Origin of the sequence: Photobacterium atrarenae (genome assembly GCF_024380015.1) — a bacterium.
In the GTDB taxonomy this organism is placed as follows: Bacteria; Pseudomonadota; Gammaproteobacteria; order Enterobacterales; family Vibrionaceae; genus Photobacterium; species Photobacterium atrarenae.
Genome location: NZ_CP101508.1, coordinates 2,955,386 through 3,013,056 on the forward strand (window position 1 = coordinate 2,955,386; position 57,671 = coordinate 3,013,056).

The window sequence follows — 57,671 nt, forward strand, 5'->3', positions numbered from 1 at the left end:
ACGGTTCGGAAACGCGGACCATCAAGGGGCAATTTGAAAAAGGGCTGCGACCAATCCATGAGTTCGACCATAAAATTTCAGATATCAGCATCGACCAAGACACGCTCTACGTAGCGACCGGTGATTACATGCGCCCGATCGAAGTCCATACCATCAATACTCAGGATGACACGGTCCACACCCTGGCAATTGCTGGCACGGAGCTCCCCAAACCAATTTATGACATGCACCGGTTCGGTGATTCTATTTATTTTGGCGGACGCAAACAGGACTGGCTAGGGGGGCAGTTGCTGACACGCTATCAACTTGATACCCAAACGATAGAAGTGCTGGATAACACCTTTGCCTGCCAACAGCAAAATCAGGATGAGTGCAGTGCCGTTTTCAGCCTCACCTCACAGGGCGACACTTTGTATATCGGGACCAGCAATGGCCTCTATACCTACCGCAATAACAGTTTTACCAAAGTCACTCAGCATGGCCTGAAGGAGAACACCGATATCAAATCGCTGTTTGTGGACAGTCTACAACGGGTTTGGGCCGGCTCAATGGCAGAAGGTGGGCTAACGTATTTACACCAGGGCATCTGGCACCCAATGACAGAGGGCAATAGCACAATGCCAGCCGGTGGGATCATGGCTTTTGCTGAGGGCACGGATGGTGAGATTTATATTGCTAACAACATCAACGGATTAACCCGTTATCAACCTGACTCAGGGGAGGTTGTCCAATTTACCCCCTATAACTCCAACATCATCGACCATAATCTGGTCTCCGTCGCCTATACCGACGGCATTATCGTCGGCTCCCATGACTATGGCATCGCGAAATCAACCAACGGCACCGCATGGACCATGACGGATCACACCAACTCCTTGATGAAGCAAATCAAAACGGATGCCTGTGAATTTGACCCGGATGCCGCGGGGTGCCAAAAAGTTCTGGTGGTCGAACGCATTGTCGATAGCCAGGATGGACGTGTCTTTGCCGCGATTGGCAAAGGTGTATACGAGCTCTACTAGAGGTAACCCGCTCTCAGGTGCGGCTTCAGCCGGATCAACACCAAATACCTGTCAGATGGAGCCAATGGTCTGATTTTTCATCAACCATAGCCACATGCAGGGCGGGCATTAGCATAACGCGTAGCTTTCATGACAATACTCCCAACAGCTGCATTGGGAGTTTTTGCGAAGATAAGGCCAAGCTTGAACAGGTATGTGGCCTGCAAGTTAGCGGCGACAGAAACAACAAAGCCCCGACCGAAGTCGAGGCTTTGTCATATCAGAGATGGTGCCCGAGGACGGACTTGAACCGTCACTCCCGAAGGAAACGGATTTTGAATCCGTCGTGTATACCAATTTCACCACTCGGGCAATTGTGAGACATTATACGTATACAGGTCTGATATACAATTACTTTTCTCACAAACACCGGCATTCTGCGTGCGTTCGCTGAAATTTTATGCAGTTTGTCCCGCTCTAATCGAGGCTTCCCCCCAGTCGGATAGCCCCGGCAGCATGCCGGGGCTATACAATGGACTGACAGGATTAACCGACGCCCACGCTTTCTTCCTGCTCCTGCTTTTCCTGCTCGATTTCCAGATCCCGCATTTTAAATTTCTGCAGTTTCCCGGTCACTGTCATCGGGAAATGATCTACAAAACGGATCACTTTGGGGATCTTAAAGTGAGCCAGTTCATCCCGACAAAACGCCTGCAGCTCTTCAACGCTCATCTCTTCCCCGGGGTGCAGCTGTACCCAGGCGACCACTTCCTCACCATAGAAAGGCTGCGGCACCCCGAATACGGCAACCTGCTGGATTTTCTCGTTGGAATACAGGAACTCCTCAATTTCTCGCGGATAAATATTCTCCCCGCCCCGGATGATCATTTCCTTGATCCGGCCGGTGATCCGCACATAGCCTTCTTCATCCATCACCCCTAGATCCCCGGAATGCAGCCAGCCTTGTGGATCAATCGCCTCCCGGGTCGCAGCTACATTGCCGTAATAACCCCGCATCAGGTTATAGCCACGGAAACAGATCTCGCCAGGCTGCCCGAGAGGAACGGTCGCTCCCGTCTCAATATTGATCACCTTGACCTCCTGGTGCGGCAAGTTGCGACCCACGGTTTCAGTGCGACGCTCCAGCGAGTCATCAATCTCAGTCAGGTGGCTCAGCGGCGCAGCCTCGGTCTGGCCGTAACCAATCAGAATTTCCCGACAATTCAGCTCCGTCATCACCCGCATCATCAACGCCGGCGGACAGGTCGCACCGGCCATGATCCCGGTCCGTAGCGAGCTGACATCAAAGTTCTGAAACTCAGGGTGATCCAGCTCAGCCATAAACATGGTCGGAACCCCGTGCAGTGCAGTACATTTTTCCTGAGCTACAGCCTGCAGAACCGATAGCGGATGAAAGTGCTCAGCCGGGATCACCACGCAGGCCCCGACAGACAGGCACAGCAGGTTCGCCAACACCATACCGAAACAGTGATAAAACGGCACCGGGACACACAGGCGATCCTTTTCGGTAAAGTGCATCGCCTGCGCCGAGAAATAGGCATCATTAAGGATATTGAGGTGGCTCAGTACCACAGCTTTGGGAAACCCGGTGGTACCCGAGGTGTATTGAATATTGATCGGATCGTCGCAGTCCAACGCATCAGTCACCGCGTCGAGCTGGGCATCAGAAATGCTGTGGCCGGCTTCAATGATATCCGCCCAAACCGCGAACCCCGGTGCCGGGCACTCGGTTTGCATCGGGTGTTGCGGATCGTACACCACCACATGGCGCAGGAAGGGAAATTCCGCATGCGCCGGCGGCGAGGCTGAGTCGGTGGAAGCACTGCCGAGCGCCGGCAGTAGCTCGGCCAGAATATCAATATAGCTGCTGTCACGGAAGGACGGGATCACAAACAGCCCCTGCACTTCCGAACATTGCAGCGCATAGGCCAGTTCACGCTTGCGGTATGCCGGATTAATATTGACCAGAACAATCCCCACCCGGGCTGTCGCCATTTGCAGCAGGATCCACTCCAAATTATTGGTCGACCAGACTCCGACCCGGTCCCCTTTCTCAAAGCCTGCGGCCAGTAATCCCTTGGCAAGCTGATCAACCTCAGCGGCCAGTTCACGGTATGTCAAACGACGCTGCTGCGGTATCGCAACCACGGCTTCATACTCCGGAAAAGCAGCGGCAATCTCAGCAAATTGCTGCGAAATAGTTTTTCCAAGCAGCGGCTGCTCGCCACCACGATGAAAATAACTCTTAGCGGCCATAGTATCTCCCTATATTGGTCGGCACATTGTCAGAGTGTTCCTGTGCGAAGACTGCAAAACTCCCGGCTTATTCTCGCGCGCGAGTTCAGATGCGGTACGACTGTTCAGGCCTGATGCTGCGCGATACCTTTCCCGGCCTGTTGTCATCGGATGGACTGCATAAGATGAAAACAGTGTCTGGAACAACAGGCACTCACAAAGCCTTGTATAGAGAACATAGCCATTCATTGGCAACCATGCGGACAACGCCGGCAGAGAATCATGAAAATACGAACTCGATAGCAAAGCCATTATTTTCACAGGAAAAATAAAGAAAACCGGCTACCTCTCATTTCCAATCTGCGGGCCATTTCCCGCTCCAGGAGAAATTGCTACACTGCGCCCAGTCTCTTGCGATTAACTTTTGGACACCTCCGTGAAAAAGACCAAACAACAGGACGTTTCTTCTGCCAAAGTCTACCCCGGCCTGCTACGCCGGCTCGGCGCCTGGCTTTATGATCTGCTGATCGTGGCCGCCATTCTGATGCTGGCCGGCGGCGTAGCAACAGCCCTGGTCGCCACCCTGCTCCACTTTGGCGTGATCAGCCTTGGCCCGTATGAAGATGCCAGTGCCTACATGAGCCAGCATCCGATCGTGAGTGGGCTCTACTCGATTTACCTGGCTGTGGTGATCGCCGGCTTCTATGCCTTCTTCTGGTGCCGTGGCGGCCAGACGCTGGGGATGCGCGCCTGGAAGCTCCGGTTGCAGAACAAAGACGGCTCAAATATTCGCCTGACCCAGGCGTTGATCCGTATGGCTACGTCTGCCTTTGGCCTGGGCAATCTGTGGGCCCCGTTCAATAAAGAGAAACAATCACTGCAGGATCTGATGGCCAACAGCGAAATGATTGTGCTACCCAAGCCCAATTAATGCGGTGAGCAACCCATAAAAAAGGAGCTCGAAAGCTCCTTTTTTGTCTCTGTGTAAGGGGGCCGTTATAACTTACGCCGCAGCAAATACAGCGTGATAAACAAAAAGACCAGGCTCGGCCCCAATGCCCCGATCACCGGATGCAGGCGATAGACGATGCTCAGCGGCCCGAATACTTCGTTGGATATATAAAACGCAAAACCGAAGATCACCCCTGACAGGACCCGGGCCCCCATAGTCACCGAGCGCAACGGCCCGAACACAAACGACAGCGCCAGTAGCATCATCACTGCAATCGACACCGGTTGCAGCGCTTTGCGCCAGAACGCCAGCTCATAGCGTGAGGCATCCTGCTGTGACTCCTTCAGATACGACACATAGTTATACACCCCGGATAAGGCCAGCTCTTCCGGTTTCACCGTTACCACCGCCAGCTTGTCCGGCGTCAGCGTGGTCTGCCAGGCCAGCGTGGGGTATTCGCGGTTCGACTGTTGCACCTTATCAATATCGGTGACCGTTACATCTTCCAGTAACCAGCCCTGCTGCTCATCATAAGACGCACTGCGGGCAAAGACGGTCTGCGCCAGTTGATCCTGCTCGTCGAACTGCCAGACATTGACCGCATCTAATTGACTCTGCTCATGGACCCGGCCGATATAGATAAAGTCATTGCCGTCTTTGGCCCACACCCCGCGTTGCACCGACAACATATTCCCACCGGACGTCCACAGCGCCCGCAGCTCACGCGCCGCCTTCTGTGCTTCCGGTGCGCCCCACTGACCGAGCAGGGTAACAATCAGCATCAAGGGGACCGCGGTCTTCAGCACCGACAACCCGATATCCAGCTTGGAGAAGCCGGCCGCCTGCATCACCACCAGCTCCGAGCTTGAGGCCAGGGTCCCTAAACCAATCAGTGCCCCCAGCAACACCGCCATCGGGAAAAACATCTCAATATCACGCGGCACACTCAGCAGCACATAAATCAGCGCCTTCCACAGATCATACGAGCCGTCACCGACCTTCCGCAGTTGCTCAACATATTTGATGATGGCCGACAAGCCCACCAGGGTCGACAGTGTCAGGGTAGTGGTCGCAATGATCGTCCGGCCAATGTACCAGTCCAGAATCTTAAACATCAGCCGCGTCTCCGTAATTTTTCTCTCAGCTGTCTCATCGGCAACGTATCCCAGGTGTTCAAGGCCACCGCAATCATCAAGAGCGCCAGGTTGATCCCCCACAGCCCGATCTCCGGCGGCAGGCCGCCATCTTCAACGGCGGATTTCGCCGCACTGATCGCCAGGAAGTAGGCCAGGTAAAGCAACACCGCCGGCACCAGCTTGGCAAAACGGCCCTGGCGCGGATTGACCGCCGAGAGCGGCACCACCACCATAGTCAACAGCGGAATACACAGCACCAGCGAGACCCGCCACTGGAACTCGGCCTTGGCCGCCAGCTCCGGACGCTGCATCAGCGCCAGCGTCGGCAGGGCATCCCAGTCACGGCTCTTTTCACGCACCGCCCGCTGGCCAATCAATGCCTGGTAGCCGTCAAACTCCGTAATCGCGTAATCAAGCCGGGTCGGGATCCCTTCGTAACGGGTGCCGTCCTGCAAATCCAGCACCTGGCGGCCATCGGCCAGCTCGCTGACATAGCCCCGGTCAGACACCAGCACACTCGGGCGCATCGCATCGCGGGCCGTCAGCTGGGCGACGAACACATTGTGCAGCTTGGTGCCGCTGTCGGTGATGTCATCGACAAACACGACCCCTTTGCCGTCCGGCGCCGCCTGGAACTGGCCCTTGACCAGCAAATCCAGGCCGGAGTCGGCTTCCACTTGCTCCATCACCCGGGTTTCCTGCTCCACACTCCACGGCGCCAGCCACAGGGCATTAAAGCCGGCAGCAGAGCCGGTAATGATTGCCAGCCACAGCGCCGCACGGATCAGAAACTTATTGCCGATCCCGGTGGCATTCATCACCGTGATTTCACTCTCGGCATACAGCCGGCCAAAGGTGAGCAAAATCCCGATGTACAAACTGAGCGGCAGCATCAGCAGGGCCATCGACGGCATGTACAATCCCATCAGGGTCAGGATCAGTTCACTGGGGATCGACCCTTCGGTCGCCGACGCCAGCACTCGAATAAATTTTTGGCTGATAAAGACAAGAAAGAGCACCAAAAGAACCGCAAATTGGCTCTTTAATGTCTCACGTGTCAAATACCGAACAATAATCACGCGTTATACACCCATAGAAAACTTGTTTTTTTGCTGGAATCACTATAGTTTTTCGGTTAAGTAGTTATTTTTTAATCTTTCGGCTAATCGTTAGCCTGCACTTTGATCCTATACCGAAATGACGGTCCAACAAGTAAGTGCGGCATTATCTAACATTTAGCTTTAATTGTCTTTATAGGATGTAGGAGTACGCATGGAGTTCAGTGTAAAAAGTGGTAGCCCGGAGAAACAGCGCAGCGCCTGTATCGTCGTTGGGGTCTTCGAACCACGCCGCCTCTCTCCAATTGCTGAGCAACTCGATAAAATCAGTGACGGCTATATCAGCTCACTGCTGCGCCGTGGCGACCTGGAAGGCAAGCCAGGCCAGATGCTGCTGCTTCACCATGTCCCCAATGTACTGTCTGAGCGTGTATTACTGGTTGGCTGTGGGAAAGAGCGCGAGCTAGACGAACGCCAGTACAAGCAGATCATCAAGAAAACCATCAGCACCCTGAACGAAACCGGCTCCATGGAAGCGGTGTGCTTCCTGACCGAGCTGCATGTCAAAGGTCGCGACACCTACTGGAAGGTCCGCCAGGCCGTTGAAACCACCAAAGACAGCCTGTACACCTTCAACCAGTTCAAGAGCAGCAAGCCGGAAACCCGCCGCCCGCTGCGCAAGCTGGTGTTCAACGTACCGACCCGCCGCGAGCTGTCGCTGGGTGAGCGCGCCATTGCGCACGGCCTGGCTGTCGCTTCCGGGGTGAATGCCGGTAAAGATCTGGGCAACATGCCGCCAAACGTTGCCAACCCGGCTTACCTGGCTTCTCAGGCTCGCCGTCTGGCAGATGATTTCGAGACCGTCAGCACCAAGATTATCGGCGAACAGGAGATGGAAGCCCTCGGCATGCACTCTTACCTGGCTGTTGGTCGCGGCTCGAAAAACGAAGCCATGATGTCGGTGATTGAATACAAGGGCAGCCCGGACCCGGATACCAAGCCGATTGTACTGGTCGGCAAGGGCCTGACCTTCGACTCCGGCGGTATCTCCATCAAGCCGTCTGCCAACATGGATGAAATGAAATACGACATGTGCGGCGCAGCAACCGTGTTCGGTGCCATGAAGTCCCTGGCCAAGCTGAACCTGCCGATCAACGTGGTCGGTATCCTGGCCGGCTGTGAAAACATGCCGGGAGGCAATGCCTACCGTCCGGGCGATATTCTGACCACCATGTCCGGTCAGACCGTGGAAGTGCTGAACACCGATGCCGAAGGTCGCCTGGTGCTGTGTGACGCACTGACCTATGTCGAGCGTTACGAGCCGGACTGCGTGGTGGACGTCGCAACCCTGACCGGTGCCTGTGTGGTAGCCCTTGGCAACCACATCAGCGGCCTGATCGCCAACCACAACCCGCTGGCACATGAGCTGATCAACGCTTCCGAGCAAGCCGGTGATCGCGCTTGGCGCCTGCCGATGAGCGATGAGTACCAGGAGCAACTGGCCAGCCCGTTTGCCGATATGGCGAACCTGGGCACCCCGGGTGCCGGTACCATCACCGCCGGCTGCTTCCTGTCCCGCTTCACTAAAAAGTACAACTGGGCCCACCTGGATATTGCCGGGACAGCCTGGAAAGGCGGCAAGGAGAAAGGCGCAACGGGCCGTCCGGTCCCATTGCTGGTCCAGTTCCTGCTCAACCGTGCCGGCCAGGAAAACGTCGAGTAAGATGACAACCCAGGGGCCGCACGGCCCCTTTCTTTTGAAGAGCAACTGCGATGACTCATGCTACTTTTTATATAATCGATGACAGCCAAAACGCAGCGGATAGCGACTATCCGCTGCATTTTGCCTGCCATCAGGCAGCATTGAGTTATCAACAGGGGCACAAAGTCTACCTGCTGGCCGCCAGCAAAGCGCAGGCTGAGCAAATCGACGAGTACCTGTGGCAACAGGAGCCGGATAATTTCGTCCCGCATAACCTGGTGGGCGAAGGCCCGCGCGGCGGCTCGCCGGTTGAGATTGGCTGGCCGGGGTTACGCCACAGCGGGCGCAGAGGCGTGCTGATTAATTTGAGTGAGGAAGCACCAAATTTTGCTGTTACCTTCTCACAAGTGGTAGACTTCGTTCCTTGCGATGAAAAACTCAAGCAGCAGGCCCGCGAGCGCTACAAGGCCTACCGCCTTGCCGGCATTCAGCTTCAGACCGCCGCTGCCCCTGAGACGCCCTAATTCCCATATAGATCCTTCTAAGAGCGCTATGGAAAAGACATACAACCCACAATCAATTGAAAAAGCGCTGTATCAGCGCTGGGAAGAGGCTGGTTACTTCAAGCCTCACGGTGATACGACAAAAGATGCCTACAGCATCATGATCCCACCGCCAAACGTCACGGGCAGCCTGCACATGGGCCACGCGTTCCAGGATACCATTATGGATACCCTGATCCGCTGCGAGCGCATGAAAGGTAAGAATACCCTGTGGCAGGTCGGTACCGACCACGCCGGTATCGCCACCCAAATGGTTGTGGAGCGTAAAATTGCCGCCGAAGAAGGCAAGACCAAGCACGATTACGGCCGCGACGCCTTCATCGATAAAATCTGGGAATGGAAAGGCGAGTCGGGTGGCACTATCACCCAGCAGCTGCGCCGCCTGGGCGCTTCGGTCGACTGGGATCGTGAGCGCTTCACCATGGATGACGGCCTGTCGAATGCGGTTCAGGAAGTCTTCGTGCGCCTGTTCGAAGAAGATCTGATCTACCGCGGTAAGCGCCTGGTGAACTGGGATCCGAAACTACACACGGCGATTTCGGATCTGGAAGTTGAAAACAAAGACAAGAAAGGCCACATGTGGCACTTCCGCTACCCGCTGGCCGACGGCGTGAAAACCGCCGAAGGCAAAGACTACATTATCGTTGCGACCACCCGTCCGGAAACCATGCTGGGCGATACCGGTGTCGCAGTGAACCCGGAAGATCCACGCTATAAAGACCTGATCGGCAAAGAAATCATCCTGCCAATCGTTGACCGTCGCATCCCAATCGTCGGTGACGAGCACGCTGACATGGAAAAAGGCACCGGCTGTGTGAAAATCACCCCGGCGCATGACTTCAATGACTACGAAGTAGGCAAACGTCACAGCCTGCCGATGATCAACATCCTGACCCTGGATGCCAACATTCGCGATGCCGCGGAAGTCTTCACCACCAATGGTGAGCCAAGCGATGCCTATAGCGCAGCGCTACCGGCCAAGTACCACGGCATGGAGCGTTTTGCCGCGCGTAAAGCCATCGTCGCAGAGTTCGATGAACTGGGCCTGCTGGACGAGATTAAAGATCACGATCTGACGGTGCCTTACGGCGACCGTGGCGGCGTGGTGATCGAGCCGATGCTGACCGACCAATGGTATGTGCGCACCGCGCCGCTGGCCAAGCCAGCTGTCGAAGCGGTTGAGAACGGCGACATCCAGTTCGTACCGAAGCAGTACGAGAACATGTACTTCGCGTGGATGCGTGACGTGCAGGACTGGTGTATTTCCCGTCAGCTGTGGTGGGGTCACCGGATCCCGGCCTGGTACGACAACGACGGTAACGTCTATGTCGGCCGTAGCGAAGAAGAAGTCCGTGAGAAAAACAACCTGGCACCGGTTGTCGTCCTGCGTCAGGACGACGACGTGCTTGATACCTGGTTCTCCTCGGCGCTGTGGACCTTCGGTACCCAAGGCTGGCCGGAAAACACCGAGGCCCTGAAGACCTTCCACCCGTCGGATGTGCTGGTGTCTGGTTTCGACATCATCTTCTTCTGGGTTGCGCGGATGATCATGATGACACTGCACTTCGTCAAAGATGAAAACGGCAAGCCGCAGGTACCGTTCAAGACTGTCTACATGACCGGTCTGATCCGCGATGAAAACGGCGACAAGATGTCGAAGTCCAAGGGCAACGTCCTGGATCCAATCGACATGATCGACGGGATTGATCTGGAGTCTCTGGTTGCCAAGCGCACCGGGAACATGATGCAGCCTCAGCTGGCTGCGAAGATCGAGAAAAATACCCGCAAGACCTTCGAGAACGGCATCGAACCTTACGGCACCGACGCCCTGCGTTTCACGCTGGCAGCCATGGCCTCGACCGGCCGTGACATCAACTGGGACATGAAACGTCTGGAAGGTTACCGTAACTTCTGTAACAAGCTGTGGAACGCCAGCCGTTACGTACTGATGAACACCGAAGATCAGGATTGCGGCTTCGCCGAAGGCGCCGAGCTGGAATACTCCCTGGCCGATCAGTGGATCGAATCTCAGTTCGAACTGGCGGCGAAAGATTTCAATGCCCACATTGAAAACTTCCGTCTCGATATGGCGGCAAACACCATCTATGAGTTCATCTGGAACCAGTTCTGTGACTGGTACCTGGAGCTGACCAAACCGGTGCTGTGGAAAGGCAGCGAAGCGCAGCAACGTGCGACCCGCCGTACCCTGATCACCGTGCTGGAGAAAACCCTGCGCCTGGCCCACCCGGTGATCCCGTACATCACCGAAACCATCTGGCAGAGCGTCAAGCCACTGGTCGACGGTGTTGAGGGCGACACCATTATGCTGCAGGCGCTGCCGCAGTACGACGAGGCCAACTTCAATGCCGAGGCCCTGGCTGACATTGAGTGGGTGAAGGGCTTCATCACCAGCATCCGTAACCTGCGTGCCGAGTACGACATCGCGCCGAGCAAGCCGCTGGATGTGATGCTCAAAGCCGCAGACGAAAAAGACGCAGCGCGTCTGGAAGCCAACAAGGCCGTACTGGTGTCGCTGGCGAAACTGGAAGACATCCGCGTGCTGGCTGCCGGTGAAGAAACCCCGGCCTGTGCCACGGCGCTGGTTGGCAAGTCTGAGCTGATGATCCCGATGGCCGGCCTGATTGACAAAGACGCTGAGCTTGACCGCCTAGCGAAAGAAATCAAGAAGACCGAAGGCGAGATCAAGCGCATCGAAGGCAAGCTGGGTAACCAAGGTTTCGTCGCCAAAGCGCCGGAAGCTGTGGTTGCCAAAGAGCGCGAGAAACTGGACAGCTACAAAGAAACACTGGTGAAACTGGCGGAGCAGCAAGCAACCATCGCGGCGCTGTAAGCTTTCTCGGACTGACCCGCCAAACGCAGGCTGGTCTTGCCAACCCGATCAAGGCTGACGAGGATTCGTCAGCCTTTTCTTTATTCCGGCTCCGCAGCAAAGATGTTCAATCCCCGCTTCTGCTTTCTGGTCGCTATTCCTTCACGATCAGTCCCTCACAGCTATTCCCTGGCCGTGATTCCGTCACTGGCAAAATATAGCTTTCGGCTATCAATTTGATAGTAACAATCACCTTTTACTATTGATAACCATTCGCAATACTAAGGCTATCCAAACGAGGAAGCCGTGATGAAAAAGACCCTGAGTTTTGCCGCGATTCATTTTACTGTGGCGTTGAGTGTCGCCTACCTGCTGACCGGGGATATCATTCTCGGCAGCCTGATGGCGATGACCGAGCCGATGGTCAACACCGTCGCCTTCTATTTTCACGAAAAAGTCTGGCAATGGGCGCCGCTCAAACGCTCACAGTTCAATAACCCGGGCCGCAAGACCCTCAGCTTTGCCGTCATCCACTTTTCCGTCGCGTTTGGCGTGGCTTACCTGCTCACCGGAGATATCCTGATTGGCAGTCTGATGGCGATGATTGAGCCGGCCATCAATACCCTGGCCTACTACGGCCATGAGCGCCTGTGGCAGCGCCGGGAAGCCCGGCAAGTCCACCTGTTCAACGACTTGGCCTGCCATCACTAGCTCAGGATGCCTCACCCGCCCCAAAATCGAGTAGGAGGAGGCCTCACGGCCTCCGTCCTCTCACACCACCGTACAAGCGTGGGTCGCATACGGCGGTTCCGAATATATTTTCAGTGACTCGTACCCATCTCGCAACGAGTACAGACCCATCTCCTTGAACCATTTCATTGGCATGGCCTGATTGAGCTGGGGCGATAAAGCCAAGTGCCACCACCCTTTATCTGACATCGCCAGCTTCCACGCATTGCGTTCGCTTACACCCTCTTGGCGTAACCATGTCGCTATGCTGTATCTGCGCTTGCGCTGCTTGAGGCGATAGCACCGTAAGCGCCGCCTTATCCATTCATCCAAGCGCTGCATCGCGCTTTTCCGTATGGCAAGCTTGAAATAGTGTTGCCAACCTCTTAGGTATTGAGTGAGTTCGACTAGGACTGTCTTCAACTCTCGCCCTCGATTCCGCTTCGTTATTTGACGCACTCGCTTCTTCATCTGAGTTTGTGCTGTCTTCGAGATATGGATGCTTCCATCTCGTTGAAAGCGATGGCCTAGGTAAGTCCGCTCTGTCACTCTCGTTGCCGCACTTTTCTCACGGTTAACCCTGAGTTTCAGTTTCTGCTCCAAGAACTCCGTGATTGAGGCTTTTACTCGATTGGCGGCTTCCTCACTGTGCACGTAGATTTGGCAGTCGTCTGCATATCGGCAGAACTTATGCCCTCTTCGCTCAAGCTCTTTATCCAACTCATCTAATACGATATTTGATAGCAGCGGAGATAATGGTCCACCCTGTGGCGTCCCTCGTTGCCTCTGCTCAACTAACCCGTTTCGCATTATGCCTGCCTGTAGGTATGACCTGACCAGTTTCAGGACCCGTTTATCTGTGATGTCCTCCGATAGCCTGTGCATCAGTCTATCGTGGTTCACAGTATCGAAGTATTTCGCCAGGTCTATGTCGACTACATAACCCCGCCCCTCCCTGATGTAGTGGCTTGCTGCCACCAATGCATGGTGGGCACTGCGGTTAGGCCTGAACCCATAACTGTTGCTTGAAAACTGAGGTTCGTAGATATCTGTCAGTACTGAGGTAATGGCCTGTTGGACTACCCTATCAAGTACAGTTGGGATACCTAGCTGCCTCACTCCCCCGCTAGGTTTGGGAATTTCTACACCCAGAACGGGTTGCGGTTGGTAGCTCCCGTCCAGAAGGCTCTGGCGGAGCGCTTGCCCATTAGAAGACTGCCGAAGCATCGAGATAGTCGCTGTTATGTCGAGTTTATCAACCCCAGCACATCCCTTGTTCTTCTTCACTCTTCTCAGGGCTTGGTTCAGATTTGTTGAGGAGCAGATCCGCTCCATCAACTGAGTTGAGGTCACCAAGACTCGTCCTCCTGTCTACGCCGATCATGCTTGTCATTCTTCGTGGCCATGAGCGTCACTTGCGGTGTTGCCCAGTAGTACGTAGAGATGTTGTTCATCTTGCTATGACCCCACATGATTGAGTGTCTAGTGACTGCTTCTTGATATATTCAGTTCCGGCCTTCCCTTGGGTTGTACTTCCCCAAGGTACTATGCCTTCTGCTGACTTCTTATTACCCGTCACACAACATCACTGTTGTATTAGTCTCATCCGAGACAGGTCGTAAGATCTCCCGAGGTAAGACGTTGTTCTTTCCCTTGGCTGTGCCTGATTTACCCGTACACACTTCCCGTCGAGGCATTGGGCTGTTCTATATATTGCTAGGTTACCCAAGTTGTACTGGCCTACTATCAGGTTTCTGTTCGTCACACCCAAGTTTTGCCGTTTGCTTCCTTCAGATCCCACCTCACGGTGGGCACCCTTGCATAGGCTAACGGTTCTCGCTCGACTGAGCCCGTAGAGGACTTTCACCTCCTAGAACAACGCCATGCTCGGCGCACAAATAAAAGGCCGGCCCGTACTTCACGGGCCGGCCTTATCCGGCATCAGAATCTACATCGCAGATTTCAGCGCGACTGCGCTTCAGCGGCCGCTGCAATGGCTTCCAGCCGGTGCTGCATCCCCGGATGGGTGCTGAGCCATTCCGGACCATCCTTTCCTGCTGTCGCCGCTTCCAGACGCTCAAACATCTGCTGCATCGGCGTCACGCTGCCAAACACACGCTGCATCTGCGCCAGCGCATAGGCATCAGCCTCGGCCTCATCGGCCCGGGAATAGCCCTGGGTCAGAATAAACACCCCGCCGCCCAGAAAGTTATCCGCCAGCCCGGTACTTTCGCCCGTCATCAGCGCCACAGCGGTGGAGATCAGTGCCGAGCGCACCAGAGCAGTCATCACATGCTGGTATTCCAGATGGCCCAGCTCATGCAGCAAAATGCTGTTGAGTTGCGCCGGTGTCTTCGCCAGTGCTACCAAGGAATCCATCACCACAATCGTGCCGTCACTCAGGGCCAGAGCATTGGGCCCGGCCTCCCAGCGCCGGAGCTGCAACCGGGGGCTCACCGGGGTTGGTGGCACCTGCGCCACCAACGCAGCAAATTGCTGTTGCAGCTCACGCCGGCGCGTCTCACTGAGCTCGCTGGGTTGGAACAGGTGCTCATCCAGTGCCGTCAGGGTCTGCTCCCCGACATGTATAGCCACCGCTTCCGGCAGCAGGTGCACCAGCGCGCGGCTCAGCACCGGCAGGCCATGGCTGAACACCAGCACCATCAGCAAGGCCACGGCCAGCACACTGGCGCCAATCGCCGGCCAGTGCCGCTCCCACCAGTGCAGCCGGTGACCACGCCGGGCGCTTTGCAGCGCAGTTTCCAGAGCCGGGCTATCCTGTGGAATAAACTGGTGCCCATCAGGAAAGGTCAGGGTCAGCGGCAACCGCCCGAGCGACGGCGTCATATCGACCCGGGAGATGGGCCAGTCCCAACTCCCGGCATCGCAGCACAAACGGATCTGCTGCTGCGGCAACAGCGTCAACTCAGCATCGAGCTTGCTGGCACTGTTCGGCGGATGGCAAAAGCCGCGCCAACTCATCCGATCCCAACCCCAAGATCAAAGGCATTCGCCACTTCATCGGCAATCGCAGCACCCTGCGCCATCTCTTCACCTTCCGCCTGCAACAGCGCCAGATCGCCGATGATATAGGTCACCCCGGCCAGGTAACGTGCGGTTCTCACTTTCACCCATGGCCGGGCCAGGCCCAGCGTGACGATCAACAACAGAACGTTGCTCAGGATCAGGCCGACCAGTCCGGCCACCGTCATCCGCGACGCCAGTGGATATGCAGGCTCACCTTCAACCGTCACTTGGCCGAACAGGTAATTGCGGATCCGGGCCCGGATAAAGCCATTGACGATCATCGCTGCCAGCGCCATCAGACCGTAGATGACAAAAATCATCACCTGCCACTGCGACATCCCGCCATCCAGTGCTGCCGGATCCTGGAACGTCGCCAGGGAATTGATGCCGAAGGCCAGCGAGGTGATCAGCAGCAGCACCGCCATCATCCCGACCCACAGCAGGCCACCCAGCAGGTACGTCTTGATATACGCCTTGAGTTCAACGTCGGCATGGAATTCCCGGTTACCGTAGCGGTAGCCATTCAGGTAGTAAGCCGCAATCTGTGACGCCACCCAGGCATAAACCACGAAGGCTAGCACAAAGGTCAGCAGGAACAGCAGCCCGCCAACCACTGGGTTGTTCACCACAACCGAGAAGGAGAAAAAGAGTGCCCCACCGATCAGCAGGTAGCACAGCGCCGGCCAGCCCAGGAATACCCCATAGGCAGCCTTCAGGGTGCCGGCGAAATCAAACCGCACATTGCGGTAGCTGGTCATGCGGGCATCAAAGCGCGCATTATTACGCAGCAGCCAGGGCGCCAGCACGATCCCAAACACCATCAGACCGACCGCAACCGGCGGGAAAAACTGGCTGGCAACCATCCAGATCAGAACGCAGATCATCGCAATGATCCGCCCGATCAAAATCTGCTTTGGCGTGGCATGATAATCAAACCGATCCCCGGCCAACTCCGTATTACCGTAAAAATATTTATTCGTGCGCACCGTGGCCCAAGCGGAATAAATTCCAAGCGTGACAATCGACAGCAATATATTAACAATCCAGATGCCAAAGAACTCTCTGCCCTGGCCGTGAAACCTAACCTGATTTTCCATCTTATTCTCTCTACCTGTGAACAAATAAAGGGGTGGCTGTGCCTGAGATCCGACACCGATTCAACCGGCATGAATTATCACACAAACAGAGCAACAACGCTCATATAAAAGTTAAAAAATGCATTTATTTCAGTTACTTAGGGATGTTCGATTCGAGGGGTAAGATCATCATCTTGACATAGTTGCCGCGCGCAACTAAATTAGGTTGCACACCGCAACTAATAGAGCCGATGAGAGTTTCATGGACGCCAATACACTCAGACAACTTTCCCGTCAGCTGGTCCGCCACTTGGGCATGCTGGACAGCCAGTGTGGCAATATGGCCTTAAGCCCGGTCCAGGCCCACACCCTGATCGAGCTGGCTGACCATCCCGCCACCGTCAATGAGATGGCTGTGCGGCTACAGGTAGACAAATCCAACGCCAGCCGCAACCTGGCGATGCTACTCAACCAGCAGTGGGTTGAAACCCAGCCCAATCCGCAAGATGGCCGCAGCCAGATCTATCAGCTGACGGCGCAAGGCATGCAAAAGCTCGAGGCGTTGCACGATGCGCTCAATGGCCAGGTGGATGCGTGGCTCGCCCAGATGGATGACGATGAAGCGGCACAACTCGGCCGCAGCCTGGCGCGTTACAGCAAATCGATCCAGGCGGCCGCCAAACAAGATGGCTATGTGATCCGCCCGCTCACCCCGCTGGATAATGCAGCGACGGCCGCAGTGATCCGTCGCGTTTCTGCGGAATATGGCCTGACTACCGATAAGGGATATGGCGTCGCCGATCCGATTTTAGACCGGATGAGTGAAGTTTATCAGGCCGATGGCAGCGCCTACTGGGTGATCGAGTATCAGCGGCGGATCCTCGGCGGCGGCGGTATTGCCCCATTGGCCGGAGAGGCAACTCTGTGTGAGTTACAGAAAATGTACTTCCTGCCCGAGCTCCGGGGCCGGGGGTTGGCCCGAAAACTGGCGGTGAAAGCGCTGCGCTTTGCTCGGGCGCAAGGCTATCGCGGCTGCTACCTGGAAACTACCGCCAACCTGGGCGAAGCCATCGCGCTCTATGAATCGCTCGGCTTTGTTCAGATCCCACAGGCGCTGGGTAGTACCGGCCATGATGCCTGTGAAGTGCGGATGCTGAAAACCTTCTGATCACCGCTCAAGCTACGCGATCAAAAAAGCTGGCAACAGCCAGCTTTTTTCAACATTTAAAGTCGCGTTGAAGAGTTATGCTTCGCTGTCGTCTTCCGCGTCTTCGTCCTCTTCGCCCGACTCGAAGTAAGTGCCCCAGCCGTCGTAGTCGATATTGTGTTTTTCAGCCAGCTGGATCAGCTTTTCCGCCTGCGCATCAATCAGCTCAGCATTAAGAGCTGATTCCATCACGGCATCAAAACAAACTACTTTGCCGCCACCGTCTTCCGGGGCCAGCTCCAGCTCTTCGGCTTCCATCACTTCAAAGCCCATTTTGAAAGCTTCAACGGCCGCCGCTTCCAGCTCTTCGAAGGTATCGGCTGAAAAGTGGTGCTCAATAGAATACAGGGCATCAGGATCACTGCCATCTTCCAGCAGCGCCTCAATAATTTCGCGGGTTTCTTCCTTCTGCTCTTCAATCAATTCGGCATAAGACATGGGTTCACTCCAGCAGGCATAAATTTTTCCGCAAATATCGCACGGATTGCCGTCAATTACCATGCTGACGGGTAAATTTGATATGTATCAAACAAAGGTTGGATTTTCTGCCGCCCGCGGCCAACCACAAAACTGCATAATATTCCCGCCCCGGTTATCTCCCTCAGCACAGAAACCCATCTTTACCCAGCAAAACAGCATAGCCAGAGACGGCCTTTCTACCCCTAAAGGCGTAAAATCTGGTCTCTCGGGCAAATCGTCCTACTCAAGTTGCATAATCCAAACCGCCGCGGGCATTCGCAAAGAGAATAATCACGCATTTTGCTCGTCAAAATACCCTCTGCGCCGCAACCTAGGGTTCTCCCGCGACATTTTTGCGCCAGAAAAGTGTGAAGCCCCCCAAAGTTAAACCCGCTCGGGCAACTTAAAATCATCGCAGACAACAAAAAATCAGACTCGCCGTAAACGGTGAGCAATGAAACAAAAGAGAGATACGATCATGCGTAAATTCCACACCGGCCCCGGACGCCGAAGGCGCTCCTTACCACGTCTCCATCGTACACAGACGCCAAACTGTCCGCTCGGCGCGCCCTGCCAAATTCTGGCAGTACCGAGGCGAGCGGAATAGCTCCGGTCAGTCCACCGAGAGACGCCTTTCCAGCCATTCGTGGCAGCCTGACGCAGCACGCACCAAGAATCAAGCATCGCGCAGGCAAGTGACACCCCAACTTCACTGGACCAAATCATAATTGGCAGCCAGAGAGCACCGTCATGCCTGGCAAATAGCCCGGCTCACAAGATGACCTGTTGTGCGGTATCCCGCACGAGGTAAGGAGATGACAATGACGACGCAAACCGCACACAAAGAAGACAAAGGCGGCTTCTTTGCCAACTTCAAATTCCCTTCCGCCTACACCATCCTGTTCGCCCTGATTGCCCTGGTCGCGCTGATGACCTGGATTGTCCCTGCCGGACAGTATGAGCGAGTGATGAACGAAGACCTGGGCAAAGCCGTGCCGGTGACCGGTACCTACCAGCCGGTTGAAAGTAACCCGCAAGGCGTGGTGGATGTTCTGCTCGCCCCGATTGACGGCTTTTACGACCATAACACTTATGAAGCAGCCGCAATAGATGTTTCCCTGTTTATCCTGGTGATCGGCGGCTTTTTGGGTCTGGTCACCAAAACCGGCGCGATAGATGCCGGGATCGAGCGCGTCACCGCCCGCCTCAGAGGCCGGGAAGAGCTGATGATCCCGATTCTGATGGCTTTGTTTGCCGCCGGCGGTACCATTTACGGCATGGCGGAAGAATCACTCCCCTTCTATACCCTGCTGGTGCCGGTCATGATGGCGGCGCGGTTTGATCCGCTGGTCGCCGCAGCCACCGTGTTGCTGGGTGCCGGGATCGGCACCCTGGGGTCAACCATCAATCCGTTTGCCACCGTCATCGCTGCCAATGCGGCCGGGATCCCGTTCACCGACGGCATCCTGCTGCGCGTTGCTATCCTGGCCATCGGCTGGTTGATTTGCGTCTGGTACGTGATGCGCTATGCCAAAATGGTCCGCGCCGATCAAAGCAAATCGATTGTGTATGACAAGTACGAAGAAAACAAAGCGCACTTCCTCGGTAACCAAAGCGACGACATGCTTGAGTTCACCACCACCCGCAAAGTGATCCTGGCGATTTTTGCCGCCTCGTTCGGCATCATGATCTACGGAGTTGCTGTGGCCGGTTGGTGGATGGCGGAAATCTCCGGCATGTTCCTCGCCTCAACCATCATCATCGGCCTGATTGCCCGCATGAGTGAAGAAGAGTTCACCTCCAGCTTCATTGATGGTGCCCGCGATCTGCTGGGTGTAGCGCTGATCATCGGGATTGCCCGTGGCATCGTGGTGATCATGGACCGCGGCATGATCACCGACACCATCCTCAACGCCGCCGAGCATGCCGTGACCGGCCTCTCCTCAGTGATCTTCATCAACGTGATGTACTGGCTGGAAATCCTGCTTTCCTTCCTGGTTCCGTCATCTTCCGGCCTGGCCGTCCTGACCATGCCGATTATGGCACCGCTGGCCGACTTTGCCGGTGTGGGACGGGATCTGGTCGTGACGGCTTATCAGTCCGCTTCCGGGATCGTCAACCTGATGACCCCGACCTCTGCGGTCGTCATGGGTGGCCTGGCCATTGCCCGGGTTCCTTATGTCCGCTGGGTCAAATGGGTCGCACCGCTGCTGGGGATCCTCTCCATCCTGCTGATGGCCATGCTTAGTGTCGGCGCTATGATCTAACGCCGAACGCCTCAAAAAACCGCCTGCGGGCGGTTTTTTTATTTCAGCTCACCGTCTCCGCTGCATCCTTTTTAATAACTCTGCTCCCTTTCGAGAAACAGCCATCAATATATTGAAGCAATATCACATCAACATTATCCGCACACCTCCCCCTCCAATAAAATTCAAAAGTCACATCTCACCGGGTTCCTTATTGTCATAAAAGTTAAATAACCGCTCATACACCCCACCCATTAAAGATAATAAAAAAACAATATACTCACTTACCCAACCTGTATTTAAACTACAAAAACAACCCAGAAAAATAAAAAAGGAAAAATATTTGTTACCAGAAATACAACATTCAGACAAGGTTCATATAGCTAGACAACAATAGTGAATAAGTTTATATTTCTTCCCCACACCTAAAGCTCCCCCAGAGTGAATAAACATCCCAAAGCCGAAAAACCAAAACAATAAGACAATAAAATACAACAACTTACAAAGCCACCCTACTTTAAAAATCAAACTTCACCCCATAAATACCCAGCTCCTGAAATTCAATAACACCTGCATACTTAATGTTAAATTATTTTATGACACGCCTGTTTTAACAATAATTAAAGTGTGACCAAACTCTAAGACGCCGGTGTTTTAAAGCGTAGAATGAATGACAGAAACAAAGCGGAATAAAAATAAAATACCGCAATAAAAAACACTCCTACAAATAAACCAGGAATACCTGGTCAAATAATAGAGAGAGACGATCATGAGTAAATTCTACGTAGGTTCTGAAGTTGGTCAATTACGTCGCGTCCTTGTTCATCGTCCGGAACGAGCCCTCACTCACTTGACCCCATCGAACTGCCACGAATTATTATTTGATGATGTCCTGGCCGTCGGGCCTGCCGGGGAAGAGCACGATGCCTTTGCCCAAACCCTGCGTGATCAGGGCGTCGAAGTCTTCCTGCTTCGGGATATGCTGGCAGAAACGCTGGCCGTCCCGGAAGCCAAAGACTGGCTGCTGAGCACCCAGGTTTCCGATCTGCGCCTCGGCCCGCGCTTTGCCAATGACGTTCGCTGCTTCCTGGCTGATTTACCGCATCAGGAACTGGCCTCAATTCTGCTCGGCGGTCTGAGCTACTCCGAGTTACCGATTCAGTCCTCTTCCATGATGCAGGGCATGTACGCAGCGCATGACTTTATTATTGAACCACTGCCAAACCATCTGTTTACCCGCGATACCTCCTGCTGGGTCTACGGTGGTGTTTCGATTAACCCAATGGCCAAACCGGCCCGCCAACGTGAAACCAACCATCTGCGCGCGATTTACCGCTGGCATCCAACTTTCGCCGGCCAGGACTTTATCAAGTACTTCGGCGATGAAGAGAAAAGCTACGACAACTCCACCATTGAAGGCGGCGACGTACTGGTCATCGGTAAAGGCGCAGTCCTGATTGGGATGTCTGAGCGCACCACACCGCAAGGGGTCGAGCAACTGGCCTCCAGCTTGTTCAAACACGGTGAGGCCAAACAAGTCATCGCCATGGAGCTGCCGAAACACCGCTCCTGCATGCACTTAGATACTGTGATGACCCACATGCGCGAAGACACCTTCTCGGTCTACCCGGAAGTGGTTCGCAAAGATGTGAAATGCTGGAGCCTGACCGGTGATGAAAGCGGCACCGTGAACGTGAAAGAGGAAGGCTACTTCGTCAATGCGATTGAGAAAGCCCTGGGGGTCGGTCAGCTGAACCTGATCACCACCGGTGGCGACAGCTACGAAGCCGAACGCGAGCAGTGGAACGATGCCAACAACGTGCTGACCGTGAAACCGGGTGTGGTGGTTGGTTACGAGCGCAACGTTTACACCAACGAGAAATACGACAAAGCCGGCATCACTGTCCTGCCGATTCCGGGGGACGAACTGGGCCGTGGCCGCGGCGGCGCCCGCTGCATGAGCTGCCCAATCGAGCGCGACGGTATTTAAGCGCGGCAGGCCCAGCCTGACTCGCAATAAACACCGACATGAGATGGCCGGCACCAAGCATGCCGGCCCTGATAAAACGATGAAGAGAGACGATCCCATGACCAAACAAACCGTTGTTGTCGCGTTGGGCGGGAATGCCCTGCTCCGCCGCGGCGAACCACTCGAAGCCGATATCCAGCGTCAGAATATTGCGACCGCCGCCAGGGCCATCGCGGATATCGCCACTGAATACAACGTGGTGCTGGTACACGGCAACGGCCCGCAAGTCGGCCTGCTGGCCCTGCAAGGGCTGGAATACAAACAAGTCAATCCTTATCCGCTGGATGTATTGGGTTCGGAAACTCAGGGCATGATCGGCTACATGCTGATGCAAGAGCTCAAAAACCTGCTCCCGGCGCAGCAAATCTCCTGCATGCTGACCCAGATGAGCGTCGATCCCAATGATCCGGCCTTTGCCGACCCAACCAAGCCGATCGGCCCGGTTTATGAAGAAGCCGAAGCCCGCGCGCTGGCGGAAAAATACCACTGGACCGTGAAGCCCGATGGCCCTTACTTCCGCCGCGTGGTGCCAAGTCCACTGCCAACCGGCATTATCGAAGATGACGCCATCACCGCGCTGATCAAGCAAAACCACCTGGTGATCTGCACCGGCGGCGGCGGGATCCCGGTCAAAGAAGAAAACGGTAAGCTGGTTGGGGTGGAAGCCGTGATCGACAAAGACATGTCGGCAGCCTTCCTCGCCAAGCAGCTCGGCGCCGACGCTCTGCTGATCCTGACCGATGCCGATGCCGTCTACCTCGACTGGGGCAAACCGACCCAGAAAGCCCTACGCAGCACCACGCCGACAGAGCTGGCGCAATACCAGTTCGACGCCGGCTCGATGGGGCCGAAAATTGATGCCTCGTGCGAATTTATCCGCCAGGGCGGCAAGCTGGTCGGCATCGGCTCGCTGGAAGACGGTCTGAACATCCTGAAAGGGGAAGCTGGAACAAATATTATTTCAGAATAACAGAATAGTTATTCACAAAACTCCCAGAATACGTTACACATGACACAGACGAACCGGCCATTTCCGCAACTGACCGAACTGGCCGGCCCGAGAGATATCGAATATCGAGAGGAAAACATCATGGCTTTTAATCTTCGCAACCGTAACTTCCTGAAACTACTAGACTTCACTCCACGCGAAATTCAGCACCTGCTCGAGCTGTCTGCCGAGCTGAAAAAAGCCAAGTACAACGGTTATGAGCAGCCACGCCTGACCGGTAAAAACATCGCCCTGATTTTTGAAAAAACCTCCACCCGCACCCGCTGTGCATTCGAAGTGGCAGCATTTGATCAAGGTGCCCAGGTCTCTTACCTTGGTCCATCCGGCTCGCAAATCGGCCACAAAGAATCGATGAAAGATACTGCCCGGGTCCTGGGCCGCATGTATGACGGCATTGAATACCGCGGCTTTGGCCAGGAGATCGTCGAGGAGCTGGGCCAGTACGCCGGAGTGCCAGTCTGGAACGGCCTGACAGACGAATTCCACCCAACCCAAATCCTGGCCGACTTCCTGACCATGCAAGAGCACGGCCGTGGCAAGCAACTGCATGAAATGACCTTCGCTTACCTGGGCGATGCCCGCAACAACATGGGTAACTCGCTGATGGTCGGCGCAGCCAAAATGGGCATGGATATCCGCCTGGTGGCGCCAAAAGCCTTCTGGCCGGAAGAAGATCTGGTAGCCCAGTGCCGCGACATTGCCGCGCAGACAGGCGCCAAGATCACCCTGACCGAAGATGTCCAGGAAGGGGTTCAGGGTTGTGACTTCCTCTACACCGACGTATGGGTCTCCATGGGCGAATCGAAAGAAGCCTGGGATGAGCGTGTGAAACTGATGACGCCGTATCAGGTGAATATGGATGTCATCAAAGCGACCGGCAATCCGCATGTGAAATTCATGCACTGCCTGCCGGCCTTCCACAACGACGAAACCACCGTCGGTAAAGAAGTGGCAGAGAAGTACGGCATGGCCGGGCTGGAAGTGACCGAAGACGTGTTTGAATCGGACCACTCCATTGTCTTTGATGAAGCAGAAAACCGCATGCACACCATCAAGGCCGTGATGGTGGCCACCCTGGGCAGCTAAGCTCACCCACCTCACCCATGCACCCGCCGTCCCCCGATCCGGCGGGTGCATTTTCCTTCAGCCACCACCTCCCCCAAAAACACCATAACTAACTGTTAAAAAATCATTTTTTCATCACCACCCTTACTCAACCAACGGCGCAAAAACTGCATAAATTTCCACCCTGTGAATAGTTTGGGCAAACGCTTGCGCTCACAAAAAATGGGCGTATAATCCTTCGCAATTTGTCAAAAGGGCACCGGAAAATGAACCACGCAGCGCATCACAACCTGACGCGAATCCGCCGAACATCGGCGCTGGTCTCGTTTTTCTGTTTTTGCCATTTTGAAAGAAAAGCCTCCTGATTTAGGGGGCTTTTTTTTGTCTGCTGCCAGCATCAGCGCAGTGTTCAATCATTAATCAAAGGGAATAGCAGCCATGGCGAATACGTTGTTTCAAAAACACATTATCTCCATTCCGGAACTCGACCGAAGTGAACTTGAACTTATTGTGGAAACGGCAGGGCAACTGAAAGCGAAGCCAAACCCAGAGCTGCTGAAAAACAAAGTGGTCGCCAGCTGCTTCTTCGAGCCGTCGACCCGCACCCGCCTGTCTTTCGAAACCGCAATCCAGCGCCTGGGCGGCACCGTGATCGGCTTTGATAACGGCGGCAATACTTCACTGGCGAAAAAGGGCGAGACCCTGGCCGACTCGGTCCAGGTCATTTCTTCCTACGTCGATGCCTATGTCATGCGCCACCCGCAGGAAGGGGCTGCCCGCCTGGCTTCAGAATTCTCCAACGGTGTGCCTGTGATTAACGGCGGCGACGGCGCCAACCAGCACCCGACCCAGACCCTGCTGGATCTGTTCAGCATCTACGAAACCCAAGGGCGGCTGGATAACCTCAACGTCGCATTTGTCGGCGACCTCAAGTACGGCCGCACAGTCCACTCACTGACCCAGGCACTCTCCAAGTTCAACAACATCAATTTCTTCTTCATCGCGCCGGAAGTGCTGGCGATGCCGGATTACATCTGCGAGGAGCTGGATGAGGCCGGGATCAACTACAGCCTGCACGGCAGCATGGAAGAGGTGATCCCGCAGCTCGACGTGCTGTACATGACCCGGGTGCAGAAAGAGCGCTTCGACGAGTCCGAATACGCCCACATGAAAGCGGCCTATATCCTGACCGCCGAGATGCTCAAAGAAGCCCGCGATAACCTAAAAGTGCTGCACCCGCTGCCACGGGTCGACGAAATCACGGTCGATGTCGACAAAACCCCGTACGCCTACTACTTCCAGCAAGCCGAAAACGGCGTGTATGCCCGCCAAGCCCTACTGGCCCTGGTACTGAACGAAGAACTTTAAGCAGGAGATGACCATCATGACCAAAGAAACCCAACTACAGGTTGAAGCCATCAAGAACGGTTCCGTGATCGACCATATTCCGGCCAATGTAGGCATCAAGGTGCTGAAACTGTTCAAGATGGACAGTACCAATCAACGCGTGACCGTGGGCCTGAACCTGCCTTCTTCGGCTCTGGGAGCCAAAGATCTGATCAAGGTTGAAAACACCTTCATCAGCGAAGAGCAAGCCAACCAGCTGGCCCTGTACGCCCCGAAAGCGACCGTGAATCAGATTGAAAACTACGAAGTGGTGAAAAAGCTGACCCTGTCGCTACCGGAGCACATTCGCGGCGTCTTCAAGTGCCCGAACACCAACTGCATTACCCATGGTGAACCGGTTGACAGCAGCTTTACCGTGCGGGCCAAGCAGGATGATGTCCAGCTCAAGTGCAAATACTGCGAAAAAGTCTTCTCCCGCGAGATCGTCACCGAGTGTAATTAACACACCCGGGATCATCACCAGTCCTGTCAAAGAGATAAGATAACCGGCTCACCCGTGAGCTGGTTTTTTTATTCTCATTTCTAACACAAATCCACGTGCCCTCCCCCGCTACCTTTGAACAATACCGCCAGGCTATCCCTGGTCTACCACCCCGGTACACGCCAGTCTCACCGGCTTACTCTGTTCAAAGGAAAGTGGCATGACGTTGTTGGCACACTTGAATCTCCTGCATCTGCTCCGCCCGCATCAGCTTCCCCTTCTCTGCTTCAGCTTGCTGCTGACCAGTTGCGTCATGAGCAACGGCCCGGTCAGCCCGGCCAGCAACCACCACGCCAATCAGATGGTGGTGGTCGGCATCCCGTTGCTGCTGGGCGGATTCGGCTCAGCCGTACCGGTCAACGACCAGTACATGATCACCGCCAAGCATGTCGCCAAACTGTCATGGGATTTTGAGGTGATCCATCACCCCTTCTGTGATCTGTCGCTGATCCGGCGCCACGCCGATTTTATTCCGACCTGGGGCCTGATCTACCCGGATCAGCCTGTCTCGCATCACGGCCACTCGCTGCTCGGCAACAGCATCAAAGGCAAGGGCAAGTACCTGCAGGATGTGATTGATACCAACACTGACTGCCTCTACTCGCTTAGTGATGCCCCGGTGATGTCAGGCATGAGCGGCGGACCGGTATTTAACCAGTACGGCGAAATCGTCGGGATCACCGTCGCGATCGTCAACAACCCCGAAGACCTGCGCAACTTACGCCCTGCCGCCCGCTATAGCCAGTTTGTACCGGCAACGCTCATCTTCGACTGGCTTGACGCCCTCGGCATCGCTACCACCGCGGCAACCCCGGCGCTGGCCTCGATCCAGGTCTCTCCTTACGTCCACCAGCTCAACCGCCCCGGCGAGCCTCCTGTCGCACTGGCCCAGACCCACAGCTTTTCAACCGGGCTTCCCGAAACCGAGGCAAACCAGCTCCGTTCGATCCAGGCCGATAACACGTCAGTCACCGCCCCGTCAACGGTCCAAACCGGCAGCCGGATCCCCGTAGCCCCGACCTATATCCCGCCCGCCAAACAAGCCACGCCGGCCAGCCCGGCCGAGTCCCTGTCCGGGCTGCACCCCCAGGCTACAGAGGACGCGCAGCTGGCCGCCAAGCAACCGGCTGACGCACCGGTCCATGCACCGACCAAGCGTCGGTACCTGTTCAGCGAAACCGAATATCGTGGCAGTCAGTAAGGATATTCGTGGGATATTATTTTGGTGATAGGGGTCAAGAAACCCCGTTTTTATTATTGATATGATGCTTATGCAAAGTCATGCAAATAAAGTATCAAGATACGATCCCTGTTTCCGATAGAGTGATAAAGGAGTTGCCCGTGATTGGAGCCCATTCGCACGGCGCGATGAATACATTACCCCCCGATGAAAATATCGCTGCGGCCTGTAAGCGCCTGCTTCAACAACAAAGCTTCACCACCCAGGACGACATTCGCCAACGGCTGATCGACCTGGGCTATGACGATGTCAGCCAGTCGACGGTCTCACGGCTGCTCTCGCGCCTGGGCGTCGCCAAAATCCCCAATGCTTACGGCAAGAAAGTCTACTGCCTGACGGTCGAAAGTGAGCCGGTCCAGGTTGGCTCGTCCATCGCCTCGCAGATCGAGTTCATTACCCACAACCAGCTGGTCGTGGTGGTCAAGACCCATCCCGGCAGCGCGCAACTGGTCGCCCGGCTGATCGATGTCCAGCCCCACGCCGAGATCCTCGGCACCGTCGGCGGCAATGACACCGTGATGGTCGCTCCGAAAGACATCAGCCGAATCACCCAGTGTGAGCAGGTGGTCAAGGCCCGGCTGGGGATCCCGATTTAGCATAAAAAATCATGCCGCGGTCACAGGAAAACTCTTTGACCTCAACCGATTTGAGCTGCACACTAAAGCCCTCACGAACTAGTTGTAATTGACTGAGTAAGGACAATCAATGACTCAAGTACTCCACACCGATCAGGCACCGGCAGCGATCGGCCCTTACGTTCAGGGCGTCGATCTGGGCAACATGATCCTGACTTCCGGCCAGATCCCGGTCAACCCGGCCACCGGCGAAGTTTCCGACGACATCGCTGAGCAAGCGCGTCAGTCGCTGGACAACGTCAAAGCTGTGGTTGAATCCTCCGGCCTGAAAGTGGCAGATATCGTGAAGATGACTGTGTTTGTCAAAGACCTGAACGATTTCGGTATCGTCAACGAGGTATACGGTAAATTCTTCGATGAGCACAACGCGCCTTACCCGGCTCGTTCATGCGTTGAAGTGGCGCGTCTGCCAAAAGACGTCAAAATTGAAATCGAAGCGATTGCCGTGCGCAAATAAGCGATTGCCCGATTCCGACATATGATCAAAAAAGCTGTCGCCGGACAGCTTTTTTGATCGCCGCAGGGCAGGATTCAGCAAGCCTCCTGGACATAAGCCAGCACCTGCGGGAACCAGGCTGTAAATCGCTCCGGCGTCTCAACCACTGCCTGCGCCAGCTTCTCCTCCGGCCACCAGCAGTGCGCCATCACCTCATCCGGGTTCGGCACGATCTCAAGGCCCGACACGCAGGCCACCAGCACATGGTCCAACTCATGCTCAATCAACTGGTTATCCAGCTCGGCGCGATAGATAAAGCGGGCGATATCATCCAGCCGCGTGACACCGGTGATCCCCATCTCTTCGGCCAGGCGGCGGATCCCGGCCTGTTCCAGGGGCTCCTCCTGACGCGGGTGGGAGCAGCAGGTGTTGGTCCACAGCCCGCCGCTGTGATACTTGCCGCGCGCCCGCTGCTGCATCAGAAATTCCCGGCCGCCCGCGCGCTCGCGATACAGCAACACTGAAAATGCCAGGTGCAGGGCACCATCCCGGTGCGCTTGCATTTTTTCCTGGGATCCCAATATTCGTCCCTGAGGATCAACTAATACGACCTGCTCTTGTGCCATCTTCTCTCTGGATCTGTTATCAAACAAAAAGGACACGCCGGGCATGTCCTTTTGTGGTTTCCACTGTTGCCAACCAGCTTAGCTGTTACTGCTTGGCTGCACGCTGAATCGCTTCGGCATTGAGCTCAGCCAACTTGGCTTCCATAGCCTCACGGCAGGTATTCGACAACTGACGCACATCTTCTTTGGTATAGCCTTCGGTCGAAATCGGCGGCATCACTTCAACAATCACCACCCCGTTGTCCCAACGGCTCATCTTCACATGTTCGGTCGAACTACAGACAATCGGCACCACCGGCACGCCGGCACCGATCGCAGCGTGAAACGCCCCGGTTTTAAATGGCAACAGGCCACGGCCGCGTGAGCGGGTGCCTTCCGGGAACATCCACACCGACACCTGGCGTTGCTTGATTTTCTCAACCACCTGGCCGATGGTCCCGGCCGCCTTACTGCGATTGGCGCGGTCAATCAGAATATTGCCGGTCAGCCAGTACAACTGGCCAAACAACGGCATCCAGACCAGGCTTTTCTTGCCCACGGTGACAGTACGGGGCATCACCGCACCGGAGACCGTGAACAAATCAAAATTGTTCTGATGGTTGGCGACATAAACGCTTGAGCCGACCTGATGCGCCCCTTCAGCATAGCGGATTTCCAGCTTGATCCCGAATACCCGGGACATCTTGCTGAACAGACGACCGAAGGTATGCACATGCTTCGGGTTCCGGGGACTCAGCAAACAGTAACCGCAGCCAAACACAAACATCACTACGGCAAACATTGCGATCGCAATTACTCGCAATACAAAAATCATGAAACTCTCCTCAGCGTACAAGCGTTCGCTAGTATACTCAGAGAGCAGGAAATTACACCTCTTTCGTGGAGAATTTACGCAGTTCTGGCCGCAAGGCACAAAAAAGCCCTCGACTGAGGGCTTTGATATTTATCATGATGCATAGATTGAATTAAGCTTCATCCGCACTGCCGCCCGGCAGCTCAATTTCCATCCGGGTCACCCGCTGCAAGCCACGGGGCAGCATGGTGCCGCGACGGCCGCGCTCACCACGGAAGTTGTCCAGATCCGTTTGCTTAAGCCCCAGCTTGCGCTTCCCGGCGTAGAGCGTGATCTGGGCATTGGCCGGCAACACCGCCAGCTGCGACAGGAACTCCTCGCGGGCCTTCGACCGGGCGGCCGGAATATTGATGATCTTATTGCCTTTGCCTTTGCCCAGCTGCGGCAACTCCTTGATCGGGAACAGCAACATCCGGCCTTCATTGGTGATCGCCAGGATCTCATCCTGCTCGATATCGCCAATCACCTGCGGCGCCATCACTTCGGCATTTTCCGGCACCGTCAGCAAGGCCTTTCCGCTCTTGTTCTTCGACACCATATCTGTGGTCTTACAGATAAAGCCGTAACCGGCATCAGAGCCCATCAGCCATAGCTGATTATCTTCAGCCATCAGCACCTGACGCATACTGGTACCCGGTGACAGGTTCAGGCGGCCGGTGATCGGCTCGCCCTGGCTCCGGGCCGACGGCAGGGTATGGGATTCCAGCGCATAGCTGCGACCATCTGTTGCCAGGAAGATCGCCGGCAGGTTGCTCTTGCCCCGGGCATGGGCCTGGTAGCTGTCCCCGGACTTGTAGCTCAGCGTGGTCGGGTCCACTTCGTGGCCCTTGGCATGACGGATCCAACCTTTCTCCGACAACACCACAGTGATCGGCTCACTCGGCACCAGATCACGCTCGGTCAATGCCTTGGCTTCCTCGCGCTCGACCAGCGGCGAGCGGCGGTCATCACCATACTTCTCAGCATCGGCCAACAGCTCTTTCTTGATCAGCGTATTCAGGCGGCGCTCTGAGCCCAGCAGCTTCTCCAGCTTATCGCGCTCTTGCGACAACTCGTCCTGCTCACCGCGGATCTTGATCTCTTCCAGCTTCGCCAACTGGCGCAGCTTGATTTCCAGGATCGCATCGGCCTGGATTTCGGTCAGGCCAAAACGGGCCATCAGCTCGGCTTTCGGATCATCCTCAGTGCGGATGATCTCAATCACTTCATCAATGTTGAGGTAGGCCACCAGCAAACCTTCAAGGATGTGCAGGCGGGCCTTGACCTTGTCCAGGCGGTATTGCAAGCGGCGGCGAACCGTCTCGCGGCGGAAGGTCAGCCACTCACCAAGGATCTCCACCAGACCTTTCACCTGCGGGCGACCATCCAGTCCCAGCATGTTGAGGTTGACCCGGTAGCTCTTCTCCAAGTCCGTCGAGGCAAACAGGTGGTTCATCAGCTGCTCGCAGTCAACCCGGTTGGAACGCGGGACAATGACAATCCGGGTCGGGTTTTCATGATCCGATTCATCGCGCAAATCATCAACCATCGGCAGCTTCTTGGCCCGCATCTGGTTGGCAATTTGCTCCAGCAGCTTGGCGCCGGAAACCTGGTGCGGCAACGCGGTGATCACGATATCACCGCTATCTTTATGCCAGACCGCGCGCATCTTGATGCTGCCGCGACCGGTACGATAGACCTTCTTCAGCTCACTGCTTGGCGAGATGATCTCCGCCTCGGTCGGATAATCCGGCCCCTTGACGAAGCCCATCAGCTCGTCCAGATCAGCTTTCGGATTCTCAATCAGGTGCACCGCCGCCTGTGCCACTTCGCGGGCATTGTGGGGCGGGATATCGGTCGCCATCCCCACGGCGATCCCGGTCACCCCGTTGAGCAGAATATGCGGCAGGCGCGCCGGCAACATTTTCGGCTCTTTCATGGTGCCGTCAAAGTTCGGTAACCAGTCAACGGTGCCCTGGCCCAGCTCACTCAGCAAGACTTCCGAGAAACGGGACAGGCGCGATTCGGTATAACGCATCGCCGCGAAGGATTTCGGGTCGTCCGGTGCGCCCCAGTTGCCCTGGCCGTCCACCAGCGGGTAACGGTAAGAGAATGGCTGCGCCATCAGTACCATGGCTTCGTAACAGGCCGAATCACCATGGGGGTGGTATTTACCGAGCACGTCACCAACAGTCCGCGCCGATTTTTTATACTTAGCCGTGGCCGACAGTCCCAGCTCGGACATCGCATAGACGATCCGGCGCTGCACCGGCTTGAGGCCGTCGCCGATAAACGGCAGGGCACGATCCATGATCACGTACATGGAGTAGTTGAGATAGGCGTCTTCGGTAAACTTCCGCAGCGGAAGCTGTTCAACGCCATCCATTGAGACATCAGTCATCGTGGGGTATTCCGTTCAATCATTCTTGGTGCGCCGCCGGTCCAAGAACCAGCGGCGAATATCTTGAGTCTGCGGGCGTGATGGCAACCCCGCTCAGCGGCCAGCCGCTTACACTTCGGCCATGTCCCCTTTCGACTGCAGCCAGTGACGGCGGTCTTCCGCCCGCTTCTTACCCAGCAACATATCCATCATTTCCGAGGTTTGCTGATCGTCATCAATCGTCAGCTGAACCAGGCGACGGGTATTGGGGTCCATGGTGGTTTCACGCAACTGCATCGGGTTCATTTCACCCAGACCTTTAAAGCGCTGCACGTTGAGCTTGCCGCGTTTGCCGCTCAGGCGCTCGAGAATGCCTTCTTTCTCGGCTTCATCCAGCGCGTAGTACACCTCTTTGCCCTGATCGATCCGATACAGCGGCGGCATGGCAATAAACACGTGACCGGCCCGTACCAGCGCCTGGAAGTGCTTCATAAACAGCGCACACAGCAGGGTCGCGATGTGCAGACCATCGGAGTCCGCATCCGCCAGCACACAAATTTTACCGTATCGCAGGCCGCTCAGATCGTCGCTGTCCGGGTCAATCCCGAGCGCGACGGAGATATCGTGGACTTCCTGCGAGGCCAACACTTGATCGGCCGAGACTTCCCAGGTATTCAGGATTTTTCCGCGCAGCGGCATGATAGCCTGATAATCGCGATCCCGCGCCTGCTTGGCTGAGCCACCCGCCGAGTCCCCCTCAACCAGGAACAGCTCGGTCCGGCTGAGATCCTGCTGTGAACAGTCAGCCAGTTTCCCCGGCAGGGCCGGGCCCGAGGCGATTTTCTTGCGCACTACCTTTTTACTGGCGCGCATCCGGCGCTGGGCATTGCTGATACACACTTCGGCCAGTTGCTCGGCCAGCTGCGGCCGCTCATTAAGCCACAGGCTGAAGGCATCTTTGACCACCCCGGAGACAAAGGCGGCACACTGACGGGACGACAGACGCTCTTTGGTCTGACCGGCAAACTGCGGATCCTGCATTTTCACCGACAGCACGTAGGCACAACGGTCCCAGATATCATCGGCAGTCAGCTTGACCCCGCGCGGCAGCATGTTGCGAAATTCACAGAACTCACGCATGGCATCGAGCAGCCCCTGACGCAGGCCGTTAACATGGGTCCCGCCCTGAGCAGTCGGGATCAGGTTGACGTAACTTTCCGTCAGCAGCTCGCCGCCTTCCGGCAGCCACAGCAAGGCCCAGTCGGCCGCTTCGGTCTGGCCGCTGAACGCACCGGTAAACGGTTCTTCCGGCAGCAGGGTATACCCCTTGACGCCTTCGGCCAGGTAGTCTTTCAGGCCGTCTTCATAGCACCAGCGCAGGACTTCATCATTGACCTTGTCAGTAAAGATGATCTCCAGCCCCGGACACAGCACCGCTTTGGCCTTGAGGACATTTTTCAGGCGTGAAACAGAGAATTTCGGGCTGTCGAAGTACCGGGCATCGGGCCAGAAATGCACCCGGGTCCCTTTGACCCGGCGGCCACAGGTGCCGATCACTTCCAGCTCAGAAACCTTGTCCCCGTGCTCAAAGGCAATCTGGTAGATCTGACCATCACGCTTGACGGTCACTTCAACCCGGTTCGACAGGGCGTTGACCACCGAGATCCCGACCCCGTGCAGCCCCCCGGAGAACTGGTAGTTCTTCCCGGAGAATTTCCCCCCGGCATGGAGCTTACACAGGATCAGTTCAACCCCGGACACCCCTTCTTCCGGGTGAATATCCACCGGCATCCCCCGGCCGTCATCAATCACCTCAAGGGATTGGTCGGCGTGAAGGATCACTTCCACTTTACGGGCATGTCCGGCCAGCGCCTCATCGACACTGTTATCGATGACTTCCTGGCCAAGGTGGTTCGGCCGCGCCGTGTCCGTGTACATCCCGGGACGACGTCGTACGGGCTCAAGGCCATTGAGAACCTCAATGGCGCCAGCGTTATAGCTCTGATCTGTCATATATACGGAAATTTACGAGAAAATTTTTGCCACAATACTCAGTAACCCCAGCCCGGTTGTCAAGCTGAGGGTCCGGATAAGGGCCACAATTGTGAGTCGCGCTCCACCCGCCGGGCCGCTTTCAGCGCCGGCCAAGTCAGGTTATAACCCAAGGAACGCAATGATTTCTGAAGGAAAACGATCGAATCCGACGAAACTGTGGTCGCCCCCCGGCTCCACCGTCTGTTTGCAAGCGGCATACTTGGCCACGGCCTGGCGATAGTCCAGCACTTCGTCGCCTTCCTGCTGCAGCAGCCAGAAACGCGCCGGGGCAGCTATGTCAGCCACATCCAGTTGCCGGAGCTCATTCATATGCTGCGGTTGTAGCGTATAGCGCTCGCCGGTATACGGATTTTGCTGTTCCCCCAGATAATCGGCCAGCAACTCGTATGGTTTCACCGCCGGGTTCACCAGCACCGCCGGTAAATCATAACGCTGGCTCAGCCAGGTCGAAAGATAGCCGCCGAGTGAGCTGCCCACCAGACCAATCCGGTAGTTCGGCAAAGCGGACGCAACCCGTTGATCGATCAACTCAGCCGCCGCTGCCGGGTAACATGGCAATTGTGGGATCTCGACCCGGATATCCGGCCGGTGCAGGCGGCAGTAGTCCGCCATCTGCTGCGCTTTCAGTGACTGCGGCGAGCTGTTAAAGCCATGCAAATACAGAAGCAGGGACGGTTTCATCAATATCCTCCGGCATCAAATTGCGGCTGAAACTGATCGCCCGCGATCCGGAAGACCTGGGTGATCACTTCGCCCTGATTGGTCAGCTCCAGATAGCGCCAACCCGGGTTTTGCGGATCGAGCGCAAAGTCATGCGAGTCCGGTAAAAACTGAATACAGGTCGACGGCGTCGCCAGCACCCGAACCCCGCGGCACAGCCGGTCCAGCTCCTGGTGAATATGACCGCACAGAATGGCCTGGACCTGCGGATAGCGATCCACGACCTGCCAGAACGCTTCGGCATTGTGCAGCTTGTGCTGATCCAGCCAGGTACTACCGGCTTCCAGCGGATGATGGTGCAGCAGCACCAGGGCATGGCGCTCAGGGTGGGCAGCCAGCGCTTGCTCCAGCATGTCGAGCTGGGCCAGGCTGAGTTCGCCGTGAGGCACGCCCTGGACCTGGCTGTCGAGCAGGATCACCTGCCAGTGCGCGCCGGCCAGCACCTGCTGACACGGCTTGATCTGCGGCGACGGCAAGACGGCGCGCATGCTCGGCTGATAGTCATGATTACCCGGCAGCCAGAAGCACGGCTGGGACCAGCGGGCAATCCCGTCGCTAAAGCGCTGATAGGACTGCTTGGTATGATCCTGTGAAATATCACCGGTCGCCACAACAGCATCAAACGGCCGGGCAGCCGCATCCACAGCATCCAGCACTGCGTGGAAACTGTCCCGGGTTGCGACACCCAGCAGACTACCTGCCGCATCGGCAAATAAATGGGTATCGGTGATTTGAAGGAGAACCACGCTGTCGGGGTTCGTCTGCGGCAGAGAATACGTCTGCAAAACGTCAAAAACCTTGTTTATTTAATACTGTTAACAAACCGATTGTTTGCTGATCCCATGCTTGAGGCAGTAGGCCAGCCAGTCACCCAAAAAGCGATTGACCTGATATTTTTCATCTTGTTGATGCATTCGCAAATTGGGGTAATCATACCGCGGCTTCAGCCGGGAAATCTGCTGGGCGGTACACACTTCTGCGACTCTGGCATCATGGTACAGCCTGACCGTCAGCCGGGGGATCAGGTACGAAGGCAACTCGCCGTCCGAGCGCTGCCACAGCTCAACCAGCGTGGTGTAGCGGGTTGATTCGGTGATAGCCAGTTGATACTCCAGATCACGAACCTGGTAGACGCACACGTCTCCTACCTGATCACTTTTTGGCAGTAATGGGAGCAGCTTCGCATAGTTGGTTTCATACAGTCGCATGATACCAGCAAGATCGACGGTGTATCGTTTATTCAATCGGAGTCCTTAAGCCTGTGGACTGGTTACTGAGTTTGTGCCTGCAAGTCTAAATAGTTTAGTTGCAACCATTGTAGCGCAATGATTGAGGCGGCATTTTCAATTTTACCAGATTCTACCCACTGGTAGGCTTGCTGACGGGAGACCACACAGACCCGGATATCCTCGCCCTCATGGGCCAGGCCATGGATCCCCCCGGCCTGGCTGCTGTCCACCCGGCCGACAAAGACATCCAGCGTTTCCGAACAACCGCCGGAACTGGACAGGTAGCGGGTGATTTTTTTTAACCCGCTGACCGTCACCCCGGCTTCTTCGGCGGCTTCGCGGCTGACGACGTCTTCGGCGCTCTCGCCCGGCTCGATGATCCCGGCGACAATTTCCAGCTGCCACGGGGTGCAATCAGCGGCCAGCGCACCGACCCGGAACTGCTCGAGCAGCACCACCTGATCGGTGGCCGGATCATAAGGCAGCAACGCTGCGGCATGACCGCGTTCGAACAGCTCCCGCTCCAGCGGCTCGCTCCAGCCGCCGGCAAACAGCTTGTGGCGCAGGCAATATTTCACCATCCGGAAAAAACCCTGGTATGCGGTCTCGGTGGACAGGACCTCGACATCAGCCTTACTAAAGCCGTCCGGGCCTGATCTTTGCTTATGACTCATGCTGTTATCTCCCTTTGCCATATATCTTTCCATTCATAGCCGCCGGCAGCAATGGTTTAATTCAACATTTATGACAAATATTATGATTTTTTTTAAGTCCAAATTTAGAGTTGGATAGATTACAATCACCTATGCGAAAATACATCAGGTTAAATTCAAGTAAAATATGAGCGATGATCAGTTTCAGGCAAGGTTCCTGGGTGTAGACTGACTATCTTTGCACTGTTTTTGTCAGGATCAGGAAAGGCATCAATGAAAAAATTGCTTCCGCTTATTATTAGCGTCGCGCTTGGCGGCTTGAGCCAAGCTGCTCTGGCGGACGATCTCGCGGAGATCTACCAACAAGCCAAACAGAATGACCCTCAGCTGCTTCGTGCTGCTGCCGATAGAGATGCAGCGTTTGAAGCGATTAATTCATCCCGCAGCCAGCTACTCCCGCAAATCAACCTCGATGCCGGCTACAATGTGGCCCGGATGGACGGGGACGATGAAGGCTTCAATGGCAGACTACAACTCAGCCAAGCCCTGTTCGATCGCACCAGCTGGGTCAACCTGGATATCAGCGAGAAACAAGCCCGCCAGCGGGATGCTTCGTACGCGGTCACCCAGCAAGCCCTGATCCTCCGGGTGGCCAATGCCTACTTTGACGTCTTGCGGGCAATGGACAACCTCGAGTTTGTCCGGGCGGAAAAAGCCGCCGTCGGCCGTCAGCTGGAACAAACCAAGCAGCGCTTTGAAGTCGGCCTGTCTGCCATCACCGACGTGCATGACGCCCAGGCCGAGTACGACAGCGTACTGGCCGATGAAATCCTGGCAGAGAATAGCCTGACCAACAGCTACGAAGGGCTGCGGGAAATCACCGGCCAGGCCCACACCGACCTGAGCATTCTTGATACCAAGCGTTTTTCAGCCAGTGGTTCGCAAGCCCGCGTCGCCCAACTGATCAAAGATGCGGAAACCGAGAACCTGAGCCTGCTGACGGCGCGTATTGCCCAGGATATCGCCCGCGATCAGATCTCCCTGGCAGAAACCGGCCACCTGCCGACGCTGTCCTTTGACGCCGGTTATGACTATAACGAACTCAACCGCTCGGATGACGGCACCCTCACCGCCGGGATTAACCTGAAACTACCGCTGTATACCGGTGGCCGCGTGACCTCCGAAGTGAAGCAGGCCCAGTATTCGTACGTCTCGGCCAGTGAAAGCCTGGAAGGCTCCTACCGCAGCGTAGTCAAGGACGTGCGAGCGTTCTACAACAACATCAATGCCTCCATTGGTGCCCTGCGCGCTTACCAGCAATCTGTGGTGTCGGCCCGTTCGGCGCTGGAAGCAACCGAAGCCGGATTTGATGTCGGTACCCGGACCATCGTCGATGTGCTGGATGCCACCCGCCGCCTGTATGATGCCAACCGCCAGCTGGCCAACGCCCGCTACGATTACATCATCAGCCAACTGCAGCTGAAACAAGCCGTCGGCACCCTGAGCGAGCAGGACATCCTCGACGTCAATGCCGGTCTGACCGAAAGCAAGTAACAGCAGAGTCACCGCTGTTCAGATCCAAAAAAGCGCCATATAAAATGGCGCTTTTTTATTGCGTGATTCAGTGCCCGTCAGGCGTCCTGATGCTGCTTAGCCGCGCCCACCGCGGATCGCTTCGATGATCTCGGTGGTCGAGCAGCCGTCTTCAAAGTTCAGGACTTTGACTTCGCCGCCGGCAGCAATCACTTCCTGACCACCGGCAATCTCTTCCGGCTTGTAATCGCCGCCCTTGACCAGCAAGCTCGGCAGGATTTCACTGATCAGGCGCTGGGGTGTTTCCTCACTGAACGGCACTACCCAGTCCACCGCACCCAGCCCGGCCAGCACCGCCATGCGGCGATCTTCCGGGTTCACCGGACGCCCCGGTCCTTTCAGTTTCTGCACCGAGCTGTCGGAGTTCACGGCGACAATCAGGCGATCGCCCAGCTTGGCCGCTTCATTGAGATAAGCCACATGGCCGGCATGCAGAATGTCGAAGCAACCGTTGGTCATGACCACTTTCTCGCCCCGGGCACGCGCGGCTTTCACCGCCTGCTTGAGCTGCGCTTCGCTGATCACGCCGTAGCCGCTGTCCTGACTGCCGTGAATGGCGTCGGTCAGCTCGATGGTCGACAGCGTCGAGGTGCCCAGTTTGCCCACCACCACACCGGCTGCGGCATTGGCCAGCTTACAGGCATCGGAGAGGGATTTCCCGGCAGCAACCGAGGCTGCCAGCACCGAAATCACGGTATCCCCAGCACCGGTCACATCGTAAACTTCCTTCGCCTGGGTTGGCATGTGCAGCGGTTCCTGACCTTTCTGCAACAGGGTCATCCCATGCTCACTGCGGGTGACCAGCAGGGCATCGAAGTCAAACTGCTCGATCAGCCCCAGGCCTTTTTCAACCAGGTCGTCATCGCTTTTCACTTTGCCGACCACGGCTTCAAACTCTGACAGGTTCGGCGTCAGCAGGGTCGCGCCGCGGTAGCGCTCGAATTCGGTGCCTTTCGGATCGACCATCACTGCAACCCCCGCTTCACGGGCCAGCCGGATCATGGCCTGGACATGCTCCAGCGCGCCTTTGGCGTAGTCGGACAGGATCACCGCTTTGACATTCGGCAGCGACTGTTGCAGGCGCGGCAGGATCAGGTCGGCATTCACATCATGGAAGCCTTCTTCAAAATCCAGGCGGATCAACTGCTGACCACGGCTCATCACCCGCAGCTTAGTGATCGTCGGGTAATCCGGCAGCGACACGAAATCACAGCGCACGTCCAGAGATGATAACTTTTCAGTCAGCGCCTTAGCTGCCTCGTCAATACCGGTCAGACCGACCAGGCGGGCATGACCGCCAAGGGCCGCGATATTCATCGCCACGTTCGCCGCGCCGCCCGGACGCTCCTCAATCTGATCGACCTTCACCACAGGTACCGGCGCTTCGGGCGAAATACGCCCGGTCGGGCCGTACCAGTAGCGATCCAGCATCACATCACCAACCACCAGCACACCTGCTTGATCATAATCAGGAAGTGTCAGTTTCATTATTATCTCCGGGATAGAAAAAACGGAAAAATACTACCACAAGCCCTAACCGTCTGCATCTGACGGAAAGCACTGCTGCCAAATCTGCGCCACCGTATCACGCTCGGCCCGGAACTGATCTTCCGGCACATAAGCCGGTAGCCCCAGCAGGTTCAATCGGTGGATTTCATCACGCAGGTGGCAGTACGCCTGCTTGAGTGCTGCCGCCTGCGCCGGGCTGAGGATGCCGCAGTCCGCCATGGTCTCGAAAATCCTGATATTGTCCGACCAGCGAGTCAGTACCCGCTCACCGCTGGCATGGCGCAGTACCAGGTACTGGGCAATAAACTCGATATCCGTGATCCCGCCGACATCCTGTTTGAGGCCAAACATCCCCGGTTTCTGGCTGCCGAGGTGATCCCGCATCTTATGACGCATTGCCACCACTTCTTCCCGCAGGGTCGCCGCCTCGCGTGGCTGCATCAGCGTTGCCTGGCGTACTTGGGTAAAAGCCTGCTGTAACGGCTGATCGCCGTACACCATGCGGGCCCGGACCAGCGCCTGGTGTTCCCAGGTCCAGGCTTCCTGCTGCTGGTAGTCCGAAAAGGCATCCATGGTACTGACCAACAAGCCGGAAGCACCGGACGGTCGCAACCGGACATCCACTTCATACAGCACGCCGGACGCCGTCCGGGTCGAGAACAGGTGGACGATCCGCTGCGCCAGGCGCAGGTAGAACTGGCGGCCGTCGATTTCCTTCCGCCCGTTGGTGTAGACATGCTCCGGGCAGTCATGGAGGAACACCAGATCCAGATCAGAGCCGTAGCCCAGCTCCCAGCCGCCAATCTTGCCGTACCCCAGCACGCCGAACCCTTTGCCGTCCCGATCCTGCAGATGGGTCGGCTCGCCGTATTTTTCCGCCATCTGCAACCAGGCCTGATTGACCACCGCGGCAATGATCGCTTCTGCCAGATAAGTTAAGTGATCACTTACTTTCATCAACGGTAATGCCCCGGCGATATCGGCTGCCGCAATCCGCAGCAACTGCGCCTGCTTGAACTGACGGATGGCTTCCATCTGCTGTTCCATGTCCTCTTCCGGGATCCGGGCCAGGTACTCACGCAGCTCGTCCTGGTACTGATCCAGCGGGGTCGGGTGATACAGATGTTGCGGATCGAGTAATTCATCGAGCAGGATCGGATACTGAGTCAGCTGCTCGGCCACCATCGGGCTGGCCGCACACAGGCGCACCAGCTGATCCAGCGCCGCCGGGTGCTCACTCAACAGCTCCAGGTAAGTCGTTCGGGTCGCCACCCGGACAATCAGTTTGGTCACCCGCCCCAGCACATGGACGGCATCAGGCCGGGTTGCGATCCGCGCCAGCACTTCCGGCATCAGCTTGGCCAGCACCTCACGCCCGCGCGGGCCGAGGGTTCGCTTGGACAGCTCGGCCTTCATGCCCAGCAGAATACTGGTCTGGCTGGCCCCATCCGGCGCCGCCAGCTCGTCAAAAATGCTCAGCAGCACCTCTTCATTTTTCACCATCGCCCACATTTCATGGAACCGGGCGTCGATGGCGGCCTGCTCTTCGTCTTCTTCACTGCCGATAATCTCGTCAAAGACCTGGTGGATCGCCGCCATATGGCCGCTGATGGCCTGGTGCAGGGCCGCCCAGTCTTCATAACCGAGCGCAGTCGCCAGCCGCAGCTGATCCAGCGGTTTGTCCGGCAGGGTCTGGGTTTGTTTATCGTCAATGGCCTGCAGCAGGTTCTCGACCCGGCGCAGGAAGCTGTATCCCTGCTCGAGGGCATCCACCTGATGGGCCGGCAACAGCGCCAGCTCCCGTACGGTCGCCAGAGTGTCAAAGAGCCCCCGGTGACGCAGGCCCGGCTCGCGCCCGCCGCGGATCAGCTGGAACGACTGGGCGATAAACTCCACTTCCCGGATCCCCCCGGCCCCGAGCTTGATATTGTTACCGAGGCCCCGGCGCCGCACTTCGCTGCTGATCATCGATTTCATCCGTCGCAGCGATTGAATGGCGCTGAAATCAATATAGCGGCGGAACATAAACGGCCGCAGCATCTGGCGCAGCGCCTGATAATGGCTGATACTCTCGCGCCCCATCACCCGGGCTTTGATCATCGCATAGCGTTCCCAGTCGCGCCCTTGCTCCTGGTAATAATCTTCCAGCGCGGCAAAACTCATCACCAGCGGACCACTGTCCCCGAACGGACGCAGCCGCATGTCGACCCGGTAGCAGAAGCCGTCAAACGTCTGCTGGTCGAGCACCTTGATCAGCCGCTGGCCCAGCCGGGTAAAGAACTGGGCATTGGCCAGGCTGCGCCGCCCACCCTGAGTTTCGCCGTTTTCCGGGTAGGTAAAAATCAGATCGATATCCGACGAAAAGTTGAGCTCGCCGCCACCCAGCTTGCCCATGCCGAGGATCAGCATCGGCTGCGCCACCCCGTTGGCATCACAGGGTGTGCCCCACTCCTTGCTGCACTGGCGATAGAGCCAGTTATAGGCTTCCATGATCAGCGCTTCTGCCAGCTGTGACAGGTGGGCCAGGCTCTGCGCCAGCGTGGCCTTGCCGGTGAAATCGCGCCAGGCGATCCAGACCATTTCCTGGCGCCGGAACCGGCGCAACTGGCGCATCAGGCTGTTTTCATCGGTTGCCAGAGCAAGCTGCGCCGCCAGCACTTCACGGTAGGTCGAGGCATGGTCGTTATCATCAAGGTGTTGTGCCAGCCAGGGCAGCAAACTGCCTTCCTGAACCAGAGCTGCGGCCACAAAATCACTGTAGCCCAGCACCTGCCGCAGCTCAGTCAGCCGCTCAGCCGGCCAGGCCGCCAGTTGCTCGGGATGAGAACGCTCAAGGTTGTGGATTGCCTTTTCAGAGGCTGCAAGTAACAGATCAGGCTGGGTCATTGTGATTCCTTTATTCCTGTGTCCCGGCAATGCGGTCAACGTGTCCTATCGATGGACCATACAATAACGCCCGCTGAGGCGCGGGCGTTCGGCTTATAACGATTTCCCGGCCCCGCAGGGGCCACCGGCTGACGACCGGCTCAGATCCGAAACGCCTGGATCTTGGCTTCCAGATCCGTGGCATGGTTCTGCATGGTTTCCGAAGTCTCGGACAGCTCAGAGACCACCACCACCGATGCCTCCACCAGCTCCCGGACGTTGGTCAGGTTCTGGTTCATCTCATCAGCCACGGCACTTTGCTGCTCAGCCGCCGAGGCAATCTGGAAGTTCATGTCATTGAGGCGTGTCACCTGTTCGACAATCTTGTCCAGCTCACCGCCGGCGCTGGTGACCTGATCGACCCCTTCCGCCGCTTCAACCACGGACTGCTCCATCAGGCCAACCGCCTGCTGGGCACTGCTTTGCAGCAGGGTGATCATCTCCTGAATTTCCACCGTTGCCTGCTGGGTCCGCTGGGCAAGGTTACGGACTTCATCAGCCACCACCGCAAAGCCGCGGCCCGCTTCACCGGCCCGTGCCGCTTCAATCGCCGCATTCAGCGCCAGCAGGTTAGTCTGCTCAGAAATGCCCTGAATGGTGACGATCACACTGCCTATTTGCTCCACCCGCTCTTCCACCTGGTTCACCGCGTTGGCCGACTGGCGGATATCCTGCGACAACTGGTTGATGGTATGAATAGTCTGGGAAACAAACTGCTGGCCTTGTGACGCCTGAGCCGAGGTGCCTTCAGTGGCATTGGACGCTTCGCGGGCATGATCGGCGACGGTCTGAACCGTTGAGCTCATTTCACTCATCGCCGAGGCCAGCTGATCGATCTCGTTGAACTCTTCCTGTGCCGACTCCTTGGTTTCCATCATGCTGATCGACAACACTTCCGCCAATCCGGACAGCTCCGACGCCGCATCGCGCTGGTTATGGATCACATCGTTGAGCTGGGTCCGGGTTTTCTCAAGCTCCCGGGCCAGATCACCGTATTCATCCCGGCAATCCATTTCAATCGGCTGCGACAGGTTCCGCGCTGCCAGTAGCTGAATGTTGTCGGCCAGGTAACGGGTCTGGCGCAGCATCACACTGGAGCCGCCCAGCAGGATCACCACAAAAGCGACGATCATCAGCCCGGTCTGCCAGGCCACCTGCACCAGGTAATCATTGTAATAAGCTTCGGCTTTCGATGCCGGCTGTGAGGCCACCACCAGCCAGTTCCACTGTGCCAGCTCCACCGCATATTCAAATCGCTCCGGCTGTTGCAACACCAGCGCACCACTCCCCGACAGGCTGCGCAACGTCCCTGCCTGACCGCTGCCATCGGTCAGTGTCGCCGACAGATCCCGCAGGGTGCTGGCCTGCGGATGGCCCAGCACTTTACCGCTGTCGCGTTCCACCAGGTACAGATAAGCGCCGTCTTGCCAGCTGGCCGCCTGGGCAACAATTGCCTGCTCGGCCAGGTTTTTGCCGGACTCGCCCTGGGCATGCAATTTGGTCAGCAAGGCCGCACCGGCCTGCGCTTGTTCCTGCGCCCGATCCTGCTGGATCTCAATGACGGACTGATAAAAGGTACTCGCATCCCACAGCTGCTTTCCGATCAGCAACACCGTACTGAACACCATCAGCAACACCAATTTCGGGACCAGGCGGACATTGGTCAGCCCTTTCTCCCATGGTTTGAATACCATCTTCGCCATTTGGAATCTCCATTTATCTCACGATGCGCTTCCGACGACCTCACAGCCTCCTGGGGCAAGCGGTGCCGTCGGGCTTCATGGTCTGTGCCCGCCAATGCGAGCGTTTCCCCCGAAAGACCATGATGCATCACTGGTTTTGATATTCTATAGGTCGGCAACAGATTGCGGAAATTTAATCATGAAAAGTATCGATGGCGTCAAACATAAGCCCGATCACACCTGCGGCACCAGGAGTAGACGCGAAGCAAAACAGCAGCGCCGGCAGGCCGAATACAAAAACGTCCTGCACCGGGCAGGACGTCTGGGCGTTCACACGCTCAATCTTGAGGCAGCAACGGCTCAGGGCCAGTAGGGCGCCTGCTCAATCCCGATCTGGCGGCTCTGCTCCATGGCATGGAGCAGGGACTCTTCCTTGCGTTGCAGCCATTTGGCAATCTGGCGTCGGTCTTCTTCATCGTCCTGCAAGTCCTGCAGGGCGCGGATCGGTTCAAGCTGACGCAAATCCTCGATCCCTTGCAACAGATCCAACCACGGCATGCGGAAACTGGTACGCCGCTCTTCTTCATACAAACCGGCAAGGCAGATACCACTGAGCAGATTGCGTTGCAAACGTGGCTGCTGATCCAGATAATCGGCACGGTTGAGCTCTCGCGCCTGCGGGAAGGCCTCTTCCAGCTCCAGCCAGGATTTGCCCAGTACGGTATCGGCAAATGCCTTGACGTTGCCGGCCAGGCGCTCACGCGCCTTGTCATCAAGGAACGGCTGCCAGCCGCGGCTCAAAATCCAGCGGCTCAGATCCAGCAACAAACCGCAGTAGCGGGATGATTCGAGCAGCGCCATCACCGCTTCGTCTTCTGGCAACGCTTCTTTGCGCGCCTTGAGCTGTTTGACCAGCGCCTTGCGGGCATTGAGCTTTTTCAGCGCGTAGCCCTTATCGGCCAGCAGGCGCTCAATGCTGAGGTATTCGTCGATCCAACCGAGTTCCCCTTCCAGCCAGTTGAGCTCCTGGCGCAACAGGGCACTGGCCCGGCGCGGGATCATACTGCCGACCAGGGACAACGTCTGGCGGATCAGGCTCAGGGCCTGATAAATTTCCTGCAATGCCGCCAGCTCCAGCCGCTCAGCAAAGATCTGCTCGTGGTAATGCCAGTGTTCCAGCGCGTGCTCTAAGGTGCGGACAAACAACGACTCAATCGAGTCGCTCTCCTGCACCGGAACAAAACTGAGTGGTTTGACTTCATCGCCGAGGTAACCAGCAGCCAGGCGGTAGCCACGGGCCGCCTTGCTCAGGTTCCCCAGCCGCATCCCGCCCTCACTGCACAAATCCCGGGCCAGGGTAAACAGCGCGTCGGTCTGACCGGACTTCAGCTCCAGCTCCACTTCGCAAATCGGATTGCTCTGATCATTGGCGCTGACTTCACCCTGATCAAACGCCAGTTCAATCTTGCTGCCGTCCGGCATCGCAATCAGCCATTGCTGGCGCTCAAAATCGGTCGAAAACAACGGGGCGAGCTGTTGCTGGATGTCTGCAACATTGAAGCTCTCCGGCCAGGCATCTGCCGGATGCAGGGAAAGATCGGGATCGGTGCCGGTAATTTCGGCATTATATTCAGGGCGTTGGTGCAATCCGGCAACCACCCGTCCTGACGTTTTCAGGGTCTGAACAAACACATCATCACAACGACGGACCCGCAGGCCGATATCGTGCTGGCGAAGAATTTGGTCCGGAGTGTCGAAATAGACGTTGCCTAATAGTCGACGACTTTGCTGCAGAATTTTCGCTTCGGCGATCTTGCCTAACAACTGACTCGAAAATTCCGGTGAGACGAAAAACTTCAGTTCTATCTCGGTTTCCATAGTTATACCTATAAACAGTGGCAAACCAAGGATATTTCCAATTTTGTCCGGGGGCAAGCAGGAAATATCGACAAAACCTTGATCAAAATTAGTTCCCCTATACTAACTTATACGTTAACATGCGCGCCTCTGTGACCATCGCTCAAGAATTAGCCTTTTTAGGCGCTCTTTAGGTTGATCGGCTATGCCAGTAAATACAATTATGGGGCTCTTTGCGAAATCCCCAATCAAACCGCTGCAACGTCATGTTACCCGGGTAACTGAGTGTTGCGAACTGCTTGTTCCTTTTTTTGAGGCGTGTCACGCCGGGGATTGGGACAAAGCAGCCACCTTACGCGAACAGATCTCGCAACTTGAAAAAGATGCAGATGTCCTCAAGCGTGAGATCCGCCTGAAACTTCCTCGTGGCCTGTTCATGCCTGTCGACCGTACCGACATGCTCGGCCTTCTTACCCAGCAGGATAAACTTGCTAACCTGTCCAAAGATATCGCCGGCCGCGTTCTGGGCCGCCAGCTACAAATTCCAGCCGAATTGTATCCGGATTTTATCGCCTATGTTCAGCGCTGCCTCGATGCGGCCAACCAGGCCAGCCGGGTCATCAATGAACTGGATGAGTTGCTGGAAACCGGCTTCAAAGGCCGTGAAGTCACACTAGTGGCTGAGATGATCAATCAATTGGACGTGATCGAAGACGATACGGATTCCATGCAAATCCAACTTCGCCAACAGCTCATGTCGATTGAAGATCAGCACAATCCGGTTGATGTCATGTTCCTGTACAAAATCCTGGAGTGGGTTGGCGCCATCGCCGATCAGGCACAACGTGTCGGCTCACGCCTGGAAATTATGCTATCGCGCTCATAAGCGAGAGATTGTAACAAAAACAAGGTTTTACAATGGAAATCCTGGCTAATTACGGCACCATGATTATCATGGTGGCGGCTTTTTTCGGCTTTTTAATGGCGATTGGTATTGGTGCCAATGATGTTGCCAATGCCATGGGCACCTCGGTCGGCTCGAAAGCACTGACTGTCAAACAGGCGATCATCATTGCGATGATCTTCGAATTTGCCGGTGCCTACCTGGCCGGTGGTGAAGTGACCGACACCATCCGCAAAGGGGTGATCGAGACCGCTCACTATGCCGATCAGCCGGAAGTGCTGGTCTACGGGATGATGTCAGCCCTGCTGGCCGCCGGTACCTGGCTGTTGCTGGCTTCTTACATGGGCTGGCCGGTATCAACCACGCACTCGATTATCGGTGCCATCATCGGTTTTGCCTGCGTCTCTGTCGGCACCGAAGCCGTGGACTGGGGCTCCGTCCAGGGGATTGTCGGCAGCTGGATCATCACGCCGCTGATTTCCGGCTTCTTTGCCTATCTCATTTTCATCAGCGCCCAGCGCCTGATTTTTGATACCGACAACCCGTTGGTGAACGCCAAGCGTTTTGTGCCGGTCTACATGTTTATCACGGCGATAGTCATTGCCCTGGTCACCATCAAGAAAGGCCTGAAACACGTTGGCCTGCACCTGTCGACCCAAGAAGCCTGGGTTGCCTCAATTGCGGTTTCAGCGGTGATCATGCTGCTGGGCTACCTCTACATCAACCGCAAATATGCAGACGATGACGGCAGTGCAGTGGACAGCAACGGCTACGCCGGTGTGGAACGTGTCTTCAGCGTACTGATGGTCGTGACCGCCTGTGCCATGGCATTTGCCCACGGCTCCAACGATGTCGCCAACGCAATCGGTCCGCTTTCTGCCGTGGTTTCAACGGTTGATCACCTGGGTCAAATCGCAGAAAAATCCGAGATTGCCTGGTGGATCCTGCCGCTGGGTGGCTTCGGGATTGTGGTCGGTCTGGCAACCTTGGGTCATAAAGTAATGGCGACCGTCGGTACGGGGATCACCGAGCTGACGCCGAGCCGCGGTTTCGCCGCGCAGTTGGCAACCGCCTCAACCGTGGTTTTGGCCTCGGGAACCGGTCTGCCTATCTCGACCACCCAAACCCTGGTGGGTGCGGTACTGGGTGTGGGCTTTGCCCGCGGGATTGCCGCACTGAATCTGGGTGTGGTCCGTAACATCGTCGCTTCCTGGGTCGTAACCCTGCCCGCCGGCGCCCTGCTGGCTGTCATTTTCTTCTACGTGATGCAAGCAGTCTTTGGTTAAAACCCGGCACAACTTCAAAAGAGGGAGGCATTGCCTCCCTCTTTTCTTGCACCTAAGGCACAAAATTTTTAGTATTTGTGCTCTTTGAATACACAAACAGGCTCCTCAAGGATCAAATTGTGAAGCATCTAATCAGTATCGTATTACTCGTTTGTGCCGTGGTGTCAGGCCAGGCACAAGCCGAGCAGGTCCGCTATATTTCAGACGACCTGTTCACTTACATGCACCGGGGCCCGAGTACCCAGTACCGGATCATGGGCAGCGTCAATGCCGGCACCAAAGTCACCCTGCTGGAAACCAACAAAGAGACCGGCTACAGCCGGATCAAGGACGACCGCGGCCGGACCGGCTGGGTGAAGACAGACTACCTGTCCGGGCAAGTCGGCCTGAAAACACGGTTCCCGGTGCTGCAAAAAGAGCTGGCGGAAGTGAAAGAAGCCCTGGCCCACGCCAAGGAATCTGAAGAGGCCAAAACTGCGGGGCTGCAGAACTCACTGAAGATGCGCAATGAGCAGATCACTGAGCTGGAAACGCAAAACAGCCAGCTGAACGAACAGCTGATGTCCTCTCAGGCGGAGATCCGCGAGCTGCGTGCCAAACTGGATACTCAGAAAGACGACCTGCTGATGAAGTGGTTCACCTACGGCGGCATGGTTGCCGGTGGCGGCCTGCTGTTTGGCCTGGTGCTGCCCCACCTGATCCCGCGCCGTCGTCGCCGGAACAACGGCTGGGCCTGATACCAATCGTAACCATCAAAAAATGGCAGCCCACGGGCTGCCATTTTTTTGGTTTCAGCTCGCCGAGCCTACCATTCCGACAGGGCCGGCATCGCCACCAGATAAGATTCAAAATCAAACACCACCTGGCGTGGCTCAATCCGGCGCAGGATCACCCCCGGTGCAATCTCATCCCCTTCAAACGCTTCACGACCATTGACCTTCACCCAGCGACTGTTCGCCGAAGAGGAATAGATATGGGTCTGGAAGTTCAGCGCCGGGATCCGGCTCTGGACCGAGGCCGGAAGTTCGCCGAGGGCAATCGCTGACACGACCGGCTCCGTGCGCTCTGCCGGTGGCGACGGCAAAGGTTTCGGTACCTCGTCGGTTGCCGCAATCGCCGATTTCAGCTGAGCAGCCAGCTGTGGCGACAGCTCGGAATAATCCAACGCATCCAGACTCCACTCCGTTGCCTCCGCCGCCGTCTCGTGCTGTGCTTCAACCGCTACCGCATCCGTTGTCACCGGAGCCGGACGCGCCCGCCCGGAGGGTATCGGCGCTTCACTCAGCAATTGGCCCACAGAAGGCAACGGCTCGGTATGAAACTCCGGATAAGGTAAAAAACGTATCTCCCCGGCAGCGGTAGCTGCGGCCGGTTGACGGGCTGACGGCCCCTCCCCCCGGACCACCGGGGCCTGAGGAGCCGGATCGGCCTGCACCGTCACCGCGGAGGCACTGAGCAAGCGGCTGTACGAAAGCGTCGCGGCCACCGGGCTCGCCACCAGCAACACCGGCACCACCCAGCGGGGCCAGCGCTTGGCCGGAGTCACGGGCTTCACGCCCTGTTTCTTAGCCTGCGGCGGCTGTGGAGACAGCCTGTCTGACCGGGCAATCGCCTTGAGTAATTGGGACATTAACTTTTCTCCGGATGCAGGGTTGGCCCTGGCAGATTCAGGGCCGAGTCGATCACCATCAGGGTTTGCGGCCCGGCAATCCCGTCAGCCGCCAGGTCCTGCGCCCGCTGGAACCGGCGCAGCCGCTCCAGCAACACCTGATCAAAGCGATCACTGCGGGTTGGCGCCTCACCCAGTAGCAAACTCAGATGCTGGTTGAGCCAGCGGACCCGTTCGCCACGCTGACCGTAACGGATGGTCGATTCCTCCCCCAACGGCGGCCGCCACAGCAAGGTGTACCCCGGTTGCCAGCGTTGCTGCAGCCACGCGTAGCTGACGGCCACCCGCTCACCGCCGAGCAGCAATTCAGCATGTTCCGGTGCCAGGGTATAGACCACGGCATAATAATGCGGCTGACCCGGCTCCTGCAACGTCACCAGCACCGGACGGTTGATGATCCGCAGTTGCTCCAGCTCTGCCGCTTTCCCCTGATAACAGCTCAGCGCCACCCGCTGGCTGGTTTCACAATTGGCCTGACTGAGACGGGTCTCATATCCCCACAAGCGGTACAGGGTTTGCATCGCCTGGCGCTCTGAGCGGCTCTGCGCCACCACCGCTTGCCAGCGTTGCTCCGGATCGATTTTCGCTGGCGGCGGCATCGTCACCGGTTGGCCCGGTTGTGGTTCCGGGGAAAGCTCAATCTCCGGCACCGTGCGCCGCACCACCATCGCCGGCTCCGGCGCAGCGTGCGATGCCACCTCCGCGGTTATCATCACATCACTTGCGTCACCCGGATGCTGGGTGAAGTGCTGCTGGAGCTGCGACAACCACCCTGCCGGTTGCAACGACTGGTATCCGATGCCAGCGGACAGCGCGCCGCCGACCAGCAAGGCACCGCCCCAGACCAGCACCCGGTTCCGGCGTTGTGGTGCAGCCGCCCCCGGCTCCGGGCTGCCGCCCGGCAGTTGCCAGCTCAGCACCTCGTCACAGGCCTGGCTGACAATCGCCTTGCTGGCCTGGTGCGTGGCCTGCTGACACGCCAGCAGCATCGCCTTATCACACACCAGGTTGATCAAGCGCGGGATGCCGCCGGTCGCCCGGGCAATCTGCCGGGTCTGCGCCGGCTCGAACACCTTGTGCAGGCACTCAACGGCCTGCAGCCGGTAATGAATATACTCATCCACCTCCTCGGCAGTCAGCGGCAACAGGTGATATCGCGAGGTGATCCGCTGCGCCAGCTGACGTAATCGCTCCTGCTGCAGTAATTGCTGTAGCTCCGGCTGGCCGACCAGCACCACCTTCAGCAGCTTGATGCTGTCGGTCTCCAGATTGGTCAACAATCGCAACTGCTCCAGCACATCCGGCATCAGGTGCTGGGCTTCATCCACCAGCAACAGGGTCTGCTTGCCGGCGCTGTGATTGGCCAGCAGATGGCGATAAATACAGTCGGTCAGCGCCTTGAAGCTGGCTTCCTGCGGGTAAGTCAGCCCCAGCTCATCACAGATGCTCGCCAACAACTCCTGGGCCGACAGCGCCGGATTCAGCACCATCGCCACCTGGGTTTCCTGCGGCAGGCGGGCCACCAGCGCCCGCAGTACGGTGGTTTTTCCGGTCCCTACCTCCCCGGTCAGCAGCCCGAACCCGCCGCCACCCGACAAGCTGGCCAGCATATGGGTTAAGGCTTCCCGGTGACGCTCACTGAGATAGAGAAAGCGGGCACTGGGCACAATTGAGAAAGGGGATTCGGCGATCCCGAAAAAATCCTTGTACATGCCGTCTACTCTTGTCCTGTTTTGAATTAAATTACCTTTGCTGGTCAATATTGTATACCCTGATCTGGTATTGAAGCGATCGATGGCACAACTGCTGTCGACATGATCCCTGTTGTAATGAGTAAGGAGTTGAGTGTGCAGACCTATCTGGTGGGCGGCGCCGTGCGTGATGCGCTGCTGGGGCTAACCGTAACCGACAAAGACTGGGTGGTGGTCGGCGCGACCCCGCAGCAAATGCTGGAACTCGGCTATACCCAGGTCGGCAGTGACTTCCCGGTCTTCCTGCACCCCAAAACCAAACAAGAGTTTGCCCTGGCCCGGACCGAGCGAAAGTCCGGTCAGGGCTATACCGGGTTTATCTGCCACTTCGACCCCGATGTCACTCTGGAAGAGGATCTCCTGCGCCGGGATCTGACCATTAATGCCATCGCCCAGGCGGACGACGGCAGTCTGGTCGATCCCTTTAACGGCCGCCAGGATCTGGAAAACCGCCTGCTGCGCCATGTCTCGCCGGCCTTTGTCGAAGATCCGCTGCGGGTGCTTCGGGTGGCCCGCTTTGCCGCCCGCTTTGCCCACCTTGGCTTTCACGTCGCTCCGGAAACCCTGGCCCTGATGCAAGAGATGGTCGTGAGCGGCGAACTCGAAGCCCTGACGCCGGAGCGCGTGTGGAAAGAGTGGGAGAAATCCCTCTCGAGTGCCAATCCTGAGGTTTTCCTCAAAGTACTGCGCCAGTGCGGCGCACTCGGGGTGGTGATGCCGGAAATCGACGCCCTGTTCGGCGTCCCGCAGCCGGAAAAATGGCACCCGGAGATCGACAGCGGCATCCACACCATCATGGTGGCCAAGCAGGCGGCCCGGCTCAGCCAGGACCTCAATATCCGCTTTGCCGCCCAGGTCCATGACCTTGGCAAGGCCCTGACGCCCGAGGCAGAGTGGCCGAGCCACAAACTGCATTGCCAGAGCGGGCTGAATGCGATCCGCCAGCTGTGCCAACGTCTGCGGGTGCCAAACGAGTACCGCGATACCGCGCTGATGGTCTGTGCCCAGCACACCAAGGTGCACCATGCCGACGAACTGCGCCCGGCAACTTTCGTCAAAATTTTCGATGAGATTGATGCCTGGCGCAAACCGGAACGGGTGCACCAGCTGGCGCTGTGCTGCCGGGCTGATGTCCGCGGCCGAACCGGCTTTGAAGACGCCCCTTATCCGCAGGCCGATCTCCTCGAAGCGGCGTTTACCGCCGCCCAGGCCGTGGCGGTCAAACCGATTGTCGAGGCCGGCTATCAGGGCAAGGCCATCAGGGAGCAGTTGGCCCTGCGCCGTTGCGACGCGGTCAAAGCCTGCCTGGCGCGTCTGCGCTAGATGCCATCAATCCCCTCTGAGTCTATCACAGCGCATAAAAAAGCCTGACATCATGTCAGGCTTTTTTGTCTGTGTTCATCCGGTTAACGCGCTTACTGGCTCAGCAGGAAGGCAATCAACCCGGCGCCGAGCAACAGACGGTAAATCACGAACGGCAGCATCCCAAGCCGGGTCACCAGCTTGAGGAACACGTGGATACAGGCATAGGCACTGACGAATGACACCGCCAGACCGATCCCCAGCGCGCCGAACTCAATCGGGGCACCGCTGGCGACCAGCTTCATCCCCAGATAGCTACCGGCCAGGACAATCACCGGGATCGACATTAAAAAGGAGAACCGGGCCGCCGCTTCGCGGGTAAAGCCCAGGTGCAGGGCTGCGGTCATGGTTGCACCGGAGCGGGAGGTGCCCGGGATCATCGCCGCCGCCTGGGCCAGGCCGATAAACAGCGAGCGCTTCCAGTCAGCCTGATATTCATCATCCTGCTGGGACGCCCGGCGATCCACCCACCACAACAGCAGACCGAAGATAATCGTCGTCGCAGCGATCACCCAGGCCGAGCGCAGATAGAGCTCAATAATATCTTTCATGAAAAAGCCGAATAAACAGGCCGGAATGGTCGCCAGTACGATCATCCACGCCAGCTTGGCTTCACCGCAACGGCGGCCGTTGAAAATCGAGCCGAACCAGGCCCCGAGCAGGGCGGTGACTTCTTTGCGGAAATACAGCACTACCGCGGCCAGAGTGCCGAGATGAACGGCAACATCAAACGCCAGGCCCTGATCTGCCCAGCCAAAAATTTGCGACGGCAAAATCAGGTGCGCGGAACTGGAGATCGGCAAAAATTCGGTCAGTCCCTGGATCAGGGCCAACACAAAAGCTTCAAAATGACTCATAACTTTTTCTATCTATCCTTCAATGGCGGCACACTCAACCGGCCACAAGGCCTGCGAATGCTCAAACCCGTGCCATACCTGGGCGACGGTCCGGCCATCTCCCGGGATCACCAGATCCGGAGACAGCGCCATCATGGGCAATAACACAAATGCAAATTTAAACAAATCCGATCGAGGCAAAATCGGTCCGCTCTGCCGCACTTCCTCGCCAAACAGCAGAATATCCAGATCCAACGTCCGATCCTGATTTTTCCGCGCATCCGGCGCTCGCCCGTACTTCAGCTCCAGCTGTTTCAGGGTCTGCTGCAAGGTAGAGAGCGACAATGACGTTTTAATGACAACAACACAGTTATAAAAGTTCGGTCCGTCGAAGCCAACCGGCTCGGCTTCGTACAACGGGGAGACCCGGCACTCGCTGCCCAGTTGCGCCAGTTCAGTGATCGCAGCCTGAATATGGTATTCCCGCTCAATATTGGAGCCCAGACTGATATAGGTGGTGATCACTTACTGCCCCGCTCAATGCAAACCCCGACCCCGCGGGCATTGGCGACCGCCCCCGGCTTGGTGACCTGAACCCGGATCCAGGGCACCGAGAATTGCGCCATAATGAGTGTCGCCACTTCCTCGGCAACCCGCTCAACCAGCAGAAAACGACCGTCCTGGATATGATCTGTCACGGCAGTACTCACCGCGGCATAATCTAAGGCATAAGCCACATCATCGCTTTCGGCGGCAGGGCGGTTATCGTGCGCCATTTCCAAGTCCAGCACCAGCTTCTGCTTGATGGTCTGCTCCCAGTCATAAACACCAATCGTGGCGATGACTTCAAGATGTTCGATAAATACTGAATCCATGTTCAATCGCTAATTTTGTTAGAGGTCGGATACCTAATTTGAGCAAAAACGCGTATTATCAGGGCGTAATCGTCAAATTTAATGACATTCATTCCTTGCTCGGCGACAGCCTTTGAGCCGGATGTGCGAAGCACTATACCACAGTCATTGTGCCAAAGCGGAATGAAAGTCAGGGGTCGTACGGGATTGCGGCCATGTTGTCACCAGCAGTTGGAATTTTGCATGACACCACTCGCGCTTCTGATCATTATTGCCGCTTATCTGCTTGGCTCCGTGTCGAGCGCCGTCCTGATTTGCCGGCTGTTCGGCCTGCCGGATCCCCGCGATAACGGCTCCGGTAACCCGGGGGCAACCAATGTGCTGCGTCTGGGCGGGCGCGGTGCCGCAGCCCTGGTACTGCTGTGCGATATGCTGAAAGGGATGCTGCCGGTATGGCTGAGTTACTTTCTCGGTATCAACCCCTTCCTGCTGGGGATCATCGGGATCGCGGCCTGTCTCGGTCATCTCTACCCGATCTTCTTTCATTTTCGCGGCGGGAAAGGCGTGGCGACGGCACTCGGTGCGCTGGCACCGATTGGCTGGGATCTCAGTGGCCTGTTGATTGGCACCTGGTTGTTGACCGTGCTGATCTCGGGATACTCTTCCCTCGGCTCGCTGATCACCGCACTGGCAGCGCCGCTCTTCACCTGGCTGATCAAGCCCGAATACACCATGCCGGTATCCATGCTGGCCTGCCTGATTGTCTTTCGTCACCACGACAACATCCGCCGTCTGAGCGAAGGCAAAGAGCACAAGATCTGGAATAAATTCGGCCGCAACAACAAGCGATCCGGCAACCATTCTTAAAGCATATGCTTTACCGGTTACCGGCTGCCCACTGTGGCGGCCGGATGAAGCAAACGCTGCGGATTAAGCGTTGATCGGCTTGAGGGTATCGATCGGCCAGCGCGGATGGGCCTTCACGCCCAGGTCCATCGTCTCCTGGTTTTTCAGGCGCTGCATCCCGGCATAGGCAATCATCGCGCCGTTGTCGGTACAGAACTCAGTTCGCGGATAGAACACCTCGCCGTTCATCTTCGCCATCATGGCTTCCAGTTGCTCACGCAGGTGCTTGTTGGCGCTCACGCCACCGGCAATCACCAGACGCTTGAACCCCGTCTGCTTCAGCGCACGCTTACATTTGATCGCCAGGGTATCGACCACGGCCTCCTGGAACGCATAGGCGATATCGGCCCGGGTCTGCTCATCCTCACCATTGGCGCGGATGGTATTGGCGGCAAAGGTCTTCAGACCGGAGAAGCTGAAATCCAGCCCCGGACGGTCAGTCATCGGACGCGGGAAGGTAAAGCGGCCCGGCGTGCCTTTTTCTGCCAGACGCGAGAGCAGCGGGCCACCCGGATAATCCAGCCCCATCAGCTTGGCGGTTTTATCAAACGCCTCACCGGCCGCATCATCGATCGACTCGCCCAAAATCTGATATTCACCGATCCCGCGCACTTCCACCATCATGGTGTGGCCGCCGGAGACCAGCAGCGCGACAAACGGAAATTCCGGCGGATTGTCTTCCAGCATCGGGGCCAGCAGGTGGCCTTCCATATGATGCACCGCCACAGCCGGCAGATCCCATGCGTACGCCAGGCTGCGGCCAATCGTCGCCCCGACCAGCAGCGCGCCCACCAGGCCCGGACCAGCGGTATAGGCCACGCCGTCCAGATCAGCCGGCGTCAGGTTGGCATCGGCCAGCGCCTGTTTGATCAGCGGAATAGTTTTCTTCACATGATCCCGCGAAGCCAGCTCGGGCACCACGCCGCCATAGTCAGCATGCAGCTTAACCTGACTGTAAAGCTCATGAGCCAAAAGGCCTTTTTCATCATCGAAAATAGCAACGCCTGTTTCGTCACAGGAGGTTTCGATGCCCAGTATACGCATAACAACCTCTATACTTATGGTAATCGGGGAGCAATACTACCGCCGTTGACAGAAATTAACCAGTTCAGGGTTGCAGAATGCTTTACAAATGCCCCCGGATCAGATTAGAATTTCGCACCATTTTTAATCAGCTGACACTTTTGACCGTCAGCGTTAACCGAATCACTCTGAGGTGAGTATTACATGCCAGTAATCAAAGTACGTGAAAACGAACCGTTTGACGTAGCACTACGTCGTTTCAAGCGCTCTTGCGAAAAAGCAGGTATCCTTTCTGAAGTACGTCGTCGTGAGCACTTCGAAAAGCCTACTACAGTACGTAAGCGCGCTAAAGCAGCGGCTGTTAAGCGTCACCTGAAGAAATTGGCTCGCGAAAACGCGCGTCGCGTTCGTCTGTACTAATCGCCCCGATTAACAGAAGGAACGTGTTATGACTCTGATTGAACGTCTGAAAGAC

At 56.7% G+C, this 57,671-nt stretch carries 50 protein-coding genes and 1 tRNA gene (2 of these 51 running past the window's edge); 25 read left to right on the top strand and 26 right to left on the bottom strand.

Annotated features, from left to right (window positions below):
• Positions 1 to 1,022, top strand: partial view of a hypothetical protein gene (locus NNL38_RS13720; RefSeq protein WP_255388579.1) — the 3' portion only. 397 nt of this gene lie to the left of the window's left edge; only the last 1,022 of its 1,419 coding nucleotides appear in the window; its start codon lies beyond the left edge, outside the window; it ends in the stop codon at positions 1,020 to 1,022.
• Between the two features lie 266 nt (positions 1,023 to 1,288).
• On the opposite strand, the gene NNL38_RS13725 is transcribed toward NNL38_RS13720, so the two are convergent.
• Together NNL38_RS13725 and NNL38_RS13730 are read right to left on the bottom strand one after the other, a co-directional pair.
• Positions 1,289 to 1,373, bottom strand: a tRNA-Leu gene (locus tag NNL38_RS13725).
• 174 nt (positions 1,374 to 1,547) lie between these two features.
• Positions 1,548 to 3,278, bottom strand: coding sequence for an AMP-binding protein (locus tag NNL38_RS13730; protein WP_255388580.1), 1,731 nt, complete (start codon positions 3,276 to 3,278; stop codon positions 1,548 to 1,550).
• Positions 3,279 to 3,693: 415 nt separating this feature from the next.
• On the opposite strand from NNL38_RS13730, the gene NNL38_RS13735 reads away from it, so the two are divergent.
• A complete protein-coding gene (locus tag NNL38_RS13735) occupies positions 3,694 to 4,188 on the top strand; it encodes an RDD family protein (protein ID WP_255388581.1) in 495 nt (164 codons plus the stop codon).
• Between the two features lie 65 nt (positions 4,189 to 4,253).
• On the opposite strand, the gene lptG is transcribed toward NNL38_RS13735, so the two are convergent.
• Both lptG and lptF read right to left on the bottom strand, forming a co-directional pair.
• The gene (gene lptG, locus NNL38_RS13740; RefSeq protein WP_255388582.1) at positions 4,254 to 5,324 is read right to left on the bottom strand and encodes an LPS export ABC transporter permease LptG; all 1,071 of its coding nucleotides are present in this window, start codon (positions 5,322 to 5,324) and stop codon (positions 4,254 to 4,256) included.
• A complete protein-coding gene (gene lptF, locus NNL38_RS13745; RefSeq protein ID WP_255388583.1) occupies positions 5,324 to 6,424 on the bottom strand; it encodes an LPS export ABC transporter permease LptF in 1,101 nt (366 codons plus the stop codon). The genes lptG and lptF overlap by 1 nt, the downstream gene beginning before the upstream one ends.
• Before the next feature lie 193 nt (positions 6,425 to 6,617).
• On the opposite strand from lptF, the gene pepA reads away from it, so the two are divergent.
• The 4 genes from pepA to NNL38_RS13765 all read left to right on the top strand — a co-directional run bounded on the left by pepA (position 6,618) and on the right by NNL38_RS13765 (position 12,209).
• Entirely contained in the window at positions 6,618 to 8,126 is a 1,509-nt protein-coding gene (gene pepA, locus NNL38_RS13750) for a leucyl aminopeptidase (protein WP_255388584.1), read from the top strand.
• Positions 8,127 to 8,176: 50 nt separating this feature from the next.
• Positions 8,177 to 8,629 carry a DNA polymerase III subunit chi gene (locus NNL38_RS13755; protein ID WP_255388585.1) on the top strand — a complete coding sequence of 151 codons (453 nt, stop codon included), beginning with the start codon at positions 8,177 to 8,179 and terminating at the stop codon, positions 8,627 to 8,629.
• A gap of 28 nt (positions 8,630 to 8,657) precedes the next feature.
• Positions 8,658 to 11,519 carry a valine--tRNA ligase gene (locus NNL38_RS13760; protein ID WP_255388586.1) on the top strand — a complete coding sequence of 954 codons (2,862 nt, stop codon included), beginning with the start codon at positions 8,658 to 8,660 and terminating at the stop codon, positions 11,517 to 11,519.
• A 288-nt stretch (positions 11,520 to 11,807) separates the two neighbouring features.
• The gene (locus tag NNL38_RS13765) at positions 11,808 to 12,209 is read left to right on the top strand and encodes a DUF2061 domain-containing protein (protein WP_255388587.1); all 402 of its coding nucleotides are present in this window, start codon (positions 11,808 to 11,810) and stop codon (positions 12,207 to 12,209) included.
• Positions 12,210 to 12,269: 60 nt separating this feature from the next.
• On the opposite strand, the gene ltrA is transcribed toward NNL38_RS13765, so the two are convergent.
• From ltrA to NNL38_RS13780, 3 genes are all read right to left on the bottom strand, one after another.
• Positions 12,270 to 13,562 carry a group II intron reverse transcriptase/maturase gene (gene ltrA, locus NNL38_RS13770; RefSeq protein ID WP_369414611.1) on the bottom strand — a complete coding sequence of 431 codons (1,293 nt, stop codon included), beginning with the start codon at positions 13,560 to 13,562 and terminating at the stop codon, positions 12,270 to 12,272.
• Between the two features lie 627 nt (positions 13,563 to 14,189).
• Positions 14,190 to 15,209, bottom strand: coding sequence for a M48 family metallopeptidase (locus NNL38_RS13775; protein WP_255388588.1), 1,020 nt, complete (start codon positions 15,207 to 15,209; stop codon positions 14,190 to 14,192).
• Positions 15,206 to 16,351 (bottom strand): YjgN family protein, encoded by a 1,146-nt coding sequence (locus tag NNL38_RS13780; RefSeq protein WP_255388589.1) that lies wholly within the window; start codon positions 16,349 to 16,351, stop codon positions 15,206 to 15,208. The genes NNL38_RS13775 and NNL38_RS13780 overlap by 4 nt, the downstream gene beginning before the upstream one ends.
• 241 nt (positions 16,352 to 16,592) lie before the next feature.
• On the opposite strand from NNL38_RS13780, the gene NNL38_RS13785 reads away from it, so the two are divergent.
• Positions 16,593 to 17,498: a bifunctional helix-turn-helix transcriptional regulator/GNAT family N-acetyltransferase gene (locus NNL38_RS13785; RefSeq protein ID WP_255388590.1), complete on the top strand. Its 906-nt coding sequence runs from the start codon at positions 16,593 to 16,595 to the stop codon at positions 17,496 to 17,498.
• A gap of 75 nt (positions 17,499 to 17,573) precedes the next feature.
• Here the strand turns inward: NNL38_RS13785 and rraB are convergent, their stop codons facing one another.
• The gene (gene rraB / locus NNL38_RS13790; RefSeq protein WP_255388591.1) at positions 17,574 to 17,975 is read right to left on the bottom strand and encodes a ribonuclease E inhibitor RraB; all 402 of its coding nucleotides are present in this window, start codon (positions 17,973 to 17,975) and stop codon (positions 17,574 to 17,576) included.
• 842 nt (positions 17,976 to 18,817) lie between these two features.
• Here rraB and NNL38_RS13795 point away from each other — a divergent pair.
• The 9 genes from NNL38_RS13795 (at position 18,818) to NNL38_RS13835 (ending at position 28,565) form a co-directional block, all read left to right on the top strand.
• The gene (locus tag NNL38_RS13795; RefSeq protein WP_255388592.1) at positions 18,818 to 20,263 is read left to right on the top strand and encodes a YfcC family protein; all 1,446 of its coding nucleotides are present in this window, start codon (positions 18,818 to 18,820) and stop codon (positions 20,261 to 20,263) included.
• Between the two features lie 748 nt (positions 20,264 to 21,011).
• The gene (gene arcA / locus NNL38_RS13800; RefSeq protein WP_255388593.1) at positions 21,012 to 22,232 is read left to right on the top strand and encodes an arginine deiminase; all 1,221 of its coding nucleotides are present in this window, start codon (positions 21,012 to 21,014) and stop codon (positions 22,230 to 22,232) included.
• A gap of 97 nt (positions 22,233 to 22,329) precedes the next feature.
• Entirely contained in the window at positions 22,330 to 23,241 is a 912-nt protein-coding gene (gene arcC / locus NNL38_RS13805; protein WP_255388594.1) for a carbamate kinase, read from the top strand.
• Positions 23,242 to 23,361: 120 nt separating this feature from the next.
• On the top strand, positions 23,362 to 24,366 hold the full coding sequence (locus NNL38_RS13810) for an ornithine carbamoyltransferase (protein ID WP_255390654.1): 1,005 nt from the start codon (positions 23,362 to 23,364) through the stop codon (positions 24,364 to 24,366).
• A 417-nt stretch (positions 24,367 to 24,783) separates the two neighbouring features.
• Positions 24,784 to 25,713: an aspartate carbamoyltransferase gene (pyrB, locus tag NNL38_RS13815; protein ID WP_255388595.1), complete on the top strand. Its 930-nt coding sequence runs from the start codon at positions 24,784 to 24,786 to the stop codon at positions 25,711 to 25,713.
• 16 nt (positions 25,714 to 25,729) lie between these two features.
• Positions 25,730 to 26,194 carry an aspartate carbamoyltransferase regulatory subunit gene (gene pyrI / locus NNL38_RS13820; RefSeq protein WP_255388596.1) on the top strand — a complete coding sequence of 155 codons (465 nt, stop codon included), beginning with the start codon at positions 25,730 to 25,732 and terminating at the stop codon, positions 26,192 to 26,194.
• Between the two features lie 199 nt (positions 26,195 to 26,393).
• Positions 26,394 to 27,434, top strand: a complete 1,041-nt coding sequence (locus tag NNL38_RS13825; RefSeq protein WP_255388597.1) for a serine protease — start codon at positions 26,394 to 26,396, stop codon at positions 27,432 to 27,434.
• 167 nt (positions 27,435 to 27,601) lie between these two features.
• A complete protein-coding gene (locus NNL38_RS13830; RefSeq protein ID WP_255390655.1) occupies positions 27,602 to 28,069 on the top strand; it encodes an arginine repressor in 468 nt (155 codons plus the stop codon).
• A gap of 109 nt (positions 28,070 to 28,178) precedes the next feature.
• Positions 28,179 to 28,565 (top strand): RidA family protein, encoded by a 387-nt coding sequence (locus NNL38_RS13835; protein ID WP_255388598.1) that lies wholly within the window; start codon positions 28,179 to 28,181, stop codon positions 28,563 to 28,565.
• Positions 28,566 to 28,639: 74 nt separating this feature from the next.
• Here NNL38_RS13835 and idi read toward each other — a convergent pair whose 3' ends face one another.
• The 8 genes from idi to nudF form a co-directional block, all read right to left on the bottom strand.
• Positions 28,640 to 29,170 (bottom strand): isopentenyl-diphosphate Delta-isomerase, encoded by a 531-nt coding sequence (gene idi / locus NNL38_RS13840; RefSeq protein ID WP_255388599.1) that lies wholly within the window; start codon positions 29,168 to 29,170, stop codon positions 28,640 to 28,642.
• Between the two features lie 85 nt (positions 29,171 to 29,255).
• Positions 29,256 to 29,984, bottom strand: a complete 729-nt coding sequence (locus NNL38_RS13845; RefSeq protein WP_255388600.1) for a 1-acylglycerol-3-phosphate O-acyltransferase — start codon at positions 29,982 to 29,984, stop codon at positions 29,256 to 29,258.
• Between the two features lie 151 nt (positions 29,985 to 30,135).
• On the bottom strand, positions 30,136 to 32,403 hold the full coding sequence (gene parC, locus NNL38_RS13850) for a DNA topoisomerase IV subunit A (protein WP_255388601.1): 2,268 nt from the start codon (positions 32,401 to 32,403) through the stop codon (positions 30,136 to 30,138).
• 108 nt (positions 32,404 to 32,511) lie between these two features.
• Entirely contained in the window at positions 32,512 to 34,395 is a 1,884-nt protein-coding gene (parE, locus tag NNL38_RS13855; RefSeq protein ID WP_255388602.1) for a DNA topoisomerase IV subunit B, read from the bottom strand.
• Positions 34,396 to 34,536: 141 nt separating this feature from the next.
• Positions 34,537 to 35,118, bottom strand: a complete 582-nt coding sequence (yqiA, locus tag NNL38_RS13860) for an esterase YqiA (RefSeq protein ID WP_255388603.1) — start codon at positions 35,116 to 35,118, stop codon at positions 34,537 to 34,539.
• Complete coding sequence (cpdA, locus tag NNL38_RS13865) at positions 35,118 to 35,942, bottom strand: 3',5'-cyclic-AMP phosphodiesterase (RefSeq protein ID WP_255388604.1); 825 nt, start codon at positions 35,940 to 35,942, stop codon at positions 35,118 to 35,120. Before cpdA ends, yqiA begins: the two co-directional genes overlap by 1 nt.
• Before the next feature lie 30 nt (positions 35,943 to 35,972).
• Entirely contained in the window at positions 35,973 to 36,401 is a 429-nt protein-coding gene (locus NNL38_RS13870; RefSeq protein WP_255388605.1) for a DUF1249 family protein, read from the bottom strand.
• A 26-nt stretch (positions 36,402 to 36,427) separates the two neighbouring features.
• Positions 36,428 to 37,060, bottom strand: a complete 633-nt coding sequence (gene nudF, locus NNL38_RS13875) for an ADP-ribose diphosphatase (RefSeq protein WP_255388606.1) — start codon at positions 37,058 to 37,060, stop codon at positions 36,428 to 36,430.
• A gap of 252 nt (positions 37,061 to 37,312) precedes the next feature.
• Between nudF and tolC the strand changes: the two genes are divergently transcribed.
• Entirely contained in the window at positions 37,313 to 38,593 is a 1,281-nt protein-coding gene (gene tolC / locus NNL38_RS13880) for an outer membrane channel protein TolC (RefSeq protein ID WP_255388607.1), read from the top strand.
• Positions 38,594 to 38,689: 96 nt separating this feature from the next.
• On the opposite strand, the gene hldE is transcribed toward tolC, so the two are convergent.
• The 3 genes from hldE to NNL38_RS13895 form a co-directional block, all read right to left on the bottom strand.
• The gene (gene hldE, locus NNL38_RS13885) at positions 38,690 to 40,120 is read right to left on the bottom strand and encodes a bifunctional D-glycero-beta-D-manno-heptose-7-phosphate kinase/D-glycero-beta-D-manno-heptose 1-phosphate adenylyltransferase HldE (protein WP_255388608.1); all 1,431 of its coding nucleotides are present in this window, start codon (positions 40,118 to 40,120) and stop codon (positions 38,690 to 38,692) included.
• 45 nt (positions 40,121 to 40,165) lie between these two features.
• On the bottom strand, positions 40,166 to 43,027 hold the full coding sequence (gene glnE, locus NNL38_RS13890; protein ID WP_255388609.1) for a bifunctional [glutamate--ammonia ligase]-adenylyl-L-tyrosine phosphorylase/[glutamate--ammonia-ligase] adenylyltransferase: 2,862 nt from the start codon (positions 43,025 to 43,027) through the stop codon (positions 40,166 to 40,168).
• A 140-nt stretch (positions 43,028 to 43,167) separates the two neighbouring features.
• Positions 43,168 to 44,769 (bottom strand): methyl-accepting chemotaxis protein, encoded by a 1,602-nt coding sequence (locus tag NNL38_RS13895; protein WP_255388610.1) that lies wholly within the window; start codon positions 44,767 to 44,769, stop codon positions 43,168 to 43,170.
• Between the two features lie 178 nt (positions 44,770 to 44,947).
• Here NNL38_RS13895 and NNL38_RS13900 point away from each other — a divergent pair, with 178 nt between their 5' ends.
• A complete protein-coding gene (locus NNL38_RS13900; RefSeq protein ID WP_255388611.1) occupies positions 44,948 to 45,121 on the top strand; it encodes a hypothetical protein in 174 nt (57 codons plus the stop codon).
• Here the strand turns inward: NNL38_RS13900 and NNL38_RS13905 are convergent.
• The gene (locus NNL38_RS13905; RefSeq protein WP_255388612.1) at positions 45,109 to 46,626 is read right to left on the bottom strand and encodes a CYTH and CHAD domain-containing protein; all 1,518 of its coding nucleotides are present in this window, start codon (positions 46,624 to 46,626) and stop codon (positions 45,109 to 45,111) included. The genes NNL38_RS13900 and NNL38_RS13905 overlap by 13 nt on opposite strands.
• Positions 46,627 to 46,810: 184 nt before the next feature.
• Here NNL38_RS13905 and NNL38_RS13910 point away from each other — a divergent pair, with 184 nt between their 5' ends.
• The 3 genes from NNL38_RS13910 (at position 46,811) to NNL38_RS13920 (ending at position 49,532) form a co-directional block, all read left to right on the top strand.
• The gene (locus NNL38_RS13910) at positions 46,811 to 47,491 is read left to right on the top strand and encodes a TIGR00153 family protein (protein WP_255388613.1); all 681 of its coding nucleotides are present in this window, start codon (positions 46,811 to 46,813) and stop codon (positions 47,489 to 47,491) included.
• A gap of 32 nt (positions 47,492 to 47,523) precedes the next feature.
• Positions 47,524 to 48,795 carry an inorganic phosphate transporter gene (locus tag NNL38_RS13915; RefSeq protein WP_255388614.1) on the top strand — a complete coding sequence of 424 codons (1,272 nt, stop codon included), beginning with the start codon at positions 47,524 to 47,526 and terminating at the stop codon, positions 48,793 to 48,795.
• A 119-nt stretch (positions 48,796 to 48,914) separates the two neighbouring features.
• Positions 48,915 to 49,532, top strand: coding sequence for a TIGR04211 family SH3 domain-containing protein (locus NNL38_RS13920; RefSeq protein WP_439651357.1), 618 nt, complete (start codon positions 48,915 to 48,917; stop codon positions 49,530 to 49,532).
• A gap of 68 nt (positions 49,533 to 49,600) precedes the next feature.
• Here the strand turns inward: NNL38_RS13920 and NNL38_RS13925 are convergent, their stop codons facing one another.
• Positions 49,601 to 50,425: a general secretion pathway protein GspB gene (locus NNL38_RS13925; protein WP_255388615.1), complete on the bottom strand. Its 825-nt coding sequence runs from the start codon at positions 50,423 to 50,425 to the stop codon at positions 49,601 to 49,603.
• Positions 50,425 to 52,176: an ExeA family protein gene (locus tag NNL38_RS13930; protein ID WP_255388616.1), complete on the bottom strand. Its 1,752-nt coding sequence runs from the start codon at positions 52,174 to 52,176 to the stop codon at positions 50,425 to 50,427. Before NNL38_RS13930 ends, NNL38_RS13925 begins: the two co-directional genes overlap by 1 nt.
• Before the next feature lie 135 nt (positions 52,177 to 52,311).
• Between NNL38_RS13930 and NNL38_RS13935 the strand changes: the two genes are divergently transcribed.
• On the top strand, positions 52,312 to 53,538 hold the full coding sequence (locus NNL38_RS13935; protein WP_255388617.1) for a multifunctional CCA addition/repair protein: 1,227 nt from the start codon (positions 52,312 to 52,314) through the stop codon (positions 53,536 to 53,538).
• Between the two features lie 92 nt (positions 53,539 to 53,630).
• Here the strand turns inward: NNL38_RS13935 and NNL38_RS13940 are convergent, their stop codons facing one another.
• From NNL38_RS13940 to folB, 3 genes are read right to left on the bottom strand one after another with little or no spacing between them, the layout of a single operon-like run.
• Complete coding sequence (locus NNL38_RS13940) at positions 53,631 to 54,434, bottom strand: undecaprenyl-diphosphate phosphatase (protein ID WP_255388618.1); 804 nt, start codon at positions 54,432 to 54,434, stop codon at positions 53,631 to 53,633.
• 12 nt (positions 54,435 to 54,446) lie between these two features.
• The gene (gene folK / locus NNL38_RS13945; RefSeq protein WP_255388619.1) at positions 54,447 to 54,938 is read right to left on the bottom strand and encodes a 2-amino-4-hydroxy-6-hydroxymethyldihydropteridine diphosphokinase; all 492 of its coding nucleotides are present in this window, start codon (positions 54,936 to 54,938) and stop codon (positions 54,447 to 54,449) included.
• A complete protein-coding gene (folB, locus tag NNL38_RS13950) occupies positions 54,935 to 55,288 on the bottom strand; it encodes a dihydroneopterin aldolase (protein WP_255388620.1) in 354 nt (117 codons plus the stop codon). The genes folK and folB overlap by 4 nt, the downstream gene beginning before the upstream one ends.
• Before the next feature lie 222 nt (positions 55,289 to 55,510).
• Between folB and plsY the strand changes: the two genes are divergently transcribed.
• On the top strand, positions 55,511 to 56,134 hold the full coding sequence (gene plsY, locus NNL38_RS13955) for a glycerol-3-phosphate 1-O-acyltransferase PlsY (protein ID WP_255388621.1): 624 nt from the start codon (positions 55,511 to 55,513) through the stop codon (positions 56,132 to 56,134).
• Positions 56,135 to 56,197: 63 nt separating this feature from the next.
• On the opposite strand, the gene tsaD is transcribed toward plsY, so the two are convergent.
• Positions 56,198 to 57,217 (bottom strand): tRNA (adenosine(37)-N6)-threonylcarbamoyltransferase complex transferase subunit TsaD, encoded by a 1,020-nt coding sequence (gene tsaD, locus NNL38_RS13960; protein ID WP_255388622.1) that lies wholly within the window; start codon positions 57,215 to 57,217, stop codon positions 56,198 to 56,200.
• Positions 57,218 to 57,400: 183 nt separating this feature from the next.
• On the opposite strand from tsaD, the gene rpsU reads away from it, so the two are divergent.
• Together rpsU and NNL38_RS13970 are read left to right on the top strand one after the other, a co-directional pair.
• Positions 57,401 to 57,616, top strand: coding sequence for a 30S ribosomal protein S21 (gene rpsU, locus NNL38_RS13965; RefSeq protein WP_005301411.1), 216 nt, complete (start codon positions 57,401 to 57,403; stop codon positions 57,614 to 57,616).
• 28 nt (positions 57,617 to 57,644) lie between these two features.
• Positions 57,645 to 57,671, top strand: the 5' portion of a protein-coding gene (locus tag NNL38_RS13970; RefSeq protein WP_255388623.1) for a GatB/YqeY domain-containing protein. It continues 417 nt past the right edge of the window; only the first 27 of its 444 coding nucleotides appear in the window; its start codon is at positions 57,645 to 57,647; its stop codon lies beyond the right edge, outside the window.

Bases quoted from the DNA above. Each gene is read 5' to 3' on its own strand.
- NNL38_RS13825 (WP_255388597.1), top strand. From the start codon at position 26,394: ATGACGTTGTTGGCACACTTGAATCTCCTGCATCTGCTCCGCCCGCAT.
- NNL38_RS13730 (WP_255388580.1), bottom strand. From the start codon at position 3,278: ATGGCCGCTAAGAGTTATTTTCATCGTGGTGGCGAGCAGCCGCTGCTT.
- NNL38_RS13775 (WP_255388588.1), bottom strand. From the start codon at position 15,209: ATGAGTTGGCGCGGCTTTTGCCATCCGCCGAACAGTGCCAGCAAGCTC.
- NNL38_RS13930 (WP_255388616.1), bottom strand. From the start codon at position 52,176: ATGTACAAGGATTTTTTCGGGATCGCCGAATCCCCTTTCTCAATTGTG.
- NNL38_RS13845 (WP_255388600.1), bottom strand. From the start codon at position 29,984: ATGATTTTTGTATTGCGAGTAATTGCGATCGCAATGTTTGCCGTAGTG.
- arcA (WP_255388593.1), top strand. From the start codon at position 21,012: ATGAGTAAATTCTACGTAGGTTCTGAAGTTGGTCAATTACGTCGCGTC.
- pyrB (WP_255388595.1), top strand. From the start codon at position 24,784: ATGGCGAATACGTTGTTTCAAAAACACATTATCTCCATTCCGGAACTC.
- ltrA (WP_369414611.1), bottom strand. From the start codon at position 13,562: ATGGAGCGGATCTGCTCCTCAACAAATCTGAACCAAGCCCTGAGAAGA.
- NNL38_RS13925 (WP_255388615.1), bottom strand. From the start codon at position 50,425: ATGTCCCAATTACTCAAGGCGATTGCCCGGTCAGACAGGCTGTCTCCA.
- tsaD (WP_255388622.1), bottom strand. From the start codon at position 57,217: ATGCGTATACTGGGCATCGAAACCTCCTGTGACGAAACAGGCGTTGCT.
- idi (WP_255388599.1), bottom strand. From the start codon at position 29,170: ATGGCACAAGAGCAGGTCGTATTAGTTGATCCTCAGGGACGAATATTG.
- pyrI (WP_255388596.1), top strand. From the start codon at position 25,730: ATGACCAAAGAAACCCAACTACAGGTTGAAGCCATCAAGAACGGTTCC.
- pepA (WP_255388584.1), top strand. From the start codon at position 6,618: ATGGAGTTCAGTGTAAAAAGTGGTAGCCCGGAGAAACAGCGCAGCGCC.
- parE (WP_255388602.1), bottom strand. From the start codon at position 34,395: ATGACAGATCAGAGCTATAACGCTGGCGCCATTGAGGTTCTCAATGGC.
- NNL38_RS13760 (WP_255388586.1), top strand. From the start codon at position 8,658: ATGGAAAAGACATACAACCCACAATCAATTGAAAAAGCGCTGTATCAG.
- NNL38_RS13915 (WP_255388614.1), top strand. From the start codon at position 47,524: ATGGAAATCCTGGCTAATTACGGCACCATGATTATCATGGTGGCGGCT.
- arcC (WP_255388594.1), top strand. From the start codon at position 22,330: ATGACCAAACAAACCGTTGTTGTCGCGTTGGGCGGGAATGCCCTGCTC.
- NNL38_RS13910 (WP_255388613.1), top strand. From the start codon at position 46,811: ATGCCAGTAAATACAATTATGGGGCTCTTTGCGAAATCCCCAATCAAA.
- NNL38_RS13755 (WP_255388585.1), top strand. From the start codon at position 8,177: ATGACTCATGCTACTTTTTATATAATCGATGACAGCCAAAACGCAGCG.
- plsY (WP_255388621.1), top strand. From the start codon at position 55,511: ATGACACCACTCGCGCTTCTGATCATTATTGCCGCTTATCTGCTTGGC.
- NNL38_RS13900 (WP_255388611.1), top strand. From the start codon at position 44,948: ATGAAAAGTATCGATGGCGTCAAACATAAGCCCGATCACACCTGCGGC.
- NNL38_RS13785 (WP_255388590.1), top strand. From the start codon at position 16,593: ATGGACGCCAATACACTCAGACAACTTTCCCGTCAGCTGGTCCGCCAC.
- NNL38_RS13895 (WP_255388610.1), bottom strand. From the start codon at position 44,769: ATGGCGAAGATGGTATTCAAACCATGGGAGAAAGGGCTGACCAATGTC.
- parC (WP_255388601.1), bottom strand. From the start codon at position 32,403: ATGACTGATGTCTCAATGGATGGCGTTGAACAGCTTCCGCTGCGGAAG.
- rraB (WP_255388591.1), bottom strand. From the start codon at position 17,975: ATGTCTTATGCCGAATTGATTGAAGAGCAGAAGGAAGAAACCCGCGAA.
- NNL38_RS13780 (WP_255388589.1), bottom strand. From the start codon at position 16,351: ATGGAAAATCAGGTTAGGTTTCACGGCCAGGGCAGAGAGTTCTTTGGC.
- folB (WP_255388620.1), bottom strand. From the start codon at position 55,288: ATGGATTCAGTATTTATCGAACATCTTGAAGTCATCGCCACGATTGGT.
- glnE (WP_255388609.1), bottom strand. From the start codon at position 43,027: ATGACCCAGCCTGATCTGTTACTTGCAGCCTCTGAAAAGGCAATCCAC.
- NNL38_RS13830 (WP_255390655.1), top strand. From the start codon at position 27,602: ATGAATACATTACCCCCCGATGAAAATATCGCTGCGGCCTGTAAGCGC.
- yqiA (WP_255388603.1), bottom strand. From the start codon at position 35,118: ATGAAACCGTCCCTGCTTCTGTATTTGCATGGCTTTAACAGCTCGCCG.
- tolC (WP_255388607.1), top strand. From the start codon at position 37,313: ATGAAAAAATTGCTTCCGCTTATTATTAGCGTCGCGCTTGGCGGCTTG.
- NNL38_RS13765 (WP_255388587.1), top strand. From the start codon at position 11,808: ATGAAAAAGACCCTGAGTTTTGCCGCGATTCATTTTACTGTGGCGTTG.
- nudF (WP_255388606.1), bottom strand. From the start codon at position 37,060: ATGAGTCATAAGCAAAGATCAGGCCCGGACGGCTTTAGTAAGGCTGAT.
- rpsU (WP_005301411.1), top strand. From the start codon at position 57,401: ATGCCAGTAATCAAAGTACGTGAAAACGAACCGTTTGACGTAGCACTA.
- NNL38_RS13905 (WP_255388612.1), bottom strand. From the start codon at position 46,626: ATGGAAACCGAGATAGAACTGAAGTTTTTCGTCTCACCGGAATTTTCG.
- NNL38_RS13835 (WP_255388598.1), top strand. From the start codon at position 28,179: ATGACTCAAGTACTCCACACCGATCAGGCACCGGCAGCGATCGGCCCT.
- NNL38_RS13810 (WP_255390654.1), top strand. From the start codon at position 23,362: ATGGCTTTTAATCTTCGCAACCGTAACTTCCTGAAACTACTAGACTTC.
- NNL38_RS13940 (WP_255388618.1), bottom strand. From the start codon at position 54,434: ATGAGTCATTTTGAAGCTTTTGTGTTGGCCCTGATCCAGGGACTGACC.
- hldE (WP_255388608.1), bottom strand. From the start codon at position 40,120: ATGAAACTGACACTTCCTGATTATGATCAAGCAGGTGTGCTGGTGGTT.
- NNL38_RS13795 (WP_255388592.1), top strand. From the start codon at position 18,818: ATGACGACGCAAACCGCACACAAAGAAGACAAAGGCGGCTTCTTTGCC.
- lptG (WP_255388582.1), bottom strand. From the start codon at position 5,324: ATGTTTAAGATTCTGGACTGGTACATTGGCCGGACGATCATTGCGACC.